Source organism: Dokdonella fugitiva, from assembly GCF_014138265.1.
GTDB lineage: Bacteria > Pseudomonadota > Gammaproteobacteria > Xanthomonadales > Rhodanobacteraceae > Dokdonella_A > Dokdonella_A fugitiva_A.
The window spans coordinates 742373-797922 of the sequence record NZ_JACGXL010000002.1; the positions used below are offsets into that span (position 1 = coordinate 742373).

The window sequence follows — 55550 nt, forward strand, 5'->3', positions numbered from 1 at the left end:
TTCGTGCGCCAGTTGCTCGCCCGCGGCGAGCGCGTGATCGCGACCTGCCGCCATCCCGGCCGCGCACTCGAGCTGACCCGCCTCGCCGGCGCGCATCCCGGTCACCTGCTCGTGCTGCCGCTGACCCTGCCGGAGGTGCGCTCGATCGCCGAGCTCGTGCGCGAGATCGCCACGCTCGATCTTCACGTAAGCCTGCTCGTGAACAACGCGGGCATGCTCGTCGAAGGCGAGCGCTTCGGTTCGATCGAGGCGAAGGCGCTCGCCGACAGCTTCGCGACGAACGCGCAAGGCCCGTTCCTGCTCGCGCAGGCGCTCGCGCCGCGTTTCGCCGACGGCGTGCGCGTGGTCGGCCTGACCAGCACGCTCGGTTCGATCAGCGGCACCGACTCGCTGTACAGCCCGAGTTACTCGATCAGCAAGGCCGCGCTCAACATGGCGAGCCGCCTCCTCGCGCTCGCGCTCAAGCCGCAGCGCGCGATCGTGATCGCGCTGTGCCCGGGCTGGGTGCGCACCGACATGGGCGGCGCGAACGCGCCGTTGAGCGCGCCCGAGTCGGTCGCGGCGATGTTGCGCACGATCGATGCGCTCAAGGTCGGCGACAGCGGCCGCTTCCTCTCCGAGCGCGGGGACGAGATCCCCTGGTAGCTGTCCGCGGCGTGTCCGCGGGCGTGTCCGCACGCGGCGGACGCGCGCGCCGCGTCGCGCACGTGCGCATCCGTCGCGTTCGCGACGAATCGGGCGACGACATGCCGACCCATCCGCGATCGCGTGAAAACCACGTGAAATCGCCTTCTGCGCGTGCGCGACATGACTTCCGGCCTAGCAACTCTTTTCGCCTTCGCTGCATCCATTAGTCCGTGAGCAGGGCAGCTCCCCTGGTTGGCACATCGCTTGCTCTGCATGAACTGGAAGCTCGTAAAAAGGAGACATGTCATGAACGTCCGCACTCCGCTCATCCGCGCCGCCCTGGCCGCGACGATGGTCGCGGGTTCCTTCGCCATCGAGCGCGTGCCGCTCGCCGCCGCCGCCGATGCAGGCATGTCGGTCGAGGCGCGCGCGCCGCTGCACGCGACGCTGCTGCCGGCACTGCGCGTGACCGCACGCGCGGCGAACCCGGACGCCGGCGGCGCCACCGAACTCGCCGCGGGCGAGGCGTTGCCGGTCACCTTGCTGCCGACCGTGCGCGTGACCGCGTCCGCCGCCGACTTCGCGATGCTCGTCGCACCGTTCGAGCGCGTGTTCGCCGGCGACGCCGACGGCGTGCTGCTCGCCGCCGAGTGACGCGACGGCGCGAGCGCGGCGTCGACGCCGCGCTCGCGCCACGGGTGCGCGCACCGCTCGCACCGATCCGGCGTCGACGTGGGCGATAATGCGCGCGTGCTGCACGTCGTCCTCTACCAGCCCGAGATCCCGCCGAACACCGGCAACGTGATTCGCCTGTGCGCGAACAGCGGCGCCGCGCTGCATCTCGTGCGGCCGCTCGGTTTCGACCTCGACCACGCCAAGCTGCGCCGCGCCGGACTCGACTACCACGAGTTCGCCGAGGTCGCGGTGCACGACGATCTCGGCTCGTTCCTCGCGGCGGTCGCGCCGCGCCGACTGTTCGCGTCGTCGACGCGCGGGCGCGTGCGCTACGACGAGATCGCGTACGCCGACGGCGACGCATTCCTGTTCGGACCGGAAACGCGCGGCCTGCCGCAGGACGTGCTCGACGCGATCGAGCCGGACCGGTGCCTGCGCCTGCCGATGCGGCCGGGCAACCGCAGCCTCAACCTGTCGAATGCAGTAGCGGTCGTCGTCTACGAGGCATGGCGGCAGCTCGGCTTCGCCGGCAGCGCATGATCGTGCAGGAGCAATCCCGCATCGCCGGCACGCCAATGTAGGTGGGCCTGGCCCACCGATCGCACCGAAAAACGGCGGGCCGTGCCCGCCCTACGGATACTCGGGCTTCTGCTCGCGCGCGAGCAGCGCGCGCATGCCTTCCGCCGGCGTGAGTTCCTCGTGCAGCACTTTCTGCACGAGCGCGGTGATCGGCAGTTCGACGCCGTGTGCGTCGGCGAGCTTCATCACGGTGTCGACCGTCTGCACGCTCTCGACGACCTGGCCGATCTCGGCGATCGCCTGCGCGAGCGGCGTGCCGCGGCCGAGCGCGAGGCCGAGGCGGCGGTTGCGCGAGAGGTCGCCGGTGCAGGTGAGCACGAGGTCGCCGAGGCCGGCGAGGCCCATGAGCGTTTCCGCGCGCGTGCCGAGCGCGCCGCCGAGGCGCAGCATCTCGGCGAGGCCGCGCGTGATCAGGCCCGCGCGCGCGTTGAGCCCCATCTGCATGCCGTCGGCGACGCCGGTCGCGACCGCCAGCACGTTCTTCATCGCGCCGCCGAGCTCGGCGCCGAGCACGTCGTTGCCGGTGTAGGCGCGAAAGCGCGGCGAGTGCAACGCGCGCGCGACGTCCTGCGCGAACGCGGCATCGGCGGAATGCACGGTGAGCGCGGTCGGCAGGCCGAGCGCGACTTCGCGCGCGAACGACGGGCCGGTGACGACCGCGGCCGCGTGGCCGGGCAGGCGCTCGGCGACGAGTTCGTGCAGGAAGCGGCCCGAGGCGGGATCGAAGCCCTTCGTCGCCCAGGCGACGCCGACGCCGGGTGCGACCCACGGCGCGATCGCGAGCAGCAGGTCGTCGAACGCGTGGCTCGGCACCGCGAGCAGCAAGGTGCGGGCGTCGCGCACGCACGGTTCGAGCGCGGCGGACAGCTGCAGCGCGTCGGGCAATTCGAGATCGGGGAGGTAGCGTGCGTTGCGGCGCGTCGTCGCCATGTCGACGACGGCCTGGGGCGTGCGTCCCCACAACGTGGTCGGCACGCCGTTGCGCGCGAGCTGCACCGCGAGCGCGGTGCCCCACGAGCCCGCGCCGAGCACGGCGAACGTGTTCATCGCGGCGTGACCGCGGCCCGGCGTCGGCCGGGCGCGGCATGCGGCATGGAACGGACGGCCATCATCCGCGGCCGTGCGGGATCAGGCGTTCGCGCCCTGCGGGGCGCCGGATTCGGCGCGGCGGCGCATCTGCTCGGCGTACAGCGCGTCGAAGTTGATCGGCTGCAGGAAGAACGGCGGGAAGCCGCCGTTCTGCACGAGCTCGGAGATCACCTGGCGCGCATACGGGAACAGCACGTTCGGGCAGTACGTCGCGAGCACGGCGTCGCGGCCCTGCGCGTCGAAGCCGCTGAGGCCGAAGATGCCGGCCTGCTGCACTTCGGCGAGGTAGGCGGTCTTGTCCTCGACGCGGCAGGTCGCAGTGACGCTGAGCACGACTTCGTAGACGTCGGTGCCGATCGGCGCGACGCGCTGCGCGAGGTTCAGCTCGACGTTCGGCTGGCCCTGCTGCTGGAAGATCTGCGGGGCGCCCGGTGCCTCGAACGAGACGTCCTTGACGTAGATGCGCTGCAGGTTCAGCTGCGCCTGGTTCTGCTCGGGGGCGGCCGCGCCATTGGTGTTGTCTGCCATGGGAGTGCTCGATTCGGAGGTAAAGGCTTTCGATTATCCCACGGACGCGCCGGCCGCGCACCCGGCGCCACGGCCGGGCGCGCGGTGCGGATCACGGCAGCAGCTGCAGGGTCGCGCCGGTCACCGACGATGCGTAGTTGTAGTAGATGTCGAACCACGACAGCGGCAGGGTCGACGCGCTGCAGTCGGCGCCGTCGTCGACCGCGGTGAGCGCGCCCGGCAGGGTCAGGCCGCGTCGGCTCGCGGTGAGCGTGCGCGACCAGCAGGCGCCGAACGGGTCGCGGTAGGTGTAGCTCTGCGTCGCGTCCGCCTGCAGGTCGGTGTTGTTGCCGGCGTCGTCGTAGAGGCGGCGTGCGCTCGTGACGACGTGGTTCGTGCGCTGCGCACCGCGCGCCACGTAGCCGTCGTAGCCGACGTCGACCTGCTGCTGCAGGGCCTGGTCGACGTGGCTCGCGAGCACTTCGTTGCCGTCGGCGCCCGGCCCGTCCTCGTAGGTGAACGTGAGCGGGTAGCTGCGTTGTTCGTGCACGACGCTCGTCGCGGCGCCGTCGGTGCGCGTGGTGGTCGAGTCGATCGTCGTCGTCTGCACCGTGTCCTGCTTGTACGGGTAGAAGTCGGCGTTGGTGGCGAGTTGCTGCACGCTCGAGAACGCGATCGCCTGGCGGACCTCGGTCGTCACCGGGCCGTGCGACGTGGCGAGCGTGCCGGCGATCGTGAACGTTCGGTTCGAGGTCACCGTGACCGTGCCGTGGCTGCCGGCGTCGTCGTCGACGACGTCTTCGCCCACCGACGGCGACGGATCGGCGGTGAGCGTGTTGGTGGTCACCGCGCCGGTCACGTGCGTCGCGCCGTGGTCGAGGTAGAGCATGAGGTTGGCCGCGGTCGAGAAGTGGTCGATCGCGTTGAACACGCGCAGCGACACCGTGTGCGGCGCGCCGTCGCTGAGCGTCGCCGCGAACGGCGTGAGGTCGACGCGGTACGGTTCGAACGCGAGCGTCTGCACGCCGGGAATCGGCCGCCACAGCAGCGGATCGGCGCCGCCGGTGAAGATCCACGGGAAGATCGGCACGACGCCCGCCGGGATGTCGTCGATCGCGACCTCGCCTTCGCGGAACGCGGTGTTGCCGTAGTCGGCGAACGTGCCGGCCACGTCGTCGGGCAGGTTGAAGTACCAGAACTCGTCCGTCCCCTGGCTCTGTGCGTAGACGTCGAGGAAGGCGCGCTCGATGTTCGTCGGCAACGCGTCGAAGGTGATCGCGAGCGCGTCGGACGAGCTCGCGAGGTCGGCGGTGCTTCCGTCGGCGCTGCCGGCGAGCGGCAGCAGCAGGTCGGGCCGCGGCGGGTGGTCGGGCACGCTCGCGACAGTGGGATAGAACACCAGCGACGCGTTGCCGTGGATGATGCCGGTGTAATCGACGCCGCCGGAATTGCCGACGAAGTTGCCGAGGATCGCGCGCCCCGCGTGCGCCGCGGAGAACAGCGGCGCGTAGTCGGTAAGGTCGCGCTCGACGTGCCACGACGGCGCGACCGTCGCCGACGGCTCCTGCGTCGTGCCGAAATAGAGGATCGCGCCGCCGAGCCAGATCGTCGCGGTGCGGTCGAACTGGCGCCCCGCGGTGACCGAATAGTCGAGGTCGAGCACGACCTTCTGCCACGGACCCGGGCAGTCCGCCGGCGGCGCGTAGGTGAACGGCTTCGCGTCGAAATCGGCGAACGCCTGGTCCTGGTAGAGGCTCACCGTGCACGGCGTGCCGGGCGGGCGCGGCACGACCGGATCGGCGACGGCGACGTTGGGCGAACCGACGGTCGGCGGATCGGCCGCGGCGGCGAGGGCGAACAGGGACAGCGACGACGCGAGCAGTGCCTTCAGGCCGCGCAACCCGCGCGGCGTACCGTTGCAGTACGACATGACCGACCTCCGTGCCTGGTGGGGCACGCAGGGTAGCATCCTGCGCCGGATGCGGACGTCCGGATGGCCAAAACCATCCGGACGCGGCGTGTCCCGCCTAGGCGCGACCCTTGGCCAGCGGCATCTGCGCCTCGCTCCACGCGGTGAGGCCGCCTTCGAGCCAGAACACCTTCGAGAAGCCGGCCTTCTTCAGGCGCTGGGCGGCCTGCGCCGAGGTCTGGCCGTTGCGGCAGACGACCGCGACCGGCAGGTCGCGCGCCTTGGCGAGGTCCTTGTGTTCGGGATCGAGCGCGCTCATCGCGACGTGCTTCGCGCCGGGGATGTGCCCCTTCTCGAACTCGGCCTGCGCCGACACGTCGATCAGCAGCGCGTTCTCGCGGTTGATGAGCTGGGTCAGCCCGGCCGGGGTCAGCGCCGCGTAGCCGCGCGTGAAGCGCTGTGCCTCGGTGACGAGCAGCGCGACGAACACGCCGACGAAGCCGAGGGTGAGGTAGAAGTGGTTGCCGAGGAACTCGGGCAGGCGGTGCAGGACGTCGGACATCGGTTTCGCTGGCGGGAGCACGGATGTGTGCAGCCGCCGATTATCCGGCACGCGGTGCGGCGAGGAAAGCGCCGACCGCCCCGCCGCGGCCTCAGTCGTGCCGCGAGATGTCCGGCAGGCCGGTCGTCAGCCACCAGCGCTTGCCTGCCTCGTCGTACTTCCATACCTGGCGGTCGACGACCGAGCGCGCGCTCTGCGTGTTCACGTTGACGAGTTCGATCTGCACGGTCTGGTGCATCTCGTTCTCGCTGACCGGCACGACCGGCTGTTCGTTGTAGCCGGTGACGCGCACCTGGCGGAAGCGGTCGAGTTCGAGCTGGGTCGGCGGATGTTCGGCCAGTGTCTTCGGCTCGACGAAGTTCAGCGCCTGCGCGACCTCGCCCCAGCGGATCGTCGCCGCGTAGCTGCGCAGCGTCTCGTCGAGCAGCGTGGTCTTCGAGCGCATCTTGTCCGTCGCGCAGCCGCCGAGCACGGCGACGGTGGCGAGGGTTGCGGTGAACAGCATGGACGGCAGGCGATGCATGGGGGTCCTCCGCGGCGGATGCGCCGATTGTATAGCGCCGATCGCGCAGCGAGTGCGGCGCCGCGTCAGCGTGCGGCGAGCGCGACGAAGCGCGCGTCGAGCGTCGCCGCGTCGCCGCCGTCCGGCAGCGGCACGCGGCAATGCACGCGCAGTCGCGCCTTGCCGCGCTCGGCGAGCGCCGCGGCGAACGCGTCGAGCGATTCGCCCGGCGCGGCCGCGGCGATCGCGCGGAAGTCGTGCCACACGGGCGCGATGTAACGGATGCTGCTGTCCTGGACGTAGATGTCCGCGTGCAGGGCGCGCGCCTCGAGCGCGAGTTCGAGCAGGCCCCAGCCGGCGAGCGTCATCAGGCTCGCGAGGCTGCCGCCGAACGCGCAGCCCTTGTCGTTCACGTTCGGCGCGAGCGGCGCGGCGAGCGTGAGCGCGTCGCCGTCGAAGCCTTCGACGGCGAGACCCATCGCGCGGGTGAGCGGGATGCGGTCGATCTCGGCGCGCAGGGTGGCGAGGGCGGCGGGCGGTGCGTGCATCGGCGTGTCCGGCAAAGTCGCACAGTGTGCGTATCCGGTGCGCGGGCCTCAAGCGGCGCCGTATGATCAGGGTCATGCCGAGCCCCGCCCGCCCGTCGCGCACCGACGCACGCCACGCCGCGCTCGCGGGCGCGAGCGTCATCGTGACGCGCCCCGGCGGCGCCTCGCTGCTGCGCAGCGCTCGGCGGCTCGGTGCACGCGCGTTCCCCCTGCCCGGCCTGTCGCTGCTCGCGATCGCGCAGCCGCGTCCGCGCGCCGCGTTCGATGCCTGGCTCTTCACGAGCCCGGCGGCGGTGCGCTTCGCGCTGCGCCACGCTCCGCGCGTGCGCGTGCCGAAACGCGCGCCCGTCTTCGCGATCGGCGGCGGTACGCGCGCGGCGCTCGCGCGGCACGGCATCGCCGCGACCGCGCCCGAGCGAAGCGACAGCGAAGGCCTGCTCGCCGTGCCGGGGCTCGCCGAGGTGCGCGGCCGTCGCATCGCCCTCGTCGGCGCGCCCGGCGGCCGCGACCTCATCGCGCCGGCGCTGCGCGCGCGCGGTGCGGTGGTCGAAGCGATCCACGTCTACCGGCGTGAACCGCCGCGCCTGACCCGCCGCCATTTCGACGCGCTCGCCGCCGCGGACGATCCGCTGATCACCCTGCTGTCGAGCGGCGAAGCGCTCGCGAACCTCGTCGCCGCATTGCCGCCGCCGCTGCTCGCCCGCCTGCGCGCGCAGACGATCGTCGTGAGCAGCGCGCGGCTGGCCGGCGCCGCGCGCGCGGCTGGGTTCGGCTCGATCGTGACGGCGACCTCCGCGGCGCCGCGCGACCTGCTCGCGGCAGCTGCGCACGCGCTCGCCCGGCATCGTTTGTGACACGGCGCCGCACTGCCGGCGCTGGCGCTTTCGGCTAGCATGGCGGCATGAGCGAAGACATCGGAAGTACCTCGCCCGCGGGCAGCAGCGAACTCGCGCCGCGCACGCCGCCGCGCACCGAGCGTCGCGGCGGCGGCATCGCCTGGCTCGTCGCCGCGGCTGCGCTCGTGATCGCGCTCGTCGCGCTGTGGCGCGTGTACGTGCTCGAGCACGGTCGCGCGGCGACGCAGGCCGCCGCGATCGACGACCTCGGCGCGCGGCTCGAGGCGCTCTCTCGCAGCGTCGAGCAGCGCAAGCGCGATCTCGACGGCGTGCGCGCGCGCGTCGCCGACGCCGACGAGGTGAACAAGAGCGTGCGCGAGGAACTGCTCGCGCTCGGCGAGCGCTCGCGCCATCTCGAGGATGCGGTCGCGAACCTGTCCGAGCAGCGCCTCAGCGGGCGCGACGCGCTTGCGCTCAACGAAGCCGAATTCCTGCTGCAGCAGGCGCAGGAACGACTCGCGCTGTTCCAGGACGCGCCCGCGGCGATCTCCGCCTACCGGCTCGCCGACTCGGCGCTCGCCGCGGCGGAGGATCCGGTGTTCGCATCGGTGCGGCAGACGATCGGCGCGGAACGCCAGGCGCTCGAGGCGAGCCGGCCGGCCGACGCGCCGGTGACGCTCGCCGCACTCGCGCACCTGCGCGAGGCGGTCGCCGCGTTGCCCGCGCGCCGCGCCGCGACCGCGGAGGCGGCCGCAGCGCCGTCGCGCTGGTCCGGCTTCATCGAGCAATTCGTGAAGATCAGCCACGACGACGGCCGCGGCGTGCCGACGCATGATCCCGGCCTCGCGCGCTCGCTCGTCGTGCTCGACCTGCGCGGCGCCGAGGCGGCGCTGCTCGTGCGCGATGCCGACGGCTACAAGGCCGCGCTCGCGAATGCGCGCGCGGGCATCGCGGCGACGTTCGACGACGGTGCCGCAGCGACGCACGCCGCGCTCGCCGAGATCGACCGCCTCGCGGTCGAACCGCTCGCGCCGAAGCTGCCCGAACTCGGCAGTGCGCTCAAGGAATTGCGCAACCTGCGTGCGACGCGCGCGCTCGCGCATCCGCCGGGAACCGCCGTGCCGATCACGCCCGCGGCGAAGCCGGACGGGGCAGGCACATGAGGCTCTGGCGCACCGTACTGATGTTCCTCGTCGTCGCGTTCGTCGCGGCGCTCGCCTGGCACTGGCTCGCGGCCGATCCCGGCTACGTGCAGGTGCGCCTGCGCGGCACGACGATCGAATCGAGCCTCGTCGTCGCGATCGCGCTGCTGCTGCTGGCATGGGCCGCGCTCACGCTCGCCTGGGGCCTCGCGCGCTGGCCGTTCCGCGCCTGGGGCCGCTCGGTCAAGCGGCGCGGGCGCGAGCGCCTCGCCGCCGGCCTCACCGCGTTCGCCGAAGGCGAATACGCGCAGGCCGAGCGCGATCTCGCGCGCGCGGCGCAGAACGCGGCCTTCCGTACGCCGGCGCTGCTCGTGTCGGCGCGCGCCGCCTACGAGCGCGGTGCGCCGGAGCGCGCGTCGCAGGCACTCGACGAGGTCGGTGCGAGCGGCGCGCGCGCCGCCGACGCGACGCGTGCACGCTTCCTCGTCGAAAGCGGCCGCCACGCCGATGCGCTCGCGCTGCTCAAGCCGAAGGCCGCGACGGGGGAACTGTCGTTGCGCGGATGGCGCCTGCTCGCCGAGGCCGCGCTCGCGCAGGGCGACGTGCAGGCCGCGCTCGATGCGCTGCCCGCGCTCGCGCGCAGCCAGTCGCTGACCGCCGACGCCCAGGCCGCGCTCGAGACGCGCGTACTCGCCGCCGCGCTCGCCGCCGCACCCGATGCGGCGCACCTCAACGCGGCGTGGAGCGGCGCGACGCGCGCGCAGCGGCGCCGTGCCGAACTCGTCGCCGCGTTCGCGCGCCGTTCCGCCGCGCTCGGCCAGGTTCTCGCGGCGATGGACGAAATCGAATCGGCGCAGCGGCGCGAATGGAGCGACCTGCTCGCGACCGTCTACGGTGAGCTCGGTGGCGCCGAGGCCGGCGCGCGCCTGCGCAAGGCCGAAACCTGGCTCGCGCTCGCGCCGAACAGCGCGCCGCTGCTGACCGCGCTCGGTCGCCTGTACGTGTTGCAGGGCCAGTACGGCAAGGCCGAGGAGTCGCTCGAGCGCGCGCTCGCGCTGACGCCGTCGGTGTCCGCGTGGGAAGCGCTCGGCGATTGCCGCAAGGGCGAGAACGACCTCGCGGGCGCGAACACCGCTTACGCGAACGCGTTGCGCTGCGCGCGCGGCGAGGCGACCGTCGCGCTCGCGCCGCTGCTTGCGCGCGGCCCGCTCGACACGCGGCCGATCGCGTTCGAGGAACGCAGCGAACACGGCGTGCCGCGTCTGCCGCTCACGTAGGGTGAGCCCAGGCCCACCGCTTCCGGACGCTGCGCGTCAGCGCGCGAGCGAATCGACCGCGTCGACGCGACCGTCGACGAGGCGCACGACGCGGACGTAGCGGCGGTCGCCGAAATCGTAGACCCAGTCCTCGCGGCGTTCGTCGCGCCAGCGCTCGATGCCCGGCGCGGCCCGACGCACGATCGTGTCGTTGCGGCTGCGTCGCGACGCGGGTTCGCCGCAGCGCGCGACGAGTTCGCCCGCGCTGAGCCCGCCGAGCAGGCGGTTCGGGTCGCAATCCTCGCCGATGCGGTCGACGCCGTAGCCGAGCGTGTCCTCCTGCGCGAGCAGGCCGTCGCGGAACACGAGCCGGCGCATGAGCTGGCGCGGACCGAAGTTGTAGTACCAGACGTCGTACTGCACTTCGCGCTGGCGCTCCACCGGCCCGTCGCGCCCGATCACCACGACGTCCGTGTAGCGGTCGGTCCAGAACGGATCGCCGCAGCGCTCGCGCACCTGGAAGTCCTGCGCGCCGTCGGTGACGAGGCGGTTGCCGCAGCGCATCGCCGCGGCGGGGGCGCTCGCGAACAGGGCGAGCAGGGCGAGCGGGAGCAGGATCAGGCGATGCATGGAGGTTCTCGCGGGTCGGGTCGCGGCATCGACCGCGAAGTGTCGGACAAGTTTCTCAGAGGCCGTCGATGCCCGCGCGGCCGCGCAGGATCTGTGCGATGACGTCGGGCGCGTAGTCGAACGAATCGTAGTACAGCCGTTCCTCGGGCAGGCCCGCGTCGGCGAACGCGCGGCGGCCGGCGTCGATCATCGCCGGCGGCCCGCTCATGTAGACGTCGAACATGGACAGGTCCGGCTCGTCCTCGAGCAGCACCTCGTGCACGAGGCCGCCGCGCGTCGCGTCGCCGCGCTTGGCGTCGCCCACCACCGGGACGAAGCGGAATGCCGCGACGTCGCGCGCCCAGCGTTCGGGCAGTTCGCGCAGGTACAGGTCGGCCATGTCGCGCGCGCCCCAGTACAACGCGATCGGTCGCCGCGTGCCGAGCGCGAGGAAGTGCTCGATCAGCGCCTTGATCGGCGCGAAGCCGGTGCCACCGGCCATGAACAGCATCGGCCGCTCGCTGTCCTCGCGCGGCACGAAGGTGCCGAGCGGCCCCTCGACGTCGAGCGTGGCGCCGGGCTGCAACACGTCGAACACCGTGTTGGTGAAGCCGCCGCCGGCGACGCGGCGCACATGCAGCTCGATCGCGTCGTCGTCGCGCGTGGGCGCGTTGGCGATCGAGAACGCACGCCTGCGGCCGCCGTCGAGCAGCACGTCGAGGTACTGTCCGGCCAGCCGGCGCAGCGGCTCGCCCGGCGCGGTCGCCAGGTGCAGGCGCGCGACGTCGTGGCCGAGCAGGGTCTTTTCGGCGACGCGCACGCGGAAGCGGCGACGCGGGATGTCGGCGACCGAGGCGACCTCGCGCGCGGCGATCGTGATGTCGCTGGTCGGCACGGCCTGGCACAGCAGCACCTGGTGGCGCATCTGCTCGGCCGCGTTCAGTGCGCTGGGCGGATTGCGCGGATAGGTGCAGGCGCCGTCGATGAGGGTCGCCTTGCAGCTGCCGCAGACGCCGGCGAGGCACGAATACGGCAGCGCCAGGCCGGCGCGGCGCGCGGCCTCGAGCACGGTCTCGCCGGGCAGGACCTCGAAGCGCTTGCCGCTGGCTTGCAGGGTGACGGTGTGGGACACGCGATCGGCGATCGTGGAATGGGGCGATTGTCGCCGAATTCGACTCGCGCAGGCGAAAAGCCAGCCGCGTGCCCGCATTCGGCCATCCGTCGGCGGCGATGCTCGCAGCGGGCGAAACGGCGGAGGCGCGATGGGCGACGAGCAGATCGACACGGCGGCCGACGCCGGTGCGGACGGGTTCGACGCGTCGCGCCGCCGCTTCCTGCAGGGCGCCGCCGCGGGCGCCGTGCTGCTCGCCGCGCTCGCGGGCTCGCGCGCATGGGGGCGGGGTCGGCCCGAGCCGCTCGTGCGCTGGACGCGCGAACTCGTCGACCTCAACGAACGCGTCGCCCGCGGCGAACTCGCGGTCACCGACTGGCAGGCGCGCATCGAGCGGCTCAACACGTCGGTCGCCGTCGACGACCTCGTCGCCTGGCTCGACATCGACCGCCTCGTGCGCGCGTTCCGCTATCCGACGCGCCTCGCCGACGTCGCCGATCCGCTGCTGCCGGCCGACCTCGTCTCGCCCGGCGCGCACCGTGCCTGGTTCGTGCGCGTGTTCGGCATGCGCCGCGACGGCGTGATCATCCCGCACGTGCACAACCACATGGTGTCGGCGCACCTCGTCGTGTCGGGCGCGTTCCGTGCGCGCACGCACGATCGCCTGCGCGACCTCGACGACGCGGTCGTTCTCAGGCCGTCGATCGACCGCCGCCTCGCGCGCGGCGACATCATCAGCATGTCCGACCGGCGCGACAACCAGCACTGGCTGGTCGCGCTCGAGGATCGATCGCTCACGTTCGACGTCGGCGTGGTCGACCTCGCGGCGTCATGGCGATACCGGCTCGCGGCGAACCGCTACAACATGATCTTCGTCGACGCCGACGCGAAGCCGCAGGCGGACGGCCTCGTCGTCGCGCCGGTGATGAGCTTCGAGGCGTGCGCGGCGAAGTACGCCGGTGTCGGAGGCGCGCAGGTATAGTCGTCGTCCCCGGCAGGAGACGGCGATGGCGATCTGGAAGCAGACGACCGACCTCGAACGCATCAATGCGTGGAATCGCGGCTGCCTGGTCGAGCACCTCGGCATGCGCGTGACCGCGATCGGCGACGACTGGGTGCAAGGCACGATGCCGGTCGACGCGCGCACGAAGCAGCCGTTCGGCCTGCTCCACGGCGGTGCGTCGGTCGCGCTCGCCGAATCGCTCGGCAGCCTCGCCGGCAACCTGTGCATCGAGTCGAGCGAGATGGCGGTCGGGCTCGACATCAACGCCAACCACGTGCGCGCGGCGACCGAAGGCGAGGTCACCGGCACGGCCCGCGCGGTGCACGTCGGCCGCACGACGCAGGTGTGGGAGATCCGCATCGTCGACGCGCACGCGCGCCTCGTCTGCATCTCGCGCCTCACGCTCGCGGTGGTGCCGCGGCCGACGCCGAAGGCGCTCTGAAGATGATGACGGCGGCCGCGCCGTACGACGCGCTCACGCCCGACACCGTGCTCGACGCGATCGAGGCGGCCGGTTACGCGACCGACGGCCGCCTGCTCGCGCTGCCGAGCTACGAGAACCGCGTCTACCAGGTCGGCATCGAGGACGGCACGCCGCTCGTCGCAAAGTTCTACCGGCCTGCGCGCTGGAGCGACGCGGCGATCGCCGAGGAGCACGCGTTCGCGCTCGAACTCGCCGCAGCGGAGCTGCCGGTGGTCGCGCCGCTGGTGATCGACGGCGCGACCCTGCTCGTGCACGGCGGCTTCCGCTACGCGCTGTATCCGCGCCGCGGTGGCCGCGCGCCCGAACTCGAATCGGCCGACCATCTCGCCTGGATGGGGCGCCTGCTCGCGCGCCTGCACGCGGTCGGCGCGCGCGCGCGCTTTCGTGCACGCGGCGCGATCGATGCCGACACGTTCGTGCGCGAAGGCGCACGCGCGGTGCTCGCCTCGGGCCTGCTGCCGGACAACCTCGAGGAACGTTACCGCGCGCGCACGGCGGCGATCGCCGACCTCGTCGAGCAGCGTTTCGCGAGCGTCGCGCCGGCGGTCCTGCGCCTGCACGGCGACTGCCACGGCGGCAACGTGCTGTGGACCGACGGTGGCCCGCACTTCGTCGACCTCGACGATGCGCGCACGGGGCCGGCAGTGCAGGACCTGTGGATGCTCGCGCCGTCACCGCGCGCGCTCGACGCGCTGCTCGAAGGCTATGCCGAGTTCCGTGATTTCGACCCGCGCGAACTCGACCTCGTCGAGCCGCTGCGCCTCATGCGGCAGATCCACTGGGGCGGCTGGGTCGCTGCGCGCTGGCACGATCCGGCGTTCCCGCGCGGATTCCCGCAGGTCGGCGAGCCGCGCTGGTGGGAGCAGCACCTGAACGACCTCGCCGAAGCGATCCTGCAGCTGCAGGACGCCTGAACGTCGCCCGCCCGCCGGCGTGCGGCGGCGCACCAAACTCCGCTACTATCGCGCCCATACCGTCACGCCACGATGAACCGACTCGTCGAATCTCCCGTCGCCGCCGCACCGCCGAGCGATCGCCTGCGTTCCTGGCGCTACGCCTGGCGCGTGCCGCAGCTGCTGCTGCACGCGATCATCGCGGTGCCGCTCGCGCTGCTCGCGCTCAATCCGCTCGCGGCGCGCATCCGCGTCGGCCGCGCGACGTTCGAGAAGGCGATGATCCGCTGGTGGTCGGGCCGCCTCGTGCGCATCTTCGGCCTGCGCATCCGCCGCTTCGGCGAGCCGCTGCCGGGCGCGGTGCTGTACGTCGCCAACCACATCTCGTGGCTCGACATCGAACTCATGCACAGCCAGCGACCGGTCAGTTTCGTCGCCAAGAGCGAGATCGCCGGCTGGCCGTTCGTCGGCTGGCTCGCCTCGCGCGCGGGCACGATCTTCCATCGCCGCGGCAATACCGATTCGCTCAACGTCGTCATGGGCCGGGTGGTCGAACGCCTGCGCGCAGGCGAACCGGTCGGCGTGTTCCCGGAAGGCGGCAGCGGCCACGGTGATCGCGTCGGCACGTTCCACGCGCGCATCTTCCAGACCGCGCTCGACGCCGACGTCGCGGTGCAGCCGGTCGCGCTGCGCTACGGTCGCGACGGCCGCCAGGACGCGCGCGTGCCGTTCGGCCGCAAGGAAAGTTTCTTCACCAATTTCCTGCGCGTGCTCGGCAACCCGGCGATGGACGCGGAGATCCACTTCCTCGAGCCGGTGCCGGCGACGCCCGAGGCACGCCGGCGCATGGCGGAAACCAGCCGCGCGCGCATCGTGCAGACGCTCGGCTATGGCGACGAGTGAAGGCGTACTGATCGGCGTCGCGGCGGACGCGCCCGATCGGCGCGACGAACTGTTGCGCGGCGCCGATTTCACGCCGTCGCGCTGGCTCGCCAATCCGCACCTGCAATCGATCCTCGCCTCGAGCGCGCTGCGCCGCTTCGCGCTGCGGCGCGCACGGCAGGCGATCGACCGGCGCAGCGCCGAACACGTGCTCGAGTGCGGTCCCGGCGTGCGCCTGCAGGGCTTCCTCGCGCGCCAGGACCGGCGCGAGCACGCGCTCGGCCTCGTCGTGCTGCTGCACGGCTGGGAAGGCAGCGCGCAGTCGTCCTACGTCGTTGGCACCGGCGCACGCCTGCTCGACGACGGCTTCGACGTGTTCCGCCTCAACTTCCGCGACCACGGCGACACCCATCACCTCAATCGCGAGCTGTTCCATTCGTGCCGCATCGACGAGGTCGTCGGCGCGGTGCGGGCGGTGCGCGGCGCGTTCGCCGCGGCGCCGGTCGCCGTCGCGGGCTTCTCGCTCGGCGGCAACTTCGCGCTGCGCGTGGCGCTGCGCGCGCCCGATGCCGTGCGCTACGCGCTCGCGGTGTGCCCGGTCGTGAGCCCCGCCGCGGGCCTGTTCGGCCTCGAAGAGGGGCCGTGGATCTACCAGCGCTACTTCCTGCACAAGTGGCGCGAATCGCTGCGGCGCAAGCGCGCGCTGTTTCCCGAGGTCGACTGGTTCAGCGCTGACGATCTCTCCTCGGACCTGCGCGGACTCACGCGCGCGCTCGTGCTGCGCCACACGGATTTCGGTTCGCTCGAGGCCTACCTCGACGGCTACTCGATCGCCGGCGACCGCCTGCGCGCGCTCGCGATGCCGGCGACGATCCTCACCGCGGCCGACGACCCGGTCATCCCGGTCGCCGACTTCCGCGCGCTGCAGTTGCCGCCGCAGGTCGAACTCGACATCGCCGCGCACGGCGGCCATTGCGGCTTCATCCTCGACGCGAGCTTGCGCAGTTTCACCGCCGACTACATCGCGCAGCGCATGCAGCGGCATCTCGCGCACGACGCGTCGGGCACATAGCCACTTCTCCTGTGGGAGCGGCGGAAGCCGCGATGCCTTCGTTCGGGACTGCGGGAGCATCGCGGCTTCGGTCGCTCGCACAGCGAGGTGTCGCTCAGTCGCGCAGCCAGCGCAGCATGTGCGGATACGGCTCGACGCCGCGGCGGCGAGCGTCGTCGCCGGCTGCGCAGAGGCCGAGCGCGACGAGGCCGGCGACGCCGACGTAGACGCCGAGCGAGAACGACAGCGCGAGGCCGGGCGACTGGCCGCGATAGCCGCCGTCGTGGAACAGGTCGGTGGCCGGCAGCGCGAGTCGCACGCTCGCCGCGTACGACCAGGCGATCGACTCGACTTCGCCGCCGTGCTCGAAGTGCTGCTCGGACGTCAGCGCGTCGTCGAGCGCGGCGCGATGCGCGGCCGGCACGAGCGCGATGTGGCCGGCCTCGTGCAGCAGGTCGGCGGGCCAGGCGATGCGTGCCGGGTCGTAGAGGAGCTCGCCGCGCGTGATGCGGATGCCGGGCAGGAACGTGTCGCCGCCCAGCGTCGCCGCGCGCGGTGGCAGGCCGATGCCGGCGAGGAACGCGACGATGCGATCGAGCGTGTCGTGCATCGTCGTGTCGGCGCGCTCAGTCCGCCGGCACCGTGCGGCCGCGCGCCCACGCGCGCAACGCGGCGACCTTCTCCGCCATGAGCACCGACAGCGGTCGCGTCGCCGCGCATTCGGCGAGCAGCTGCGCCTGCGTCGGCGCGTCCTGCTTCGCCGCGGCCGCCGCGTACAGCGCGGCGACGACGATCTGCTCGATCTCGGCGCCCGAGTAGCCGTCGCTCGCGCCGGCGAGCGCGGCGAGGTCGAAAGTGGCCGGGTCGAGGCCGCGCTGCACCAGGTGCAGGCGGAAGACCTCCGCGCGCGTGGGCCCATCGGGCAGGTCGACGAAGAACGTCTCGTCGAAGCGGCCCTTGCGCAACAACTCGGCCGGCAGCTGTTGCACCTCGTTCGCGGTCGCGACGAGGAACACCGGCGACTTGCGTTCGGCCATCCAGGTGAGCAGGTAGCCGAGCACGCGGCGCGACACGCCGTCGTCGTCGCCCGAGGTCGACAGCGCCTTCTCGATCTCGTCGATCCACAGCACGCACGGCGCGAGCAGCTCGGCGCTCTTCAGCGCCTCGCGCAGGTTGCGCTCCGTCTCGCCGTGATACTTGTTGTAGAGCGAACCGAAATCGAGGCGCACGAGCGGCACGCCGAAACCGCCCGCCGTCGCCTTCGCCGCGAGGCTCTTGCCGCAGCCCTGCACGCCGAGCAGCAGCACGCCCTTCGGCGGGTCGAGCTTGACCGTCTGCTTCTCGCCGAGGAACGCCGCTCGCCGCTGGGTGATCCACTGCTTGAGGCGCGCGAGCCCGCCGATGCGCGCGAACTGCGCGGTGTCGTATTCGAAGTGCAGCAGGCCGTCGCGGTCGAGCAGCGCATGCTTCGCGCGCGCGAGTTCCGGCAGGTCGGCAGCGGTGATCGCGCCGTCGTCGTAGATGAGCTTGCGCGCGATGCGCCGCGCGTCGTCGAGCGCGAGGCCGACGAGGTTGCGCACGATCGCGCGCGCGGCGTCGGCGTCGACCGTGACGCGGCGACCGTCGTGGTCGCGCGAATAGCGGAACGCTTCCTCGCGCAGCATCGCGGCGAGCGCCTCCTTGTCCGGCAAGGCGAACTCGAAGCGCGTCGCCACCGCGGCGAGTTCCTCGGGCAGTTCGATGCCGGCGCCGACGAGCACGAGCGTGTGCTCGGCCGAGTCCTGCCGTTGCAGGATCTCGCGCAGCAGGCGCAGGGTCATCGGGTAGCGCAGATACGGCTGGAAATCGAGCAGCAGGTAGACGCCGGCGACGGGCGTGCGCTTGATCGCCTGCAGGCTCAGGCTCGCGTCCGGCGCCTCGCGCGTCGCATCGTCGTCGTCCTCGTCGAGGTCGAGATCGAGCCGTTCCAGGCCGCCGGTGATGCTCCAGCGCCAGAACGGGCGCAACGACTGCGCGATCGCATGGCGGAAGCCCTCGATCACGCCGTTTTCATCGGCGGAATCGACCAGCAGCAGCGGGGTGCGTGCCCTGAGCAGGGTGGTGAGGTCCTGGTTGCGGCTCACGATCGGCGGCGTGCGAGGCTCGAAACGCGAAAGCCTAGCATGGCCGGATGCGGCATAATCGGCGGTCCGGCGCGCCCGCAGGCGCGCCTTCCGCAACTGCACGACGACGCACGCATGCTCAAAGACGCCATCGACCAGCATCGCCAGGGCCGTTTCGACGAGGCCGAGAAGGGGTATCGCGAGCGGCTCGCCGAGCAACCCGACGACGTCGAGGCGTTGCACCTGCTCGGCATGCTGCGCTACCAGCTCGGCGACACGCCCGAAGGCAGCACGCTGCTGCGTCGTGCCCACGAACTCGCCCCCGAAGACGCCGGCATCGAGCTCACGCTCGCCTCGCTGAACTTCCGCGAGGGCGACCACGAGGCGGCGCGACGCGGCTTCCACGCGGCGCTCGCGCTCGATCCGAACCTCGCCGGCGCGCACGCGGGCCTCGGCCAGCTCGCGCTCATGCGCGGCGAGCAGGCGGTCGCCGAGCAGCACTTCCGCACCGCGCTGCGCAACGGCGAAGAGCCGCACGCGCTGGCCGGCCTCGGTGGACTGCTGCTCGAACGCGGCGACCTCGAGGCGGCGCTGCGCCACCTCGGTCGGGCCGCCGACCTCGCGCCGAACGACGCGATGATCCAGTTCATGCTCGGCCAGGCGTTCGCGCGGCGCGACACGCCCGCGTTCGCCGAACAGGCGTTCCGCAACGCGCTGCGCATCAAGCCGGACCTGCACCAGGCGCGGCCTTGGCTCGGCGCGCTGCTGCTCAAGGCCGGTCGCCGCGCCGATGCCGATGCGCAATACCGCGAACTGCTCGGCGTCCCCGGCTTCGAGATCGCCGCGCAGGTCGGCATGGCCGACGTCGCTCGTGCGGACGGCCGCTACGACGACGCCGTCGCCTCGTACCGCGCCGCGCTCGCTGCGGATCCGGCGCAGCCGATGCCCGCGCGCGCGCTCGCCTGGTCGCTCGCGCGGCTCGGCCGCGTCGACGAGGCGATCGCCGCCTACGACGCCTGCCTGGCGATCTCGCCCGACGACGACGTGCGTGCCGCGCGCGCCGACCTGCTCAGCCTCGCCGGGCGCCTGCCGCAGGCGGCGGCGGTGTGGAAGGAACGGCTCGACCGCAACCCGGCCGACCTGCTCGCGCGCAACCGCCTCGCGCTGCTCGCCGAATACCTCGGCGAACTCGAAGCCGCCGAGGCGCACGCGGGCATCGTGCTCGCCGCGCGCGAGGATGCCGAGATGCGCCTCGTGCGCGCCCGCGCACGCCTGCGCGAAGGCGACCCGGACGGCGCGCGCGCGATGCTCGACGCGCTCGACCGGCAGGACCTCACCGAAGGGCAGGCGCGCCTGCGCTGGAACTATCTGGGCCGCCTGCACGATCGCGCCGGCGAAGCCGCCGAAGCGGTGCGCTGCTTCGCCGAGGCGCAGCGCGGCGCACCGCTCGCGGTGCCCGCGCTCGCCGATCCGCACCCGCAGCTCGACGTCGCCCTCGCCGAACCGGCACAGGCGCCGTGGGCGCACGCGCCCGTGCTGCTGCTCGGCGCGCCCGGGAGTGGCGTCGAGCGCGTCGCCGCGCTGCTCGCCGACCAGCCCGGCCTCACCGTGCTGCGCGATCGCATCGGTCCGGCCACCCGCGCCGACGACTTCAGCCAGCCGCGCTTCCAGCACTATTGCGGCGATCTCGACGCCGCCGCGCGCGAAGCCTTGCGGGAACGTTGGCTCGCGCCGTTGCGCGCCGCCGACATCGCCCTCGATCGGCCGATCGTCGACTGGCTGCCGCGCTGGGACGCGCACCTGCTCGCGCTCGTTCATCGCGCGATGCCCGGTGCGCGCATCGTCGTGGTCGAGCGCGATCCGCGCGACGCGCTGCTCAACTGGCTCGCATTCGGCTGGGCGCGCGGCTTCCCGTGCAGCGACGTCGACGGCGCCGCCGAATGGCTCGTGCGCGCGCGCCGCCACCTGCATCACGGCGCGGCGCTCGCCGCGCCGCGTCGCCTCGTCGTCGCCGCGGATGCGTTGCTCGAGGATCCGGCCGGCGCGGGTGACGCGCTCGCGCGCTTCCTCGGCCTCGACGTGCTCGAGCCGGGCGCGCAGTTCGCCGCGATGACGCGCAGCCTCGGTGGCTTGCCGGTGCGTTTCGCCGCAGGGCACTGGCAGGGTTACCGCGACGCGCTCGCCGGACCGTTCGGCAAGCTCGTCGCCAGCTGAACGCCGCGTCCATACGTGCGCGCACGACTGTCGCGTGCGCGCCGGCGTGCGCGATACTGCGGGCAGGAGGTGCCGCCCGTGCGTATCCACAGCGACGATTTCCGCGACATGCAGCCGATTCCCGACGATTGCGCGTTCGGGCGCCCCGGTTCCGCCGACACGCCGTGCGTACCGTCGGCGAACCGCAATCCGCACCTCGCGTGGGACCAGGTCCCCGAAGGCACGCGATCGTTCGCGATCACCTGCATCGACAGCGACGTGCCCACGCGTGGCGACGACGTCAACCAGCCCGGACGCCGCGTGCCGGCGTCGCTGCCGCGCACGGACTTCGTGCACTGGCTCATCGCCGACATCCCGGCCGATTGCCGCGAACTCGCGCGGGCGAGCTGCGGCGACGGTGTCGTCGCGCACGGCAAGCGCACGCCGCCGGGTCCGGCCGGCGCGTGCCAGGGGCTCAACGACTACACCGGCTGGTTCGCCGGCGATGCCACGATGGCCGGCGACTATCTCGGCTACGACGGGCCGTGCCCGCCGTGGAACGACGAGCGCGTGCACCACTACCATTTCCGCATCCACGCGCTCGACGTCGCCGGGCTCGGCCTGCGCAGCGGCTACTCGCTCGCGCAACTGCGCGAGGCGATGGCTGGCCACGTGCTCGCCGAAGCGGAGCTGACCGGCACGTACACGCTGAGCGTCGCCCTGCGGCGCTGATCGGCGGCGTGCGGCGACGTGCGGCGACGTGCGCTGCTAGCATGTGCGGTTTCCGCGCAGGGCACCACGACATGACCACGACTTCGGGAACCACGGCCGCCGACGAGCGGCGCGCCACCGCGCTCGCGTTCGTCGCGCAGGGGCGCGTCGCCGAGGCCGAGCGCGCGTTCGGCGAGTTGCTGCGCGAACACGCCGACGACGTGGATGCGCTGAACTTCCTCGCGATCTGCGCGCACGGCCGCGGCCAGGCCGACGCCGCGCTCGAACTGCTCGGCCGCGCGCACGCGGCGCATCCCGGCGACACGACCACGCTGACCAACCTCGGCGTGCTGCAGCGCGAACTCGGCCACCTCGACGAAGCGCACGCTGCGCTCGCCGAAGCCGTGCGCCTCGCGCCGGCGTTGTACGTCGCGCGCCTGCGCCTGGGTGAAGTGCTCGAGGCACGCGGCCGGTTGGGCCAGGCGCTGCCGGCGTACTTCGGCGCGATCCTGCACGCGCAGGAACACGGCCTGTGGCTCAGCGACGCGACCACCGACGCGCCGCTGCGTCCGCTCGTCAAGCACGCGATGCGCGCGGTCGCGTCCGGACGGCGCATGCTGTTCGCCTCGCTGCTGACGCCGCTGCGCGAGAAGCACGGCGATGCCGCGCTCGCGCGCGTCGGGCGCGGCCTCGCGATCTACCTGGGTGAACTCGAGCCCGACTATCCTGATCCGCGCCAGCGCCCGAAATTCTTCTACGTGCCCGGGCTGCCGGCGACGCCGGTGTTCGCGCGCGAGTTGTTCCCGTGGTTCGAGACGCTCGAGACGCACACCGCGACGATCCGCGAGGAAATGCGCGCGGTGCTCGCCGCGGACAGCGGCTTCGAGCCGTTCCTCGGCCATTTCGACGACACCGCGCCGCTCGCCTCGCACCTGCGCAACGAACGCGACACGCCGGTGTGGGACGCGTTCTTCTTCTTCCGCCACGGCGTGCGCAACGACGCCAACGCGGCACGCTGCCCGCGCACGTCGGCCGTGCTCGACACGCTGCCGTTGTGCCGCATCCGCGAGCATTCGCCGGAGGTGTGCTTCTCGGTGCTCACGCCGGGCTCGCACATCCTGCCGCACCACGGCGTGACCAACACGCGCGTCGTCACGCACCTGCCGCTGGTCGTGCCGGACGGCGACCTCGCGCTCGCCGTCGGCGGCCAGTCGCTGCGCTGGCAGGAAGGCCGCTGCTTCAGCTTCGACGACACGTTCGAGCACGAAGCCTGGAACCGCAGCGACGCGACGCGCGTCGTGATGCTGCTCGACGCGTGGAACCCGCACCTGACCGAGATCGAGCGCGAGGCGGTCACTTCGCTGATCAGCGGCATCGGCGACTTCAATCGGGCCGCCGGCCTGTAAGCGTCGCGATCGAGCGCGATCGAGCGCTCAGGCGAACGCGAGCAGCGCGAGCCCGAGCGCGATGCGGTAGACCGCGAACGGCGTGAAGCGGTGCGTGCGGATGTAGCCGAGCAGCCAGCGCACGGCGACGAACGCGGTGACCGCGGAGACGACGAACGCGAGTGCGAGCGCGCTCCAGTCCTCGTGCACTTCGCCGCCGCCCTTGAGCGTCTTCAGCAGCTCATAGCCGCTCGCCGCGAACATCGTCGGGATGCCGACGAGGAACGCGAACTCGGTCGCCGCGGCGCGGTTGCCGGTGCCGGCGAGCATCGCGACGAAGATCGTCGCGGCCGAACGCGACGTGCCCGGGAACACGCCGGCGACGACCTGGGCGAGGCCGACGAGGATCGCGACGGTCCAGGTGATCGTGCTGCGCTCCGGGCGGCGCGCGGCGACCGCTTCCGCGCCGAGCATCCAGACGCCGCCGAGCACGAGCGCCCATGCGACCGGCGTGATCGATTCGGGCAGCTTGAAGCCGAGCCGCGTCGCGGCGAAGCCGAGCACCGCGGTGACGAGGAATGCGGCGGCGAGCTTGAACGCGTAGTCGCGCTGCAGCGGATCGCCGAGACCGCAGGCGAGGCGCCAGAGGCGTTCGCGGTAGATGAGCACGACCGCGAGGATCGCGCCGGCCTGGATCACGACGTTGAACAGGTCCGATCGCGCGCCGAGCCAGTGCTCGGCGACGAGCAGGTGGCCGGTGCTGGAGACGGGCAGGAATTCGGTGATGCCTTCGATGAGGCCGAGCAGGACGGGGCTGGCGAGGTCGCTCACGGGACGGGGCGGGCGGGGAAGGGAGCGTGGATTGTACGGGCTGGACGCTGCGCCATCGTGGGGCAATGGCCGTCGGGTTTTGCACCATCGTGGTGCATTCGGCGATGCCGTGCCCTCGGGATTGGCGCCGTGGCGGCCCCTCGGGAGCTGGCACGACCGTTGCTATGACTCGTCGTCCATTCCTTGCCGAGGCTTCGCCATGCCCGCCCAGAACGTGTTCAAGATGATCAAGGACCACGAGGTCGAGTTCGTCGACCTGCGCTTCGCCGACATGCTCGGCAAGCAGCACCACGCGACCTTCCCCGCGCACGCGGTCGACGAATCGCTGTTCGAGGACGGCAAGATGTTCGACGGCTCGTCGATCGCCGGCTGGAAGGGCATCAACGAGTCGGACATGGTGCTGCTGCCCGACGCCGACGCCGCGTTCATCGATCCGTTCATGGCCGACAAGACGCTCGTCCTGCAGTGCGACGTGCTCGAGCCGAGCACGATGCAGGCGTACTCGCGCGACCCGCGCTCGGTCGCCAAGCGCGCCGAGGCGTTCCTCAAGTCGACCGGCATCGCCGACACGGCGTTCTTCGGCCCCGAGCCCGAGTTCTTCATCTTCGACGGCGTGCGCTGGCAGAACGACATGCAGAAGACCTTCTTCGAGATCGAATCGGAGGAAGGCCACTGGTCGTCGTCGGCGAAGTTCGAGGGCGGCAATTCCGGCTACCGCCCGGGCGTCAAGGGCGGCTACTTCCCGGTGCCGCCGGGCGACTCGTTCCAGGACCTGCGCAGCGAGATGTGCAAGGTGCTCGAGCAGGTCGGCATGACCGTCGAGGTGCACCACCACGAAGTCGCCACCGCGGGCCAGTGCGAGATCGGCACGCGCTTCAACACGCTCGTGCGCAAGGCCGACGAGCTGATGGCGATGAAGTACGTGATCAAGAACGTCGCGCACCAGAACGGCAAGACGGTGACGTTCATGCCCAAGCCCCTGGTCGGTGACAACGGTTCGGGCATGCACGTGCACCAGTCGCTGTCGAAGGGCGGCCAGAACCTGTTCGCCGGCGACCTCTACGGCGGCCTGTCGCAGACCGCGCTGTACTACATCGGCGGCATCTTCAAGCACGCGCGCGCGATCAACGCGTTCGCCAACGCGACCACCAACAGCTACAAGCGCCTCGTGCCGCACTTCGAGGCGCCGGTCATGCTCGCGTACTCCGCGCGCAACCGCTCGGCGAGCTGCCGTATCCCGTTCGTGCACAGCCCGAAGGCGCGCCGCATCGAGGTGCGCTTCCCGGATCCGATGCAGTCGGGCTACCTCACGTTCACCGCGCTGATGATGGCCGGCCTCGACGGCATCATCAACAAGATCGATCCGGGCGCGCCGGCCGACAAGGACCTGTACGACCTGCCGCCGGAAGAAGAGAAGAACATCCCGACCGTGTGCCATTCGCTCGACATGGCGCTCGAGGCGCTCGACAAGGATCGCGGCTTCCTCAAGGCCGGCGGCGTGTTCAGCGACGACCTCATCGACGCCTACATCGACCTCAAGATGCAGGAAGTCACGCGCTTCCGCGCGGCGACGCATCCGCTCGAGTACCAGATGTACTACGCGATCTGAGGCTCCGCGCCGGCGGTGCGATGCCGCCGGCGCATCGCTCGAACGCCGTGGGCGCCGGCCCGCGGCGCGGCAGGAGGGCGGGCATGAAACTGGTCACCGCGATCATCCAGCCGTTCAAGCTCGACGACGTGCGCGAGGCGCTCGCGCGCGCCGGCGCCGGTGGCGTCACCGTGACCGAACTGCGCGGCTATGGCCGCGCGCGCGGCCACACCGAGATCTACCGCGGCGCCGAGTACGTGGTCGACTTCGCGGCGGAGCTGCGCGTCGAGACGGTCGTCGTCGACGAGCGCGTCGACGCGGTCGTCGACGCGCTGCTCGAAGCGGCGCGCACCGGGCGCGAACATGACGGCCAGCTGTTCGTCGTGCCGCTCGAACAGGCGACGCGCGTGCGCACGGGCGAGGCAGGCGACGATGCGCTCTAGCGCGGCGCGCGCCGGTGTCGTCGCGCTCGCGCTCGTGCCGGCGCTCGCATCCGCCGCCTCCGTGCCCGACAAGGGCGACACCGCGTGGATGCTCGTCTCGACCGCGCTCGTGCTGCTGATGGCAGTTCCCGCGCTCGCGCTGTTCTACGGCGGGCTCGTGCGCAGCAAGAACATGCTGTCGGTGCTGATGCAAGTATTCGTCGTGTTCTCGCTGGTCAGCGTGCTCTGGTTCGCGTACGGCTACAGCCTCGCGTTCAGCGCGGGCAACGCCGTGATCGGTGGCACCGATCGCGTGTTCCTCGCCGGCATCGCCGATCCCGCGAACGGCACGTGGGCGCTCGCCTCGACGTTCTCCAAGGGCGTGCCGATGTACGAGATCGTGTTCGCGGTGTTCCAGGCGACGTTCGCCGCGATCACCTGCTGCCTCGTCGTCGGCTCGCTGGTCGAGCGCATCCGTTTCTCCGCGCTGCTCGTGTTCGTCGTGATCTGGTTCAGCGCGAGCTACCTGCCGATCGCGCACATGGTCTGGTACTGGCCCGGGCCGGATGCCTACGTCGTCGGCGCCGACGCCGCCGCGCTCGATGCCCGGGCGGGTTTCATTTGGCGCCTCGGCGCGCTCGATTTCGCCGGCGGCACCGTCGTGCACGTCAACGCGGGCATCGCCGGCCTCGTCGGCGCGTGGCTCGTCGGCAAGCGCATCGGCTACGGCCGCGAGGCATTGAGGCCGCACAGCCTGACGATGACGATGATCGGCGCGTCACTGCTCTGGTTCGGCTGGTTCGGGTTCAACGCGGGCTCCGCGCTCGAGGCGAACGGCACCGCGGCGCTCGCGTTCCTCAACACCTACCTCGCGACCGCGTGCGCGGTGCTGTCTTGGACCGCGGCCGAGTGGCTGCTCAAAGGCAAGCCGTCGATGCTCGGCGCCGCCTCCGGCGCGGTCGCGGGCCTCGTCGCGATCACGCCCGCGGCGGGCAACGTCGGCGTCGCCGGCGCGTTCGCGATCGGCGCGATCGCGGGCCTCGTCTGCCTGTGGGGCGTGACCGGGCTCAAGCGCCTGCTCGCGGCCGACGATGCACTCGACGTGTTCGGCGTGCACGCGCTCGGCGGCATCACGGGTGCGCTGCTCACCGGCGTGTTCAACGCGCCCGTGCTCGGTGGCCCCGGACTCGTGACCGACTGGGTCAGTGGTGCGACCGGCTACCCCGGCATCGCGGTGCAACTGTTCGCGCAGGCGAAGGCGGTCGCGATCACCCTGCTCTGGAGCGGCACGGTCGCGTTCGTCGCCTACAAGGCCGCCGATCGGCTGGTCGGCTTGCGCGTCGACGAAGAGCACGAGCGCGAAGGGCTCGACATCCGCTCGCACGGCGAATCGGCATACGACCACTGACGCGCATGCGCCGAACGGAATCCGATGACCACGCAGACCTGGCTCGCCTTCTTCGTCACCGAAACCGCGCTGTCGCTCGTGCCCGGCCCGGCGGTTCTGTACGTAGTGGGCCAGGCGATGCGCCACGGCGCGCCGCGGGCATTCGCGGCGAACCTCGGCATCCTGTCCGGCAACACGCTCTACTTCCTGTTGTCGGCGTTCGGCCTCGCCGCAGTCGTCGCGGCGGCGGCGCCGCTTTTCGTCGCGATCAAATGGCTCGGCGTCGCCTATCTCGCCTGGCTCGGCATCGCCGAATGGCGCGAAGCTCTGCGAGGGGCGGGCTTGCGCACGAGCGCCGTGCGCGGCACTCCCGCGCCGTTCGCGATGTGGCGGCAAGGCGTGCTGCTGCAGCTCGCGAACCCGAAGGCGATCCTGTTCTTCACCGCGCTGCTGCCGCAATTCGTCGATCCCGCGCAGGCGGTCGCGCCACAGATCGCCGTGCTCGCGCTGACGAGCGTCGCTTCCGAATTCGCCGTGCTCGCCGGTTACGCCTGGGTCGCCGCGCGCGGAAGCCGCGCGCTGCACGCGAATCCGCGCTACGCGCGCTGCACGGGCGCGGCGGCGGGAACGTGCCTGATCGGCGCCGGCATCGGCCTCGCGCTCGCGCAGCGGCATTGACGACGGACGACGCGGAGTTGCTTCGAAGGCGCGGCGAAACGTGCGGGCGGCCCCGCGTTTCGACCTGCTAGCCTAGGCCGCTCGCAACAGGCTTCGTTGCGCCTTGCCGGCCATGCCGATGACCTCATCCGATCCCGCCTCCGACGACGCACTCGCGCAGCTGCGCGCGGCCTGCGTCCGGAACCCGCGCGACGTCGACGCGTGGCTGCGGCTCGGCACGCAGGCGGACCAGCTCGGCCTGCACGCGGACGCGATCGCGGCGGGCGAGCGCCTGCTCGCGCTGCAACCCGGCCACGACGTCGCGCGCCTGCTGCTCGGACGCAACCTGCAGGCGCTCGGTCGCATCGACGATGCCGCCGCACACTACCGCGCGCTCGCCCGCGCCGGTGGCGCGCGCGCGTACCAAGGCTGGTTCAGCCTGGTCGACCTCAAGACCGTGCGGCTCGCCGACGACGAGGTCGTCGCACTCGAGCGGCTCGCGGGCGACGCGCGCATCGGTGCGGAAGCACGCATGGTGTTGCAGTTCGCGCTCGGCAAGGTGCTCGAGGACGCGGGTCGCCTCGACGACGCGTTTGCCGCGTTCGCCGCGGCGAACGCGCAGCGGCGCAGCCAGGCGAACTGGAGCGCATCGAACTACGCACTGCAGGTCGCCAATCTGCGCGCGGCGTTCGCGACCCCGCCCGTGGCCGCGCCGGCGAACCTCGGCGCGGAAATCGTCTTCGTGGTCGGCTTGCCGCGTTCGAGCACGACGCTCGTCGAGCAGATCCTCGCCGCGCATCCCGCGGTCGAGGGCGCGAGCGAGCTGCACGACCTGCCGGCGGTCATCGCCGCGGAAGGGCAGCGGCGCGGCCTCGGCTTTCCGCGCTGGAGCGCGGACGCGACGCCCGTCGACTGGGAACGCCTCGGTCGCGACTACCTCGCGCGCACGCGCCGCTGGCGCACGCGCAAGCCGCGTTCGACCGACAAGCTGCCCGCCAACTGGATGCTCGTCGGCGCGATTCGCGCGATGCTCCCCGCGGCGACGATCATCGACTGCCGGCGCGATCCGCTCGAAACGTGCTGGTCCTGCTACAAGCAGCTGTTCGCGCCGCGGCTCGCCGACTACAGCTACGACCTCGCCGACCTCGGCGCGTACTGGCGCGGCTACGACGCGCTCATGCGCGAGTGGGCGGCGCTGCACCCGCGCCATATCCGCTTGCAGGACTACGGCCGCCTGCTGCTCGAACCCGAGGCGGAGATTCGCGCATTGCTCGCCTTCTGCGGACTCGACTTCGACCCCGCCTGCCTCGCGTTCCACACCGCCGAACGCGGCGTGCGCACGCCGAGCACGGCGCAGGTGCGCCAGCCGTTGCGGCGCGACACCGCGCGCGCCGCCGCCTACGGTGATCGCCTCGCCGCGTTGCGCGACGCCTTGCGCGGCTGAGGTCGCGTTCCGCGAAGGGCATGGAGCGGCTGGAACCGCGCTGCGTGAGAGGACTTCCGCGGAAAAAAAAGAGGGCGGCCCGAGCGCCGCCCTCCACGTTGCATCCGGCGTCGACGTTACAGCGTGCGATCGAACTCGCGGATCTGCTTCTGCGCCTCGTCCTTGGCGATGCCGTAACGCTCCTGGATGCGGCCGGCGAGGTATTCGCTGTTGCCTTCGGCGACCTTGAGGTCGTCGTCGGTCAGCTTGCCCCACTTCGCCTTGAGCTTACCGGCGAGCTGCTTCCACTGTCCCTTGATCTTGTCTTCGTTCATTGCGTATCTCCCGTGCTGCTTGCGGTAGTCCGGAGCTGCTCGCGCGTCAGTTGCGCGACTTCAGGCCGCTCGAATCGACGTTCTTCACGCCCTTGACGCTCTTCGCGGCCGCGACCGCCTTCTGCACCGCGATGTCGTTCGCGAGCACGCCGGTCAGCGTGACGGAGCCGTCGACCGTCTTGACGTCGATGTCCATGCTCTTCACGCCGTCGGTGGTCGCCAGTTCCGACTTGACCTTGGTCGTGATCCAGGTGTCGGTGATCGGCTGGTCGGACTTCGTCGCGGTTTCACTGTTCGGCGCCGCCGCCGCTTCGGCCGCGGCAGCCAGGCTGGCGCCGCCGAAGCTGAGCAGCGTCGCGAGCGCGAGGGTCGACAAACGGAAAGTCTGCGTGTTCATGGGTACCTCCTCTCGATAGCGCGCCATGCTGCGGCGCGACGATCCCGGCGGGTCGTGCGGAAGACCCTAGGTCGTGCCGACTAACCCTCGAGTGAATAACGAAAATTTCAGTGTGGCTACGATTCAGGCTGGCACCACCGAAGCGATGCACTACAATGGTGCAATGAGCCTCGCCGACCCTGCCGCATCAGCGATTCCGCCTTCCGGCTGGACGCTGTCCGAGCAGTCGGCGACGCCGATGGCGCTCGTCGATCGCGGCCATGCGTTGCTTGCCGCGAACCCCGCGTTGCACGACTGGTTCGGTGGCGCCGCGCGCGGTTGGCGCGGCGAGCCGTTGGCCCTGCTCGATGCACGCCCGCCGCTGCTCAGTGAAGCGACCGAGCGCGCATTCGTCGAACAGCGGCGCGTCTGGCTGCGCGAGGCGCGCGTGCGCACCGCGATCGGCGACCGCGGTGCCGACCTCGCGCTGACACCCCTGGATGCGGACGCCTTGCTGCTCGAAGTGCTGCCGATCGCGGCCGAGCCGTCGACGACCACGCGCCTGTCCGAGTCCCTGCGCGGCTTCGCCCACGAGGTACGCGGTCCGCTCGCCGGCATGCGCGGTGCGGCGCAGCTGCTGCAGCGGCGCCTCGACGCCGACGACCGCGAGCTGGCCGGCCTCATCGTCGCCGAGGTCGACCGCCTCGCGAGCCTGTCCGAGCGCCTGCTGCACGCGGGCGCGAAGCCGCGCCTCGCGCGCGTGAACGTGCACGAGATCGTCGAGCGCGTGGCGGCGCTCGCGACGACCGGTGCCGACGCGCCGCTGCGCCTGCGGCGCGACTACGACCCGAGCCTGCCCGCCGTGCGCGTCGACGCCGACCGGCTGTTGCAGGCACTGCTCAACCTCGTGCGCAACGCGCTCGAGGCCGGCGCGCAGGAGCTCGTGCTGCGCACGCGCGCCGAGCACGCCGCGCGCATCGGCGAGCGCGCGGTGCGCCTCGCCGCGCGCATCGACGTCGTCGACGACGGCCGCGGCGTACCGGCCGAACTCGCCGACACGCTGTACGAACCGCTCGTCTCCGGACGTCCCGACGGCAGCGGGCTCGGCCTCGCGCTCGCGCGCGAGATCGCGCGCGAGCACGGCGGCGAACTCGGCCATGCGAGCCGGCCCGGCGCGACCGTGTTCAGCCTGCTGCTGCCGGTGAGCGAATGAAGGCGCGCGCGGGATGAGCGCGGCACCGCTCGCCTGGATCGTCGACGACGATCGCGCCGTGCGCCTCGTGCTCGCCGCCGCGCTGCGCGAGGCCGGCTTCGACGCGCGCGAGTTCGGCGATGCCGAGTCGGCGCTCGCGGCGTTCGCCGAGGCGAGCCCGGACCTGCTGTTCACCGACGTGCGCATGGCCGGCGCGAGCGGCCTCAAGCTGCTCGAACGCGTCGTCGCGCAATGGCCGCGGCTGCCGGTGATCGTGATGAGCGCGTTCACCGACGTCGCGACGACCGCGTCGGCGTATCGCCTCGGCGCGTTCGACTACCTGCCCAAGCCGTTCGACCTCGACCAGGCCGTCGCGTCCGCGCGGCGCGCGCTCGCGCAGCACCCGGCGGGTGCGCCGGCGCCGGTCGCCGCCGATTACGCCGAGCACGAACTGATCGGCCGCAGCGCGGCGATGCGCGAGCTGTTCCGCGCGATCGGCCGCGTCGCCGCGAGCGGGCTCGGCGCGCTCGTGACCGGCGAGACCGGCACCGGCAAGGAACTCGTCGCACGCGCGTTGCACCGCGAGAGCGCGCGCGCCGGGCAGCCGTTCGTCGCGCTCAACACGGCGGCGATCCCGAGCGAGCTGCTCGAATCGGAGCTGTTCGGCCACGAAGCGGGCGCGTTCACCGGGGCGGCACGTCGCCACGCCGGCCGCTTCGAGCAGGCCGAGCGCGGCACGTTGTTCCTCGACGAGGTCGGCGACATGCCGCTCGCGCTGCAGACGCGCCTGCTGCGCGTGCTCGCCGCCGGTGAGTTCTATCGCGTCGGCGGGCGCGAGCTGATCCGCGCCGACGTGCGCGTGATCGCCGCGACCCACCAGGACCTCGACGCGAAGGTCGCGCGCGGCGAGTTCCGCGCCGACCTGCTGCACCGGCTCGACGTCGTGCGCCTAGAAGTGCCCGCGCTGCGCGCGCGCGCCGACGACGTGCCGCTGCTGGCCGAGCATTTCCTCGCGCGCGCGGTCGCGCTCGCCGGCGGTGAAGCGAAGCACTTCACGCCGGCCGCGCTCGGCGCGCTGCGCGGCTACGCCTGGCCCGGCAACGTGCGCCAGCTCGAGAACCTGTGCCGTCGCCTCGCCGTGCTCGCGCCCGGGCGCGAGGTCGGCGTCGGCGACCTGCCGCCGGCGATCGTCCATGAAACCGTCGCGGCCGAGCCGGACGGCTGGGAGGCGGCATTGCGCCGCTGGGCCGAGGCGCGCCTCGGCGCGGGCGCGAGCGACCTGCACCGCGAGGCGAGCGCCGTGCTCGAGCGCGTGCTGCTCGACGCCGCGCTCGCCGCGCACGACGGCCACCGGCAGAACGCCGCGCGCTCGCTCGGGCTCGGCCGCAACACGATGACGCGCAAGCTCGGCAGCTCGCGCCGGCGGCCGCGCTGAGCGGCTGCTACCATGCACCGGTTTCGTACCCCCGGTTGCGCATGCCCGAGCTTGCCCTGATCCATGCGGCGCTGAACGCGCCGACACCCGATGCGCCCGTCGCGTTCGTGATCCGCTTCGAGGTCGACGCGGACGTGTCGTTCGACGTCGACGTGTCGCTCGACATCGAAGACGCGTCGACGTCGGCGTTGCGCCTGCACGCCCAGCTCGCGGCCGCGGGCTGGGACGTGAGCTGGCTGCCGCGCGGGCGCTACGAAGTGCATGCGCTCGCGCCACGCATGCCGTTGCCCGCGGGCCGCTACGTCGCGCACGTCGCGCTGTGGCACCGCGAGGCCGGCACGCCGGTGAAAGCCGCGGCGGCACGCATCGAGTTCGAGGTCGCGACCTCGGCCTCGACCACGAGCGGCGCACCTTCGACGACGTTCTCGTGGCAGCTCGACAGCCTGCCGGGCACGCCCGCGCTCGACAGCCTGTCGTGGCGGCGCGGCGGCGGCGACTGGTTCTACAAGCATTTCGACCACGCCGCGCGCACGACCGCAAGCTACCTGCTCGGCGATTCGCCGCTGCTGCGCGGGCGCATCCTCGACGTCGGTTGCGGCGACGGCATCACCGATCTCGGCATCGCGCTGCGCTGGCGCCCGCAGGAACTGGTCGGCATCGATCCGTTCCGCGGCTACGAGCGGCTCGGCGAGGTCCTCGCGGGCACCGCGCTGCCCGCGCACGTGGTTCCCGACAACCTGCGTTTCCTGCCGGCGAGCGCGAACGAGATCCCGTTCGACGACGACAGCTTCGACGTCGTGCTCTCGTGGGGATCGCTGGAGCACATCGTCGGCGGCTATGCGCAGGCGCTGGGCGAGATCCGCCGCGTGCTGCGCCCGGGTGGCCTGCTGATGGCGCACCCGGGTCTGTTCTATTCCGACGTCGGCAACCATCTCGGCGAGTTCCGCTTCGCGCGCGAGGAGCCGTACGTCCACCTCAAGCGCCCGCGAGAATGGCTGCGCGAGCGCATCCTCGCCACCGAACCGGATCGCATGGACCGCAGCGGCGACGTCGCCACGCCGGCACAGTATTGGCAATGGTTCACGGAGCTCAATCCGATCACCGTCGATCGCTTCGAGCGCGAGTTGCGCGAACTCGATTTCGAGCCGTGGCGCGTCGCGCTGCGCACGCACGACCGCGTCGACTACACCGCGGAATTGCAGGCGTATTCGTTCGTCGACCTCGCGGTCGGCGAGCTCTACGTGTCGGCGTGGAACCGCAAGCGATGAACGGCGACGGCGTGCGCATCCGCGACGCGGCCCGCGCCGACCTCGCGTTCATCGTCGAGGCGAACCTCGCGATGGCGCGCGAGACCGAGGGCAAGCCGCTCGCGCGCGACGTGCTCGAACGCGGCGTCGCCGCGGTGCTCGACCTGCCTGCGCGCGGCTTCTACCTCGTCGCCGAGCGCGCTGGCGAGGCGGTCGGCTGCCTGCTCGTCACGCGCGAGTGGAGCGACTGGCGCGACGGCGACTGGTGGTGGCTGCAGAGCGTGTACGTGGCGTCGCACGCGCGGCGCGGCGGCGTGTTCCGCGCGCTCTACGCCGAGGTCGAGCGGCGCGCCCGCAGCGCCGAGCGCGTGGTCGGCCTGCGCCTGTACGTCGAGCGCGAGAACCGCCCGGCGCAGGCGACCTATGCCACGCTCGGGATGGCGCAGACACACTACCTGCTGCTCGAAAAGGAAGGGTTGGGCGGCGAACCGTGAACTCCGCACGCGCATTGCGCAGGCATCTGCACGACTTCTGGATCCTCTACCTGGCGCCATGGCTGCCGTCGTGGCTGCCGTGGCCGATCGCCTACCGCTGCTACCGTTTCCTCGCGCGTTTCGCCCACGTCTATCCGGAGCCGACGAGCGCCGCCGTCGCCGTCGCGCCCGACTACCTGGCGATTCCCGATCGCGCCGCGTTCGCGCGCGACGTGCGCACCGTCTGGCTCGTCGACGCGGCCGACCTGCAGTTGTCGCTGCGCCATCGCGCCGACTGGCTGCCGTCGCACGTCGAGGTGCGCGGCGAGTGGCCGCAGGGTGCGTTCGTGGCGGTGAGCTTCCACTACAGCACCGGCCTGTGGGTGTTCCGCGACCTGCGCCGGCGCGGCCGCGACGCAGTGCTCGTCGCGGCGCGTTTCGAACGCGACGACTTCGGCCCGCATCCGGTGCGCTACCGCTACGGTTCGGCGCGCTTCGCCGAGATCGAGCGCCTGAGCGGCCAGCCGAACGCCTACCGCCCGGGCATCCGTGAACGCCTCATGGGCGCGCTCGCGAAGGGCGTGCCGGTGGTCAGCGTGATGGACATGCCACCGCGGCTCGCGCCACGCGGGCAGCGACCGGTGCACCTGCTCGGCCGGCCCGCGTGCCTGCCGGACGGCTCGATCGAGCTCGCGCGCGAGGCGGGCGTGCCGATCGTGCCGTACTGGGTCGAGTTCGACCTCGCCCGCGGGCAGCGCACGCTCGTGATCGGCGAGGCGATGTCGCCGCAGCCGGCGGATGCCGTGCTCGCGCGCCTCGCCGGCATGCTCGACGGCCTGATCCGCTCCGTCCCCGCGGCGTGGCTGTTCTGGAACGAATGGCCGGGCTGGCAGCGCGATGCGGAGGGATTGCATGCGGCGGCGTTCTCAAACGAAGCCGCAGAAGGTAGGCTCTCCGACAGCGCGCCCGTCGCACGGAACCAGCCATGAATCGAAGTCCAATCCGCGCAGGCATCATCGGCGGCGTACGCATCCCGTTCTGCCGCAACAACACCGCCTATGCCGAGGTCGGCAACTTCGGCATGGCGGTCAAGACGCTCGGTGCGCTGGTCGAGAAGTTCGGCCTGCACGGCCTCGAGCTCGGCGAGGTCGCGTACGGCTCGGTCATCAAGCATGCGTCCGACTGGAACATCGCGCGCGAGGCGACGCTGTCGTCCGGCCTCGCGCCGACGACCCCCGGCCTCACCACCGCGCGCGCGTGCGGCACCTCGCTAGACAACGCGATCCTGGTCGCGCAGAAGATCGCGAGCGGCCAGATCGAGGCCGGCATCGCCGGCGGCGCGGACACCACCAGCGACGTGCCGATCGTCTACTCGCGCGCGCTGCAGCAGCGCCTGCTCGCGGTGAACCGCGCGAAGACGCCCGCGGACAAGGCGAAGGCGGCGCTCAAGGGGTTTTCGTTCGGCGACCTCAAGCCGTCGTTCCCGGGCGTGGCCGAGCCGCGCACGGGCAAGTCGATGGGTGACCACTGCGAGCTCATGGCGCGTGAGTGGAACATCGGCCGCGAGGAACAGGACCGACTCACGCTCGCGAGCCACCAGAAGCTCGCCGCGGCCTACGAGCGCGGCTTCTTCAAGGACCTGGTCGTGCCATTCCGCGGCGTCGAGCGCGACAACATCCTGCGGCCGGACACGTCGCTCGAGAAGCTCGCCGCACTCAAGCCCGCGTTCGACCGGACGTCCGGCCACGGCACCCTGACCGCCGGCAACTCGACCGCGCTGTCGGACGGCAGCGCCGCGGTGCTCATCGCGAGCGACGAATGGGCCGCCGCGCGCGGCCTCGCGGTGCAGGCCTACCTCACCCATGCGCAGGTCGCCGCGGTCGATTTCGTGCGCGGTGAAGGCCTGCTCATGGCGCCGACCGTGGCCGTGCCGCGCATGCTCGCGGCAGCCGGCCTCGGCCTGCAGGACTTCGACTTCTACGAGATCCACGAGGCGTTCGCTGCCCAGGTGCTGTGCACGCTGCGCGCGTGGGAGTCGCCCGAGTACTGCCGCAACCGCCTCGGCCTGGAGCGCCCGCTCGGCACGATCGATCCGGCGAAGCTGAACGTGAACGGCTCGAGCCTCGCCGCGGGCCACCCGTTCGCGGCGACCGGCGCGCGCATCGTCGCGACGCTCGCCAAGCTGCTCGAGCAGAAGGGACGCGGCCGCGGGCTCATCTCGATCTGTACGGCCGGGGGCATGGGCGTCACGGCGATCCTCGAACGGCCTTAGACTGGAGGCCGGCGTGATCGTCGGCGGACGACTCGCGCCGAGCCGCAAGCGAGGAACTCGATGGAAAACAGCACCTACGCGCTGGTCCTGACCGGCGACGTCCTACCCGGCCACGCGGAAGAAGCCGTCTGGCCCGCGCTCGCCGCGTATTTCCGCATGGATCTGGACAAGCTGCGCTCGCAGCTCGTCGCGCGCGCACCGCTCGCGATCAAGCAGGGCGACGACCTCGGCAAGCTGCAGACGCTGCAGGCCGGCATCGCCGCGCTCGGCGCGGAAGCCGAAGTCTGCGCGCCCGACGAACGCGCGAGCCTGTTCGTCGTGCTCGCCAACACGCCGCGCGGGCCGATGCCGCGCGTGTTCGTCGACGACCGCATCGAACGCGGCCTGTGGGCGACGCGCCTGTCGGTGGCGGAAGTCGGCTCCTCGGCATGGCGCCCGTACGCCGATCTCGCCGCGCCCGCACCGGCGCCCGCTGCGCCGGTCGACCCGCCGGCAGCCGCGTTCGACGCGAATGCATTCACCTCGCGCGACACCACGCGCGCGCACAAGCCGACCTCGAAGGCGGACTACGGCCACAGCCTCGCCGCGGTCGCGACACCGACCGCCGCAGCGCCGCAGCGTCTGCCCCCAGGCGACGCGATCCATGCAGGATTCTGGCGGCGCGTCACGGCGACGCTCATCGACGGCCTGCTGATCGGCCTCGTGATGGGCGTGCTGCAGGTCGTCCTCGGCGTCGGCGCGATCGGCGGCTTCGCGGCCGCCGGGGACCCGGGTGCGGCGCTGTCGGCCGTGATCGGGTCGATGCTGCTGTTCTTCGCGCTCGCGTTCGTCGGCCAGTGGTTGTATTTCGCGCTGTTCGAAAGCAGCGCGATGCAGGCGACGCCGGGCAAGCGCGCGCTCGGCCTCAAGGTCGTCGACGAGCTCGGTGCACGCATCGGCTTCGGCCGCGCGACGGGCCGCTACTTCGGCAAGATCATCTCCGGCGCGATCTTCTACGTCGGCTTCCTGATGGCGGGCTTCACCGAGCGCAAGCAGGCGTTGCACGACCTCATGGCCTCGACGCTCGTCGTGTTCGGCGAGGTGCAGCCGGGCCAGACGGTTCCGTCGGCGCGACCGCCGATGCCGTGGTGGGCATGGCTCATCAACATCGTCCTGCTCGGCCTGCCGGTCGCGGCCATCGTGCTCGCGTTCGCGATGTTCCCGGGCGTGCTCGCCTCGCTGCAGCAGGGTTGAAGGAGTCGCGAGGGCGGTTCGCCCGGAGCGCGCCGGGGAAGTGCCTTCAGCCTCCCCATGAACGCGAAGGGCCGCGCGAGGCGGCCCTTCGGGAGGCAGGACGCGGCGCGCTTCAGCCGCGGAACGAGAACAGCACCGGCCTCCAGCCGCCCGAGCTCTGGTAGCTCTGGCCGCGGCGCTTGCGCATGCGGTCGATCAGTTCGAGGCGGCGCGCCTCGGCCCATTCGACGCGCTGCGTCTTCAGCGAGGCCGGGTCCACGCCGTGCGCGGCGGCTTCCTGCTTGCGGTAGGCGACGAAGTCCTCGTACGCATCGACTTCGTGCTGCAGTTCCTTCACGCACAACTCGATCATGATCGCGTCGTCGAGGAAGCCGAGTACCGGCACGTTGTCCGGGATGATGTCCTGCGGGTTCGCGAAGTAGGTCAGGCAGGCGAGCACGCGCTGGCGGTCTTCGTCGGGAAGCGCGAAGCCTTCGTCGTTGACCATCGCGATCATGCTGTCGAGCTTCTGCAGGCGATCGGCGATGAACTGCGGCAGCTTGTTCGCGTGACCGTCGACGAGCAGGCGCGAAGCGGCCTCGGTGACCTGCTTGGCGGACAGGTTCTTCGACTCCTGCTGCGAACGCTGCATGGCGTCGATGAAGTGCTGGAGGTCGGCATCGCCGAGCTCGATGGTGATGGCCAGCGACATGGATCAGCTCCAACCGAAAAGCGGACGGGAAGACTAGCCACCCCGGCGGGGGGCGTCAATCGCCGGGCTTGCGGGATCGACGTGCCGGCGCGGGGCGTCGCGGATGCCTACAGGATGCCGACGAGGCCGGCGCCGAAGGCGGTCACGATGCGCGTGTAGATGGTCTTCAGCGGCAGGTCGACCTCGGGGAAATCGCCGACGTCGACGTGGCAGGCGTAGAACTCGGGCGTGCCCGGCCGCGATGGCGCGCAGCCGGGCGCGAGCTCGAAGCTGCTCGCGTAGCGGAACGGCCACAGGTCGAACAGCGGCAGCGAGGTCGACAGGTCGGCGATCGCGTTGTTGATGCGCCCGAGCAGGCCGGCGCGGCGGCGCTTAGCGATCGTCCATGCGTTGCCCGGCGCGGTGTTGCGCTCGATCGCCGCGCCGACGCGCGCGGCGACCGCGGCGTCGTAGATGATGAAACCCGATTCGGTGTTGTAGTCGTCCGAGCGCGGGTCGAAGTTGTGCGAGCCGATCACGCTGATGCGGTCGTCGATGACGATCGATTTCGCGTGCAGGCCGAGGCGCACGCCGCCGCGCACCAGCGGCGCGCGTTCGTAGCGGTGGTAGCGGCCGGTATTGCCTCCGCCGGAGAGGCGCTCGTAGTCGGCGACGAACACGGGCGCGTCGTCCGGGAACGGCTTGAATTCGTGGATCTCGAAGCCGTAACGCTTGAGGTAGCGCTTCTTGTACTTGTACGACAACGCGTAGACGTAGAACGCGTCGGTCGCGGCGAGCGAGTTGGTCGAAACGAGCACCTCGACCGGCGGCTTGCGCCGGTGCAACTCCTGGAACACCTCGCGCGCGCGGCGGCTGAGCACGAGGTACGGCGTCTCGAACACGATGCGCTGCTGCGCGCCGCGCAGCAGGCCGCTGATGCGCGTGGTGAGCTCGAGCAGGGCGGCGTCGTTCGGCCGCGCCGCCTTGTCCGGCGCGTCGGAGAAGTAGTCGACGCGACCGACGCGCAGCGCGCGCGCGGCGAACTGCGCCTGCACGTAGGCGGGATCGCCGGCGCGTGAGCGCAGAGAGTCGATGCGCTCGCGGTCGACGCTGCTGCGCGGTTGCAGCGGCGCGTCCATGCCCGCATCGGCGACGAGGCGGCGGTTGACGTCGTTGAGCCGGGTCAGCGGCACCGCGCGCGGGTGCGCCCAGAAGCGATCGAACGACGCCTGCATCTCGGCACCCGCGGCGGGGCCGAGCACGAGCACGTCGCGGTCGCGGTAGTCGAATTCCTGGTCCCAGTCGAAGTAGCGGTTCTCGTAGTTGCGCCCGCCGGCGATGCCGATCTCGCCATCGACGAGCAGCAGCTTGTTGTGCATGCGCTGGTTGAAGCGCGAGAAGCAGCAGAGCAGGCCGGCGGCGAACTCGAGCGGTTGCGTGACGGCCTCGTCGAAGGTCGGGTTGTACAGGCGGAACTCGAGGTTCGCGTGGGCGCGCGCGATGTGCGCGAGCCATTCGACGTCGTCGAGCGAGAACAACTGGTCGGCGAGCACGCGCACGCGCACGCCGCGGCGCGCCGCGGCGGCAAGCTCGTCGAGCACGAGCCAGCCGGCGTCGTCGTCGGCCCAGATGAAAGTCTGGATGTCGATGCTGCGCCGCGCGGCGCGGATCAGGTGCACGCGCAGCAGCAGCGAATCCTCGCCGCGCTCGAGCACGTCGACGTAGTGGACCGGCACCGCGCCCGTGCTGTCGGCGCGCGCCCGCGCGGCGAGCTCGTGGTACGGCGATGCGATCGCGCAGTGGTCCTCGCGCGTGCAGTCGGTCGCCTGCGGCCGCGTCGCCGCGACGATCGCGTCCGCGCGGCGCGCGAGCGGCCGGTTCACGCCGCAGCCGGCGAGCAGCACGGTGGCGACCAACGCCACCCAGGCGACGAGGCGCGCGCGGCGGCGCGGCGGAGGACTCATCCCGGCGTCGGTGCGGGCGCGGTGTCGTGCTGCGGCGGTATCGCGTACACCGTGAAGTCGAGTTCGACCTTGTCCGAGAGCGTGCCGCGGTGCGAACCCATGCCGAACATCGAGCGGCGGATCGTGCCGGCGACGCGGATCGGGCAGTCGTAGGCGGGTCGTTCGCATTCGGCCGGCTGCAGGTCGAACTGCACGGGCTGGCGCACGCCGCGCACGGTCAGTTCACCGGGCAGTTCGCCGCCCGCGCGCAACCGCGCGCGCGGGAACGCGTCGGAGGTGAATTCGATCCGCGGGTGCGCCGCGACGTCGAAGAACTCGGGCGACTTCACCCATTCCTCGTAGGACGAACTGCTCATGTGCACGCTGGCGACGGCGATGCGTGCATCGACGCGCAACTCGTTGCGGAACGGGTCGAGCCGCACGGTGCCGTCGACCTTGCCGAAATGGCCGCGCACGCCGAGCAGCCACATCACCTTCACGCGGAAACCGACGTCCGAACGGCTCGCGTCGAGGCGGATGATCCCGTCGGGGGCGGGATCGCTCGCGCATGCGGAGCCGGCGCCGCCGAGCAGGCCGCAGGCCAACAGCAAGGCGCGTGCGCCGCCCATCGCGCGGACGTCAAGGCCACCAGAAATGGCGCACGCGCGCCGTGCCCGGTTCGATCGAACCGGCGGGCAGGGCCAGCCAGGCGACCGCGCCCGGCGGCATGCCGCGGCCCGAATCGGACGCGCCTTCGGTGAGCAGCGCGACGAGCGTCTCGAGGCCGGGATTGTGGCCGACGAGGAGGACGGTGTCGGCGTCGGCGTGGTCGTCGAGCACGCGGATCAGCGTGGCCGGCGTCGCGTCGTAGACGCGCGGTTCGAAGCGCAGGTCGGCGTAGCCGAGCGCAGCGAGCACGCGCTCGCAGGTCACGCGCGTGCGCGCGGCCGGCGAACAGAGCACGCGAACCGGCGCAGCCGCATGCTGTTTGAGCCACACGCCGGCGGCATCGGCCTCGGCCTCTCCCTGCGCGCTCAGCGGGCGGCTGGCGTCATCCTGGCCCGGCGTCGCGGCCTCCGCGTGCGCGTGGCGCAGCAGAATGATCTCGCGCATCGTCATCGGCGACTCCCTCCGTAAGTGCGATGAGCGATCATGCCGCATTCGTGCCCGCGGCGGTCAAGCGAAAGCGACGGCCGGCCGGCCATTGCTCGACCGGCCAGCCGTCGGGGGTGCCCGCTCAGCCTTTGTCGTCCGGCGTGGCGGTGGCGTCGTGGTGGCGGCCGAACGCGCCGCGGCGAGGCAGCAGCTGGTCGGCATCGAGCGTGCCCGAACCGCCGCTGAGGCGGTCGAAACGCGCCATCTCCTTCGCTTCGAAGTCGGCCTTGCTGACGTTGCCCGAGCCGCTCGTGTCGTAGCGGTTCACGAAGCGCTCGGCGCGCTTCTGCACGCGTTGTGCAACCTGCGGCGAGGCGGCGATCTCGTTGGCGTCGACGCGTCCGTCGCCGTTGGTGTCGAGCTTGGCGAAGCGGGCGTCGACCCAGGCCTGGTACTCGGCGCGGCTGACCACGCCGTCGTGGTTGGTGTCGATCTGGTCGAGGAAGCGTTGCTGGAACTCGGCGCGCCGCGCGGCGCGCGAGGTGGTGTCGCTCGAGGTGTCGGCGGCGCCGGCGCTGCCGGCGACGAAGGCGAGGGCGAGCAGGAGGGGAATGGTCGTGCGCATGGGAGGTACTCTTCGCTGCGGCCAGGGCGGCCGCACTCCCCCACAACGCACGGCGCCGCGGCGCGCCGACCGGCGCCTTGCAAAGAAGGCGCAAAGGCGCGTTAACGCGGGCGCGCGCGCGCACCGCCCCGCCGGAAGCGGCGGTCAGGCGTGCTTCTTCAGCCAGCGCAGCAGCTTCGCCCAGTCCTCCTGGTGCGAACGCACGTTCTCGGAGTGGTAGTCGAAGATGCTCTTGCCGAGCGCGTTGGCGAGCACGTAACCCTGCGTGTCGCGCAGCTCGGCGACGAGCGGAAAGGGGAAGCCCTTGATCTCCTCGACCGCGAGCTGCGACGCGTTCGTCCATGGCTTGAGCCGGTTCGCGACGAGGCCGACCGCGACCTTGCCCTTCTTCACGCGCGGCAATGCGGCGACTTCGGCGAGGAACGGTTGGGTCGCCTCGAGGTCGATCGCCGACGGCAGCACCGGCACGATCAGCACGTCGGCGTTCTCGAGCCAGTCGCCGACCTCGCCCGGGCGGATGCCGGCGGCGCTGTCGATGACGACGCGTTGCGCGTCCTCGGGAACCTGCTTTTCCCAGTCGCGGCGCAGGCCGGAGATGCCGAGCACCGCGTTCGGGTGCACCGAGCGCTTCTCGCTCCAGCGCAGCGACGAGCCCTGTCGGTCGGCGTCGACCAGCACGGTGTTCTTGCCGTCGACCGCGTAGTACGCGGCCAGGTTGGTCGCCAGCGTGCTCTTGCCCGCGCCGCCCTTCGAACTCGCCACCAGGACCTTCAGCATGAACGCCTCCGCCGGTACGCAAAGTGGCGGGAAGGTTACACCGCGGTCCGGCAACGGCCAAACACCAGCCTGCCCGGCTCCCTAGTAGCCAGCAGCCTGGCCGTCCTTGCGACCTTCCGAGGCGCCGACGTAGACGCGGTTCTTCGCGTCCCAGCCGATCGCCTGGTAGCCGCCGTACGGCCCGTTCGCGTAGCGCACACTGTGGCCCTTCTGCATGAGGCCGCGCACGGTCTCGTACGGGAAGCCGGACTCGAGGTCGACGAAGCCGCCGTCCTGCATCGGTTCGGCCTGGCCTTCGGGCGAGGTCGAGCCCTCGTGCTGGATGCGCGGCGCGTCGCCCGCCTCCTGCAGGTTCATGTGGAAGTCGATCAGGTTCTGCACGATCTCGACGTGGCCCTGCGGCTGCATGTCGCCGCCCATCACGCCGAAGCTCAACCACGGCGTGCCGTCCTTCGTGATGAACGCGGGGATGATCGTGTGGAACGGGCGCTTGCCGGGCGCGTAGGTGTTCGCGTGGCCGTCCTTGAGCACGAACAGCTCGCCGCGATCCTGCAGGATGAAGCCGAGGCCCGGCGGCGACATGCCCGAGCCCATGCCGCGGTAGTTCGACTGGATCAGCGAGACCATGTTGCCCCAGCGGTCCGCGGTGGTCATGTAGATCGTGTCGCCGTCGAGCTTGTGCGTGCCGGGTTCGACCGCCTTCATCGCACGGTCCGGCGAGATCAGCTTGCGCCGCTCGGCCGCGTACTCCTTCGACACGAGCCAGTCGATCGGCGCCTTGGCGAAGTCGGGATCGGCATAGAACTTCGCGCGGTCCTCGAACGCGAGCTTCTTCGCCTCGACGAACAGGTGCACGTGCTCGGTGCTGCCGAACGGGATTTTCGAGAAGTCGTAGCCTTCGAGGACGTTGAGCATCTGCAGCGCGGCGAGGCCCTGGCCGTTCGGCGGCAGTTCCCAAACGTCGTAGCCGCGATAGTTGGTCGACACCGGCTCGACCCATTCGCCCTTGTGCGCAGCGAGGTCGTCGTAGGCGAGGAATCCGCCCTGTGCCTTCATGTAGTCGGCGATCACGTGCGCGATGGCGCCCTTGTAGAACGCGTCGCGACCGCCTTTCGCGATCGCTTCGAGCGTGTGCGCGAGGTTCGGGTTCTTCCAGATCTCGCCCTTCGCGGGCGCGTTGCCTTGATGCGTGAACTGCTCGGTGAAGCCCGGGAACTTCGCCAGGCGCGGCACCGACGCCTTCCAGTAGTAGGCGATGAGTTCGGTCACCGGGAAACCGTCGCGCGCGTACGCGGTCGCCGGCGCGAGCACGTCCTTCATCGGCAGCTTGCCGAAGCGGTCGTGCAGCGCGAACCACGCGTCGACGCAGCCGGGCACGTTGACCGGCAGCGGGCCGAGCGAGGGGATCGCCGTGTAGTCGTGTTCCTGGAACCACTTCAGCGTGAGCGCCTTGGGCGAACGGCCCGAACCGTTGTAGCCGTAGAGCTTCTTCGTCTTCGCGTCCCAGACGATCGCGAACAGGTCGCCGCCGACGCCGTTCGACACCGGCTCCATGAGGCCGAGCGCGGCGTTCGCCGCGATCGCCGCATCGATCGCGGTGCCGCCCTGCTTGAGCACGTCGAGGCCGACCTGCGTCGCGAGCGGATGCGAAGTCGCGACCATGCCGTGCGTGGCGATCACCTCCGAACGCGTCGCGAACGAGGCGCCGGTGATGCGGTCGCCGGCATGGGCGGCGGAAGCGGCGGTGCAGGCGGCGACGGCGAGCGCGAGGGCGATGCGACGCATGGGGGTTCCCCTGGCCGGAAAGCGCCGAGCATACGCCGCGCCCCGCCGCGTGGATGTAAAGAAGCGTAGGTGTGCGCGCGCCGTCGCAGCGCGGCGGATCGGGTCGCGTTGCTACGCGACGTGCGCGAGCGCGAAGTGCCAGAGCGGCAACGTCGCCATCGACAGCACGATGCCGAAGCCGACCAGCGCCGCGGCGAGTTCGGGTGCGAGGCCGGCGAGCGACAGCAGCGCGCCGGCGGTGATCATCGGCGGCATCGCCGTTTCGTAGACGGCAGCCGCGCGCATCGCGCCGTCGAGGCCGAGCAGTACGCACAGCCCGAGCGCGAGCAGCGGCATCAGCAGCAGTTTCGCGACGAGGCCGTACGCGAACGCGCCGAGGTGGTGGCGCGGCATGCGCAGGCGCAGCTGCATGCCGCTCGCGAGCGCGACGAGCGGCAGCAGGCTGTCGGCGAGCAGGCGCAGCGGCTTCGTGACGACGTCCGGGCTCTCTTTCGGCATCAGCACGAGCGCGACGACGAGCGCGATGAACGGCGGGAACGTGGCGATGCGCCGCGCGATCGAGCGCAAGGTAGGTCGCTCGCCGCCGTACAGTCCGAGCACGATCAGGCCGAACGTGGAGAGGATCAGGAAGCTGCCGAACTGGTCGTAGACGACCGCGTAGCGCAGCGCGTCGACGCCGGCGAGCGCGGGGATCAGCGCGAAGCCGAGGAACGAGGTGTTGCCGAGCGCGACGAGCAACAGCAGCGCCGCGGTCGCGGCGCGGTCGAAGCGCAGCACGCGTGCGAGCAGCAGCGTCACGCCCGCGCTCGCGCCGAGGATCAGCCACGGCAGCGCGATCAGGCCGAGCAACTCGCGCTCGAACGCCAGGCGCGGCGCGTACAGCAGCACCGCGGCCGGCAGGCACACGTACAGCACGACGAGATTGAGCGCGGCGGGCGCGTCGGCCGGCACGATGCGCCGCCAGGCGAGCAGGCGGCCGGCCGCGAGCATCGCGAGGATGAAGGCGAACGCGGGCAGGATCGACACGTCGCCCCGCCCGCAGCAGTTACTCGCCGAACGCCTCGCGCATGAACTCCGGCAGCGCGAGCGCGGCCTTGTGCATGTCGACGTTGTAATACCGCGTGGCGAACTGCTTGGTCGCCGCGCCTCGCTCGCGGAAGCCGCTGAGATCGGCGCCCTTGCGCGCCATCGTGCAGCTCCACCAGCCGGTCGGGTAGAGCGGCTGCGGGAAGAGGAGCGTCTTCACCGCCTGGAAGTCGGCGACGCGCATCGCCGTGCGCATCGACTTGATCAGGTCGAGGTGCACCAGCGGCGACTCGCTCTGCTGCACGAGGATGCCGCTCGGTCGCAGCGCGCGATGGCAGCTCGCGTAGAAATCCGCGTTGAACAGGCCTTCGGCGGGGCCGACCGGATCGGTCGAGTCGACGATGACGACGTCGATCGATTCGGGTTCCTGCTCGGCCATGTACTTGATGCCGTCGATGAACAGCAGTTCCGCGCGCGGATCTGCGTTCGATTCGCACAGCTCGGGGAAGTACTGCTCGGCGAGGCGCGTTACGCGCTCGTCGATCTCGACCTGCACGGCATGCTCGACTTCTTCGTGGCGCAGCACCTCGCGCAGCGTGCCGCAGTCGCCGCCACCGATGATGACGACGCGCTTGGCGCGTGCGTGGGTGAACAGCACCGGGTGCGACATCATCTCGTGGTAGAGGAAGTTGTCGCGCGTGGACACCATCGTGCAGCCGTCGATGACCATGAGCTTACCCCAGTCGGTCGTGTCGTAGATCTCGATCGACTGGTAAGGCGTCTGCTCCGCGTGCAGGCGTTCCTTGATGCGCAGGCCGAACGAGGAACCGGAGCGCGCGTGCTGCTCGGTGAACCAGTTCTGGGCGGTGGCGTTCTGCTGGGGCGCGGACATGGTGCTTCCTGCGGAAAGGAAAGGACGGGGATCCGGCGCGGCGCCGGGGGCGCGATCGTCCGGGGGCGCGATTGTAGCGGTTCCGGCGCGCCCCGACATACGAACTTCGCGACAGCTCGTTACACTACGCCGCTACCCCGAGCGGATGGAGCACCGAGGTGAGCAAGCAGCGCTGGACCGCCGACGAGGCACGCCATACCTGGGCGGTGCCGCACTGGAGCGAGGGCTACTTCGACGTCGGCGACGACGGCGACCTGCTCGTGCGACCGCGTCGCGGCGACGGCCCGGCGCTGTCGCTGCCGGCGATCGTCGACGCCGCCTGCGCGCAGGGATCGCGGCTGCCGCTGCTCGTGCGCTTCGCCGACATCCTGCAGGACCGCCGCGCGCGCCTGCAGCGCGCGTTCGCGAAGGCGATGACCGACTGGGACTACGGCGGCGGTTACACGCTGATCTATCCGATCAAGGTGAACCAGCAGAACAACGTCGCCGGCGAACTCGCCGGCAACGCGGCGCCGGGTTTCGGCCTCGAAGCGGGTTCCAAGCCGGAACTCATGGCCGTGCTCGCGCTCGCCAAGCGCGGCAGCACGGTCATCTGCAACGGCTACAAGGATCGCGAATACATCCGCCTCGCGCTGATCGGGCGCAAGCTCGGCCTCGACATCTTCATCGTGATCGAGAAACCGTCCGAGCTGCGCTACGTCGTCGAGGAAGCGCGCGTGCTCGGCGTCGAGCCGCTGCTCGGCGTGCGCATGCGCCTGAAGAGCCTCGGCGCGGGCAAGTGGCAGAACTCCGGCGGCGACAAGGCGAAGTTCGGCCTCACGCCGCGCCAGCTGCTGACCCTGCTCGACGAACTCGCCGCGGCGAAGCTCTCGCACACGCTCAAGCTGCTGCATTTCCACATGGGTTCGCAGATGTCGAACGTGCGCGACATCGCCAACGGCATGCGCGAGGCGGTGCGCTACTTCGTCGAGCTCTCGCGCATGGGTTTGCCGATCACCCACATGGACGTCGGCGGCGGACTCGGCGTCGACTACGAAGGCACGCGCTCGCGGTCGGAATGCTCGATCAACTACGGCCTCGACGAGTACGCCTCGGCGATCGTCGGCGCGCTCGCCGAGGCGTGCAGGGAGAACGCGCTCGCGCCGCCGCACGTGCTGACCGAATCCGGTCGCGCGCTGACCGCGCACCACGCGGTGCTCGTCGTCAACGTCAGCGAGATCGAGGAGGCGCCACGCGGCGCGATCCCGCCGCCGCGCGCGGACGAGCCGAGCGTGCTGCGCCGCCTGCGCGAGGTGGCGAGCGAGATCGACCAGACGCCGCCCACCGAGCTCTACCACGAGGCGCAGTACCAGCTCGCCGAAGGCTATTCGCTGTACGGCCTAGGCCAGCTCTCGCTCGCGGATCGTGCCCGCCTCGACGACCTCTACTACGCGATCGTCAACGCGGTGCGCGCGCGCCTCAAACCCGACGAGCGCGCGCACCGGCAGGTGCTCGACGAGCTCAACGCGATGCTCGTCGACAAGTACTTCGTCAATTTCTCGGTGTTCGAGTCGGCGCCCGACATCTGGGCGATCGACCAGGTGTTCCCGATCGTGCCGATCGCGCGCCTCGGCGAAGCGCCGGACCGCCGCGGCGTGATCGCCGACCTCACCTGCGACTCCGACGGCCGCATCGACCACTACGTCGAAGCGGACGGCGTCGACGTGAGCCTGCCGTTGCACGCGCCACGCGAGGGCGAACCGTACCGGCTCGGCCTGTTCATGGTCGGCGCCTACCAGGAGACGCTCGGCGACATCCACAACCTGTTCGGCGACACCGACGCGGTCAATGTGAAGCTCGACGGCGACGGGTACGCGTTCAGCCATCGCCGCCGCGGCGACACGACCGACCTCATGCTCGACTACGTCGGCTACGACCTCGCCGCGCTGCGCGCCGCCTACCGCGACAAGATCGCCGCGTCCGGCGTCGGCGCCGACGAAGCGGCGCGCCTCGAGGCGGTGCTGGAGCATGGCCTCACGGGCTACACCTATCTTGCCGAGTGAGCGGATCGAGCGAAGGCAAGACTGAAACACGAAGGACACGAAGGAAAAGCGGAAGAAGAGATTGAAGCACGGAGCACATTGAGGAAAGGCTCTTCGATCAAAGCTCTCGGTCCTGCTCGCCATTGCTCTCTCCGTGTGCTGCGTGTGCTCCGTGTTTCAATTGCCTTCTTCGTCCTTGCCTTTGCTTCGTGTCCTTCGTGTCCAATCGTTGAGCTTTTCACCCTGGAGAAGCATTCCATGAACGAAATCAGGGCCGGTTTCGTCGGTCTCGGCGCGATGGGCTTGCCGATGGCCGGTCATCTCGCGCGCGCAGGGCTGCTCGCGGCGGTATGGAACCGCTCGCACGACAAGGCGCTCGCGGCCGCGCAGGAATACGGTGTCGCCGCGCCGCGGGATCTCGTCGAGCTCGTGCGCGCCTGCAACGTGATCGCGTTGTGCGTGCCGGCCGACGCCGACGTGATCGAACTCGCACGCACGATCGCCGCGCACGCGCGACCGGGCACGTTCGTCGTCGACCATTCGACGGTGTCGTCGGTGACCGCGAAGCAGGCGCACGCGATCCTCGCCGCGCACGACTGCGCGTTCCTCGATGCGCCGGTATCGGGTGGCGTCGAGGGCGCGAAGAACGGCAAGCTGTCGGTGATGGTCGGCGGCGACGCCGTCGCGCTCGAGCGCGTGCGACCGGTGCTGACGTGCTACGCGGCGAAGATCAGCCACATGGGCGACGTCGGCGCGGGGCAGAACACCAAGGCGGTGAACCAGGTGCTCGTCGCCGGCATCGCGCAGGCGGTTTGCGAAGGACTCGCGCTGTCGGAACGGCTCGGCCTCGATCCCGAACGGTTGTTGCCGACGCTCGGTGCGGGCGCCGCCGGCAACTGGTTCCTCGACAAGCGTGGCGCGACGATGCTCGAGGACGAGTTCAAGGTCGGCTTCAAGCTCGCGCTGCTGCACAAGGACCTGAAGATCGTGCGCGAGCTCGCGCTCGACGCCGGCACCGACCGTTCGGTCATCGAGAAGTCGCTCGCCGACTACGCGGTGCTGCTCGCGCAGGGCCATGGCGACGAGGACATCTCGGCGCTGATTCGCCTCAAGCGTCCGCGCTGAGCGCACGGGCGGCGCACACCGCGCCGCCCGGTGGCGCGACGGCTGTCAGCCATCGAAGCCGTTCGCGAAGATGATGTCGACCGGAGCCGGCAGGGCGAACTTGTACAGCTTGGCGCTGCTCGCGTAGTTGATCATGTAGAGCGCGCCATCGACGAGGATCGGGCTGCCCCACTTGAGCGAGCCGATCGCGGGCGATGTCCACAGCACCGCGCCGGTCTTCGGGTTGCGCGCGAGCATGCAGGTACCCGACGCGCACGAGCCCGCGTGATAGAGCACGTCGTTGGCAACGATCGCCGACGTCGAATCTGAGTTCTGCTGCCAGGTCGGCTGCAGGTGCGGTACGTTCGATGCGGTGAGCGTGAGCTTGAGGCCGGAGATGCCGTTGCCGTTGCCGACGTAGACCCACGCCGCGCCGTCGCCGTGCGTGTCGACCCAGACGATCGACTGCGTTTTCATCCAGAACTCGCTGATCGGTACGTCGATGACTTCGATCTCGCCGCCGACACCGCCCGGCGCGCCGGTGCCGCTCATGTCGTCGAGGTCGATCAGGTGCAGCATCGAGTCCTTGCCGGTCTGCACGCCGATGTGCGCGACGGTGCTGCCCGCGGGCGCGGGCAGGATCGACAGCGACGCCGAACCGAGATCGATGTCGCTGCCGTCGAGCTGGTCGTAATTCGTCGGCGTGTGGCTGTCGAGCGGCAGGCCCGCGCCTGCGCCGGTGCCGTCCGGATGCAGCGCGAGCACGCTGTCGCCCCAGTTGTGGCCGCCCGTGTTCGCATTGAACTCGCCGTTCGCGGTGGTGATGTAGACGCGATCGGTGCCGGCGTCGTAGACCGCGCCCGGACGACCCCAGATGCCGCTCTGCGGGCTGTTGCAGCCGTTCGAAGGGATCAGGGTCGTGGTCGTGCTGCACATCGAATTGAACACGCGCGACGTGCCGGTCGCGAGGTCGATCGTGACGAGGTGGCCCTGGTAGTCGCCACCGTCGCCGACGTAGCCGTTGGTGACCGCGTACAGGCGCGCGACGCCGCCCGACACCGCGGTCGCGAGCGCGGAAGCGCCTTTCTCGACGCCGGGCTTCAGCGTGATCGTCTGCGGCCACCCGCCGCTCGTGACTTCGGTGCCGCTGCCGATCGCGTACTTGTGCACCTTGCCGTCGGCGCCATAGCTGTAGACGTACTGGCGATCCGGGTCGATCGCCGGCGAACTCTCGATCGGGGTGTGGCCGCCGGTCGTCGTCATCGACCAGACCACGCTGCCGTCGGCGGCGTCGAGCGCACTGATGCGGCCGGTCTGCGCCGTGACGAACAGCAGGTCTTTCGCGCCGCCCGCCGTCGAGATGCCTTGTGCGAAGACCGGCGCGGCATTGACGCGGCCGGTCAGGGTGACGGCGTACTTCTGTTCGAGCTGCGCGACGTTCGCCGCGGACACCGCGGTCTCCGCCGTATTGTTCGCGCTGTGCGCAGGTTCGAAGCCCCATTGCGGCCAGTCGGTGGCGAACACGTCGGCGGCGAGGAGCCCGCCGGAAGCGAGCAGGGCGGTGCGGAGCAGGGCGTGCGAGCGCGTCATGGCGGTACTCCGTGGCGCCGCGGGGCGCCTTCAGGGAACCCGCATCCTACGCCGGAAGCGTCGACGAGACGACGCGCGGCGTGTCGAAGCTGTGGAGCGGATCACGCCTGCGACGGCGTGCCTCAGCGCACCGCGCCGTCGAAGCCGTTGCGGAAGATCACGTCGCCCGCGGGTAGTGCGAACTTCCACAGCTTGCCGTTGTTGTCGGTGACGTAGAGCGCGCCGTCGACGAGGATCGGGCTCTGCCAGTGCACGTTGCCGATGTGCGGCGAACTCCACAGCACGTCGCCGCTGAGCGGATCGTGCGCGGTGACGCAGATGCCGCCGTCCGCGCACGGACCGGCGTGGTAGAGCACACCGTTCGCGACGATCGGCGAGGTCGACGCGTTCGACGAGCCCGTGCGGCTCCAGCGCATCGTCAACGCGGGATGGTTGCTGCCGTCGAGCCCGAGCTGCAGGCCGGACAGGCCGCTGCCGTTGCCCGCGAACACCCAGGTCGAGTGGTCCGACGGATTCACCCAGACCGCCGGCTGCTCGCGCATGCGATCGCCCGGAAAACCGTTGCCGCCCTGCGGCACGTCGATGAGCTGGATCTCGCCGCCGACGTGCGCGGGGCCGCCCTGGCCGCTCATGTCGTCGAGGTCGATCAGGCGCAGCTTGCCGTCCTTGCCCGCCTGCATGCCGAGGTGCGCGACCGTGCTGCCCACGGGCACGGGCAGGATCGCCATCGACACCGAGCCGAGGTCGGTGTCGCCGTTCTGCAGGCTCTGGAAGTTCGACGGCGTGTAGCTGTCGAGCGGCAGGCCGTTGCCGGCACCGGTGCCGTCCGCGGCGAGCGCGAGCACGCTGTCGCCCCAGTCGAAGCCGCCCGTGTTCGCGTTGAACGTGCCGTTGCCGGTCGCGATGTAGACGCGGTTCGTCGCCGCCGACCAGGTCGCGCCGCCGCGGCCCCAGATGCCACTCTGGCGGCCGGCGCAGTCGTCGGTGCCGGGCGTGCCGTTCAACACGAAGTGGATCGTCTTGTCGCTGCACATCACGTTGAACACGTGCTGCGTGCCGCTGGCGAGGTCGATCGAGACGAGATGTCCCTGGTAATCGCCGCCGTCGCCGATGTAGCCGTCGGTGACGACGACGAGATGGTGCGTGTTGCCCGAGCTGGCGATCGTGAGCCCGGAGGCGCCCTTCTCGACGCTCGTCTTCAAGCTGATCGTCTGCGGCCAGCCGCCGCTCGTGACTTCGCTGCCGTCGCCGATCGCGTACTTGTGCACCTTGCCGTCGACGCCGTAGCTGTAGACGTACTGCAGGTTGGGATCGATCGCTGGCGATGCAGTCGTCGGTTGCGGCCCGCTCGTCGACTGGTGCCACACCTCGCTGCCGTTGGCCGCGTCGATCGCCATCAGGCGTCCGTTCTTGCTGAGCAGGAACAACAGGTTCTTGACGCCGTTCGCGGTCGCGACGCCGCCCTGGTAGACGGGCGCGCTGTCGACTGACGATGCGAGCGCGGCGCCATTCGCGTACACGGAGGCGAGCTGTGCGAGATTGGCGGCGCCGAGCGTCGCCTCGGCGGGATTGAAGCCGCTGTGCGCGGCGTCGTAGCCGAACTGCGGCCAGCTCGCGGCGTGCGCGTCGGCGATGCCGAGCGCGATCGCGGCGACAAGCGTGGAACGAAGCAGGGAGGTGCGGGTCATCGGCAGGCTCCAGGCGCGCGGCGGCGCGCCCCATCGCGGCATCGTACGCCGCCGTGCTGCGCCGGAAGATGACGCACGCCACGGATGCGGCCTTCACGTTCGCGGACGCGGCGGCATGGTACAAGGCGCACTCCAGTCCCCTGCGGAGGTCGTCCATGCTGCGTCGGATCGGAACCTGTCTCACGGCGCTGGTCGCGAGCGCATCGCTGCACGCGGCGATCGACCCCGCCGACCTCGAGCTCGTGCGCTGGCCGGATGCATCCACGACGTTCTCCGAACCGGTCGCCGTGCGCGCCCCCAACGACGGCAGCGGCCGCACCTTCGTGGTCGAGCGCTGCGACAATCCCGGCAGTTCGAACACGACCGGCCACCTGCGCATCGTCAGGAACGGCGCCGTGCTGCCGACCGCGTTCCTTTCCGTGAGCGTGAGCTGCACGAGCGAACAGGGTCTGCTCGGCCTCGCATTCGATCCGCAGTTCGCGAGCAACCGCACGTTCTACGTGACCTACACCGCGACCGGCGGCGGCCTGGGCGACAGCGAAGACCAGGTGCTCGCGCGCTACACGGTGTCCGCCGCGAACCCGGATGTCGCCAATCCCACCGGCACGGTGATCCTGCGCGTACCCGACATCGCCGACAACCACAACGGCGGCGACCTCCATTTCGACCACCAGGGCTATCTCAACTGGACGATGGGCGACGGCGGCGTGCAGGACGATCCGAACGGATTCGCGCAGTGCACCGGGCGCAAGAAGGCCGACGACAATCCGGCGAGCTGCCATTCGACGTCGGGCTCGGGACCGACCTACTACCTGCTCGGCAAGATCATCCGCCTCGACGTGCACGCGGCGACCGCGGCGGCCCCCGCGAACTTCTGCGGCGCGACCGCGGGGCAGCCGGCGCCGTACGCGATCCCGCCCGGCAATCCGTTCCGCGATGTCGGCTTGCATCCGCAGGACTGCGCCGAGATCTTCAACTGGGGCTTCCGCAATCCGTACCGTTTCAGCTTCGATCGCCAGACCGGCGACCTGCTGATCGGCGACGTCGGTCAGGACGCGTGGGAGGAAGTCGACTTCCAGGCCGCAGGCAGTGCCGGCCAGAACTTCCAGTGGAACACCTGTGAAGGCCGCCACACGTTCCCGGGCGGAACGCTCGGCTGCTCCGGGCCGGCCGGCAGCGTCGTGCCGAAGCTCGACTACGCACACAACGCGGCGCCGAACGGCTGCGCGGTCAGCGGCGGCTACGTCTACCGCGGGCCGATCGCGCCACTGCGCGGAAGGTACGTGTTCAGCGACTACTGCACCGGCGACATCTACGTCGTCGCGAACACCGCGGCGACCGTATGGACGTACGAGACGCTCGCGGGTACGCCGGGCCTCAACACCTACGGCTTCGGCGAGGACGCGCAGGGCAACCTCTACGTCGGCAGCTCGGGCGGCGAGATCTACCGGTTCCATTCGCCGAGCTACGACGACGTCATCTTCGCGAACGGGTTCGACTGATGCGCGCGCGCGCGGGAGCCGTGCCGCGTTGCAGGCGCGTCGCTGAATTAGTCGCTCTCGGCGCGGCCACATGCGCGTCCGCGCAGACCGTGCCGCCGGATCTCGCGCTCGAGATCGTCACCGATCAGGTGACCGCGCCGATCGGCGTGCGCGCGCCGCACGACGGCAGCGGGCGCCTGTTCGTGATGAGCCAGGCCGGCACGATCCGCATCGTCAAGGACGGCGTGTTGCTGCCGACGCCGTTCCTCACCGTGCCGGTCACGTATCCTGGGTCGGGAGGCACGAGCGGCCTGCTCGGCCTCGCGTTCCATCCCAATTACGGCCACGAGGGCGCGCCGCACGGCGACGAGTTCTACGTCGTGTCGATGCGGCCGCCGGGCTGCACGCCCGCGGGCACCTGCCTCGGCAGTGGCCCCGACGAGGTGCTCGAACGGTACACGGTGTCGGCCGCGGACCCGGATGTCGCCAACCCGACCGGCACGGTCGTCATGCGCCTCGCCGACAACGCGCCGCCGTCGTACCACAACGGCGGCGACATTCATTTCGGCCCGGACGGCTATCTCTACATGTCCTCGGGCGACGGCGGCCAGGAGAGCGGCACGCACTGGCTCGCCGAATGCCTGTGGAAGAAGCCGAACGACACGACCTCGGCGAGCTGCGGCACGAGCTCGACCACGCCGCAATACTTCCTGCGCGGCAAGATGCTGCGCATCGACGTCGACACGCGCGGCGGCATCGCCGGCGCCGAGATGTGCGGCACCGCGACCGGCGTCGCGGCCGAGTACGCGATCCCGCCGGACAATCCGTACGTCGGCAGCAGTCAGACCTGCGACGAGACCTGGCTGTACGGCTTCCGCAATCCGTGGCGCTGGAGCTTCGATCGCGCGACCGGCGACGTGTGGATCGGTGACGTCGGCCAGAGCCAGTACGAGGAAGTGGACTTCCGCGCGGCCGATTCGACCGAGCCGCCGTTCTACGGCTGGCACTGCATGGAAGGCACGGTCGTGTTCAATTCGAGCCAGGCGTGCACGGCGCCGATCGCGCCGAACGTGTTGCCGCTGCTCGAATACACGCATGCGGGCGGTCGCTGCGCGATCACCGGCGGCTACCGCTACCGCGGCCCGATCGTGCCGTTGCGCGGCATGTACGCCTACGCCGACTCGTGCTCGAGCGAGTTGTTCTTCGCCAAGCCTGACGAACTCGGCCAATGGAGTTCGACGGTCTGGCGCAACGACGCGAACGGCTACGGCACCTATTCGGGGTTCGGCGAGGACGAGGCCGGCAACCTCTACGTCGCCAACACCG

At 71.1% G+C, this 55550-nt stretch carries 54 protein-coding genes (2 of these 54 running past the window's edge); 30 read left to right on the top strand and 24 right to left on the bottom strand.

The features are described 5' to 3' along the window. The 3 genes from FHW12_RS09330 to trmL form a co-directional block, all read left to right on the top strand. Positions 1–645, top strand: partial view of an SDR family oxidoreductase gene (locus tag FHW12_RS09330; RefSeq protein ID WP_182530728.1) — the 3' portion only. Its footprint begins 48 nt before the window's first position; 645 of the gene's 693 nt are visible here — the last part of the coding sequence; its start codon lies off the left edge, out of view; it ends in the stop codon at positions 643–645. 288 nt (positions 646–933) lie between these two features. Further along, positions 934–1281, top strand: coding sequence for a hypothetical protein (locus FHW12_RS09335; RefSeq protein ID WP_182530729.1), 348 nt, complete (start codon positions 934–936; stop codon positions 1279–1281). Between the two features lie 78 nt (positions 1282–1359). Then, complete coding sequence (gene trmL, locus FHW12_RS09340) at positions 1360–1842, top strand: tRNA (uridine(34)/cytosine(34)/5-carboxymethylaminomethyluridine(34)-2'-O)-methyltransferase TrmL (RefSeq protein WP_310735194.1); 483 nt, start codon at positions 1360–1362, stop codon at positions 1840–1842. 90 nt (positions 1843–1932) lie between these two features. Here the strand turns inward: trmL and FHW12_RS09345 are convergent, their stop codons facing one another. From FHW12_RS09345 to FHW12_RS09370, 6 genes are all read right to left on the bottom strand, one after another. Next, positions 1933–2928, bottom strand: a complete 996-nt coding sequence (locus tag FHW12_RS09345; RefSeq protein ID WP_182530730.1) for an NAD(P)H-dependent glycerol-3-phosphate dehydrogenase — start codon at positions 2926–2928, stop codon at positions 1933–1935. An 81-nt stretch (positions 2929–3009) separates the two neighbouring features. Continuing rightward, complete coding sequence (secB, locus tag FHW12_RS09350; protein ID WP_182530731.1) at positions 3010–3498, bottom strand: protein-export chaperone SecB; 489 nt, start codon at positions 3496–3498, stop codon at positions 3010–3012. Between the two features lie 91 nt (positions 3499–3589). Then, positions 3590–5407: a peptide-N4-asparagine amidase gene (locus FHW12_RS09355; protein ID WP_182530732.1), complete on the bottom strand. Its 1818-nt coding sequence runs from the start codon at positions 5405–5407 to the stop codon at positions 3590–3592. Between the two features lie 97 nt (positions 5408–5504). Beyond that, on the bottom strand, positions 5505–5948 hold the full coding sequence (locus FHW12_RS09360; protein WP_182530733.1) for a rhodanese-like domain-containing protein: 444 nt from the start codon (positions 5946–5948) through the stop codon (positions 5505–5507). 91 nt (positions 5949–6039) lie between these two features. Further along, a complete protein-coding gene (locus tag FHW12_RS09365; protein WP_182530734.1) occupies positions 6040–6471 on the bottom strand; it encodes a hypothetical protein in 432 nt (143 codons plus the stop codon). Positions 6472–6536: 65 nt separating this feature from the next. Beyond that, on the bottom strand, positions 6537–6998 hold the full coding sequence (locus FHW12_RS09370; RefSeq protein ID WP_182530735.1) for a YiiD C-terminal domain-containing protein: 462 nt from the start codon (positions 6996–6998) through the stop codon (positions 6537–6539). A 74-nt stretch (positions 6999–7072) separates the two neighbouring features. On the opposite strand from FHW12_RS09370, the gene FHW12_RS09375 reads away from it, so the two are divergent. Genes FHW12_RS09375 through FHW12_RS09385 form a run of 3 tightly spaced genes read left to right on the top strand, consistent with a single transcriptional unit; the run spans position 7073 to position 10253 of the window. Continuing rightward, positions 7073–7852 (top strand): uroporphyrinogen-III synthase, encoded by a 780-nt coding sequence (locus FHW12_RS09375; RefSeq protein ID WP_182530736.1) that lies wholly within the window; start codon positions 7073–7075, stop codon positions 7850–7852. Between the two features lie 47 nt (positions 7853–7899). Then, positions 7900–8997 carry a uroporphyrinogen-III C-methyltransferase gene (locus tag FHW12_RS09380; RefSeq protein WP_182530737.1) on the top strand — a complete coding sequence of 366 codons (1098 nt, stop codon included), beginning with the start codon at positions 7900–7902 and terminating at the stop codon, positions 8995–8997. After that, on the top strand, positions 8994–10253 hold the full coding sequence (locus FHW12_RS09385) for a heme biosynthesis protein HemY (RefSeq protein WP_182530738.1): 1260 nt from the start codon (positions 8994–8996) through the stop codon (positions 10251–10253). The genes FHW12_RS09380 and FHW12_RS09385 overlap by 4 nt, the downstream gene beginning before the upstream one ends. A gap of 36 nt (positions 10254–10289) precedes the next feature. On the opposite strand, the gene FHW12_RS09390 is transcribed toward FHW12_RS09385, so the two are convergent. Then, positions 10290–10862, bottom strand: a complete 573-nt coding sequence (locus tag FHW12_RS09390; protein WP_182530739.1) for a DUF2845 domain-containing protein — start codon at positions 10860–10862, stop codon at positions 10290–10292. Between the two features lie 55 nt (positions 10863–10917). Beyond that, positions 10918–11973: a 2Fe-2S iron-sulfur cluster-binding protein gene (locus FHW12_RS09395; RefSeq protein ID WP_310735195.1), complete on the bottom strand. Its 1056-nt coding sequence runs from the start codon at positions 11971–11973 to the stop codon at positions 10918–10920. 130 nt (positions 11974–12103) lie between these two features. Between FHW12_RS09395 and FHW12_RS09400 the strand changes: the two genes are divergently transcribed. The 5 genes from FHW12_RS09400 to FHW12_RS09420 all read left to right on the top strand — a co-directional run bounded on the left by FHW12_RS09400 (position 12104) and on the right by FHW12_RS09420 (position 16286). Beyond that, positions 12104–12934, top strand: coding sequence for a hypothetical protein (locus FHW12_RS09400; protein ID WP_182530741.1), 831 nt, complete (start codon positions 12104–12106; stop codon positions 12932–12934). Between the two features lie 25 nt (positions 12935–12959). Further along, positions 12960–13397 (top strand): hotdog fold thioesterase, encoded by a 438-nt coding sequence (locus tag FHW12_RS09405; RefSeq protein ID WP_182530742.1) that lies wholly within the window; start codon positions 12960–12962, stop codon positions 13395–13397. Between the two features lie 5 nt (positions 13398–13402). Continuing rightward, entirely contained in the window at positions 13403–14353 is a 951-nt protein-coding gene (locus FHW12_RS09410) for a serine/threonine protein kinase (protein ID WP_182530952.1), read from the top strand. Between the two features lie 72 nt (positions 14354–14425). Then, positions 14426–15235, top strand: a complete 810-nt coding sequence (locus FHW12_RS09415) for a lysophospholipid acyltransferase family protein (RefSeq protein WP_182530743.1) — start codon at positions 14426–14428, stop codon at positions 15233–15235. 52 nt (positions 15236–15287) lie between these two features. Continuing rightward, a complete protein-coding gene (locus FHW12_RS09420; protein ID WP_259392985.1) occupies positions 15288–16286 on the top strand; it encodes a YheT family hydrolase in 999 nt (332 codons plus the stop codon). A 94-nt stretch (positions 16287–16380) separates the two neighbouring features. On the opposite strand, the gene FHW12_RS09425 is transcribed toward FHW12_RS09420, so the two are convergent. Next, a complete protein-coding gene (locus FHW12_RS09425) occupies positions 16381–16875 on the bottom strand; it encodes a hypothetical protein (protein ID WP_182530745.1) in 495 nt (164 codons plus the stop codon). 16 nt (positions 16876–16891) lie between these two features. Further along, positions 16892–18388 carry an AAA family ATPase gene (locus FHW12_RS09430; RefSeq protein WP_182530746.1) on the bottom strand — a complete coding sequence of 499 codons (1497 nt, stop codon included), beginning with the start codon at positions 18386–18388 and terminating at the stop codon, positions 16892–16894. Between the two features lie 114 nt (positions 18389–18502). On the opposite strand from FHW12_RS09430, the gene FHW12_RS09435 reads away from it, so the two are divergent. The 3 genes from FHW12_RS09435 to FHW12_RS09445 all read left to right on the top strand — a co-directional run bounded on the left by FHW12_RS09435 (position 18503) and on the right by FHW12_RS09445 (position 22677). Next, entirely contained in the window at positions 18503–20581 is a 2079-nt protein-coding gene (locus FHW12_RS09435; protein ID WP_182530747.1) for a tetratricopeptide repeat protein, read from the top strand. Positions 20582–20659: 78 nt separating this feature from the next. Further along, complete coding sequence (locus tag FHW12_RS09440; RefSeq protein WP_182530748.1) at positions 20660–21292, top strand: YbhB/YbcL family Raf kinase inhibitor-like protein; 633 nt, start codon at positions 20660–20662, stop codon at positions 21290–21292. A gap of 71 nt (positions 21293–21363) precedes the next feature. Beyond that, the gene (locus FHW12_RS09445; RefSeq protein ID WP_182530749.1) at positions 21364–22677 is read left to right on the top strand and encodes an aspartyl/asparaginyl beta-hydroxylase domain-containing protein; all 1314 of its coding nucleotides are present in this window, start codon (positions 21364–21366) and stop codon (positions 22675–22677) included. 27 nt (positions 22678–22704) lie between these two features. Here FHW12_RS09445 and FHW12_RS09450 read toward each other — a convergent pair whose 3' ends face one another. Then, the gene (locus FHW12_RS09450) at positions 22705–23487 is read right to left on the bottom strand and encodes an undecaprenyl-diphosphate phosphatase (RefSeq protein ID WP_182530750.1); all 783 of its coding nucleotides are present in this window, start codon (positions 23485–23487) and stop codon (positions 22705–22707) included. A 199-nt stretch (positions 23488–23686) separates the two neighbouring features. On the opposite strand from FHW12_RS09450, the gene glnA reads away from it, so the two are divergent. The 5 genes from glnA to FHW12_RS09475 all read left to right on the top strand — a co-directional run bounded on the left by glnA (position 23687) and on the right by FHW12_RS09475 (position 28985). Then, positions 23687–25096, top strand: a complete 1410-nt coding sequence (gene glnA, locus FHW12_RS09455) for a type I glutamate--ammonia ligase (RefSeq protein ID WP_182530751.1) — start codon at positions 23687–23689, stop codon at positions 25094–25096. An 83-nt stretch (positions 25097–25179) separates the two neighbouring features. Beyond that, positions 25180–25518: a P-II family nitrogen regulator gene (locus FHW12_RS09460; protein ID WP_182530752.1), complete on the top strand. Its 339-nt coding sequence runs from the start codon at positions 25180–25182 to the stop codon at positions 25516–25518. Further along, positions 25508–26905: an ammonium transporter gene (gene amt / locus FHW12_RS09465; RefSeq protein ID WP_220484383.1), complete on the top strand. Its 1398-nt coding sequence runs from the start codon at positions 25508–25510 to the stop codon at positions 26903–26905. The genes FHW12_RS09460 and amt overlap by 11 nt, the downstream gene beginning before the upstream one ends. Before the next feature lie 24 nt (positions 26906–26929). Further along, entirely contained in the window at positions 26930–27562 is a 633-nt protein-coding gene (locus FHW12_RS09470; protein WP_182530754.1) for a LysE family translocator, read from the top strand. A 118-nt stretch (positions 27563–27680) separates the two neighbouring features. Then, on the top strand, positions 27681–28985 hold the full coding sequence (locus FHW12_RS09475) for a tetratricopeptide repeat-containing sulfotransferase family protein (RefSeq protein WP_182530755.1): 1305 nt from the start codon (positions 27681–27683) through the stop codon (positions 28983–28985). A 116-nt stretch (positions 28986–29101) separates the two neighbouring features. Here the strand turns inward: FHW12_RS09475 and FHW12_RS09480 are convergent, their stop codons facing one another. Together FHW12_RS09480 and FHW12_RS09485 are read right to left on the bottom strand one after the other, a co-directional pair. After that, on the bottom strand, positions 29102–29299 hold the full coding sequence (locus FHW12_RS09480) for a CsbD family protein (RefSeq protein ID WP_182530756.1): 198 nt from the start codon (positions 29297–29299) through the stop codon (positions 29102–29104). Positions 29300–29345: 46 nt separating this feature from the next. Further along, positions 29346–29696, bottom strand: coding sequence for a BON domain-containing protein (locus FHW12_RS09485; RefSeq protein WP_182530757.1), 351 nt, complete (start codon positions 29694–29696; stop codon positions 29346–29348). 163 nt (positions 29697–29859) lie between these two features. On the opposite strand from FHW12_RS09485, the gene FHW12_RS09490 reads away from it, so the two are divergent. From FHW12_RS09490 to FHW12_RS09520, 7 genes are read left to right on the top strand one after another with little or no spacing between them, the layout of a single operon-like run. Continuing rightward, positions 29860–30888, top strand: a complete 1029-nt coding sequence (locus FHW12_RS09490; protein ID WP_259392945.1) for a two-component system sensor histidine kinase NtrB — start codon at positions 29860–29862, stop codon at positions 30886–30888. 13 nt (positions 30889–30901) lie between these two features. Further along, positions 30902–32302: a nitrogen regulation protein NR(I) gene (gene ntrC, locus FHW12_RS09495; protein ID WP_182530758.1), complete on the top strand. Its 1401-nt coding sequence runs from the start codon at positions 30902–30904 to the stop codon at positions 32300–32302. A gap of 41 nt (positions 32303–32343) precedes the next feature. Continuing rightward, positions 32344–33570, top strand: coding sequence for a class I SAM-dependent methyltransferase (locus tag FHW12_RS09500; protein WP_182530759.1), 1227 nt, complete (start codon positions 32344–32346; stop codon positions 33568–33570). Next, entirely contained in the window at positions 33567–34043 is a 477-nt protein-coding gene (locus FHW12_RS09505; RefSeq protein ID WP_182530760.1) for a GNAT family N-acetyltransferase, read from the top strand. Before FHW12_RS09500 ends, FHW12_RS09505 begins: the two co-directional genes overlap by 4 nt. Beyond that, positions 34040–35011 carry a hypothetical protein gene (locus FHW12_RS09510; RefSeq protein WP_182530761.1) on the top strand — a complete coding sequence of 324 codons (972 nt, stop codon included), beginning with the start codon at positions 34040–34042 and terminating at the stop codon, positions 35009–35011. The genes FHW12_RS09505 and FHW12_RS09510 overlap by 4 nt, the downstream gene beginning before the upstream one ends. Beyond that, positions 35008–36294 carry an acetyl-CoA C-acetyltransferase gene (locus FHW12_RS09515; RefSeq protein WP_182530762.1) on the top strand — a complete coding sequence of 429 codons (1287 nt, stop codon included), beginning with the start codon at positions 35008–35010 and terminating at the stop codon, positions 36292–36294. The genes FHW12_RS09510 and FHW12_RS09515 overlap by 4 nt, the downstream gene beginning before the upstream one ends. Before the next feature lie 60 nt (positions 36295–36354). Beyond that, positions 36355–37527 carry an RDD family protein gene (locus tag FHW12_RS09520; protein WP_220484384.1) on the top strand — a complete coding sequence of 391 codons (1173 nt, stop codon included), beginning with the start codon at positions 36355–36357 and terminating at the stop codon, positions 37525–37527. Positions 37528–37639: 112 nt separating this feature from the next. Here the strand turns inward: FHW12_RS09520 and FHW12_RS09525 are convergent, their stop codons facing one another. From FHW12_RS09525 to speE, 9 genes are all read right to left on the bottom strand, one after another. Beyond that, positions 37640–38218: a YkvA family protein gene (locus tag FHW12_RS09525; protein WP_182530763.1), complete on the bottom strand. Its 579-nt coding sequence runs from the start codon at positions 38216–38218 to the stop codon at positions 37640–37642. 107 nt (positions 38219–38325) lie between these two features. Next, positions 38326–40161: a phospholipase D family protein gene (locus tag FHW12_RS09530; RefSeq protein ID WP_182530764.1), complete on the bottom strand. Its 1836-nt coding sequence runs from the start codon at positions 40159–40161 to the stop codon at positions 38326–38328. Continuing rightward, positions 40158–40751 (bottom strand): YceI family protein, encoded by a 594-nt coding sequence (locus tag FHW12_RS09535; RefSeq protein ID WP_182530765.1) that lies wholly within the window; start codon positions 40749–40751, stop codon positions 40158–40160. Before FHW12_RS09535 ends, FHW12_RS09530 begins: the two co-directional genes overlap by 4 nt. Positions 40752–40779: 28 nt before the next feature. Then, entirely contained in the window at positions 40780–41253 is a 474-nt protein-coding gene (locus FHW12_RS09540) for a SixA phosphatase family protein (protein ID WP_182530766.1), read from the bottom strand. 124 nt (positions 41254–41377) lie between these two features. Further along, positions 41378–41860 carry an EF-hand domain-containing protein gene (locus FHW12_RS09545; protein WP_182530767.1) on the bottom strand — a complete coding sequence of 161 codons (483 nt, stop codon included), beginning with the start codon at positions 41858–41860 and terminating at the stop codon, positions 41378–41380. Positions 41861–42004: 144 nt separating this feature from the next. Next, positions 42005–42637: a ParA family protein gene (locus tag FHW12_RS09550; protein ID WP_182530768.1), complete on the bottom strand. Its 633-nt coding sequence runs from the start codon at positions 42635–42637 to the stop codon at positions 42005–42007. 81 nt (positions 42638–42718) lie between these two features. Further along, a complete protein-coding gene (ggt, locus tag FHW12_RS09555; RefSeq protein WP_182530769.1) occupies positions 42719–44422 on the bottom strand; it encodes a gamma-glutamyltransferase in 1704 nt (567 codons plus the stop codon). Positions 44423–44533: 111 nt separating this feature from the next. After that, a complete protein-coding gene (locus FHW12_RS09560; protein ID WP_428993627.1) occupies positions 44534–45442 on the bottom strand; it encodes an AEC family transporter in 909 nt (302 codons plus the stop codon). 25 nt (positions 45443–45467) lie between these two features. Next, complete coding sequence (gene speE, locus FHW12_RS09565; protein WP_182530770.1) at positions 45468–46340, bottom strand: polyamine aminopropyltransferase; 873 nt, start codon at positions 46338–46340, stop codon at positions 45468–45470. Between the two features lie 158 nt (positions 46341–46498). Here speE and speA point away from each other — a divergent pair, with 158 nt between their 5' ends. Continuing rightward, a complete protein-coding gene (speA, locus tag FHW12_RS09570) occupies positions 46499–48382 on the top strand; it encodes a biosynthetic arginine decarboxylase (protein ID WP_182530771.1) in 1884 nt (627 codons plus the stop codon). 237 nt (positions 48383–48619) lie between these two features. Beyond that, on the top strand, positions 48620–49486 hold the full coding sequence (locus FHW12_RS09575; protein WP_182530772.1) for an NAD(P)-dependent oxidoreductase: 867 nt from the start codon (positions 48620–48622) through the stop codon (positions 49484–49486). 45 nt (positions 49487–49531) lie between these two features. Here FHW12_RS09575 and FHW12_RS09580 read toward each other — a convergent pair whose 3' ends face one another. Continuing rightward, on the bottom strand, positions 49532–51055 hold the full coding sequence (locus FHW12_RS09580; protein WP_182530773.1) for a PQQ-binding-like beta-propeller repeat protein: 1524 nt from the start codon (positions 51053–51055) through the stop codon (positions 49532–49534). A 122-nt stretch (positions 51056–51177) separates the two neighbouring features. Next, the gene (locus FHW12_RS09585) at positions 51178–52743 is read right to left on the bottom strand and encodes a PQQ-binding-like beta-propeller repeat protein (protein WP_182530774.1); all 1566 of its coding nucleotides are present in this window, start codon (positions 52741–52743) and stop codon (positions 51178–51180) included. A gap of 155 nt (positions 52744–52898) precedes the next feature. On the opposite strand from FHW12_RS09585, the gene FHW12_RS09590 reads away from it, so the two are divergent. Both FHW12_RS09590 and FHW12_RS09595 read left to right on the top strand, forming a co-directional pair. Further along, positions 52899–54245 (top strand): PQQ-dependent sugar dehydrogenase, encoded by a 1347-nt coding sequence (locus tag FHW12_RS09590; protein ID WP_182530775.1) that lies wholly within the window; start codon positions 52899–52901, stop codon positions 54243–54245. 89 nt (positions 54246–54334) lie between these two features. Continuing rightward, positions 54335–55550, top strand: the 5' portion of a protein-coding gene (locus FHW12_RS09595; protein ID WP_182530776.1) for a PQQ-dependent sugar dehydrogenase. 365 nt of this gene lie beyond the right edge of the window; only the first 1216 of its 1581 coding nucleotides appear in the window; the start codon lies at positions 54335–54337; the stop codon falls past the right edge of the window.

What these genes read in the sequence shown, in the direction of transcription:
- FHW12_RS09335 (WP_182530729.1), top strand. Translation starts at nt 934, where the DNA reads ATGAACGTCCGCACTCCGCTCATCCGCGCCGCCCTGGCCGCGACGATG.
- FHW12_RS09345 (WP_182530730.1), bottom strand. Translation starts at nt 2,928, where the DNA reads ATGAACACGTTCGCCGTGCTCGGCGCGGGCTCGTGGGGCACCGCGCTC.
- secB (WP_182530731.1), bottom strand. Translation starts at nt 3,498, where the DNA reads ATGGCAGACAACACCAATGGCGCGGCCGCCCCCGAGCAGAACCAGGCG.
- FHW12_RS09355 (WP_182530732.1), bottom strand. Translation starts at nt 5,407, where the DNA reads ATGTCGTACTGCAACGGTACGCCGCGCGGGTTGCGCGGCCTGAAGGCA.
- FHW12_RS09360 (WP_182530733.1), bottom strand. Translation starts at nt 5,948, where the DNA reads ATGTCCGACGTCCTGCACCGCCTGCCCGAGTTCCTCGGCAACCACTTC.
- FHW12_RS09365 (WP_182530734.1), bottom strand. Translation starts at nt 6,471, where the DNA reads ATGCATCGCCTGCCGTCCATGCTGTTCACCGCAACCCTCGCCACCGTC.
- FHW12_RS09370 (WP_182530735.1), bottom strand. Translation starts at nt 6,998, where the DNA reads ATGCACGCACCGCCCGCCGCCCTCGCCACCCTGCGCGCCGAGATCGAC.
- FHW12_RS09375 (WP_182530736.1), top strand. Translation starts at nt 7,073, where the DNA reads ATGCCGAGCCCCGCCCGCCCGTCGCGCACCGACGCACGCCACGCCGCG.
- FHW12_RS09380 (WP_182530737.1), top strand. Translation starts at nt 7,900, where the DNA reads ATGAGCGAAGACATCGGAAGTACCTCGCCCGCGGGCAGCAGCGAACTC.
- FHW12_RS09385 (WP_182530738.1), top strand. Translation starts at nt 8,994, where the DNA reads ATGAGGCTCTGGCGCACCGTACTGATGTTCCTCGTCGTCGCGTTCGTC.
- FHW12_RS09390 (WP_182530739.1), bottom strand. Translation starts at nt 10,862, where the DNA reads ATGCATCGCCTGATCCTGCTCCCGCTCGCCCTGCTCGCCCTGTTCGCG.
- FHW12_RS09400 (WP_182530741.1), top strand. Translation starts at nt 12,104, where the DNA reads ATGGGCGACGAGCAGATCGACACGGCGGCCGACGCCGGTGCGGACGGG.
- FHW12_RS09405 (WP_182530742.1), top strand. Translation starts at nt 12,960, where the DNA reads ATGGCGATCTGGAAGCAGACGACCGACCTCGAACGCATCAATGCGTGG.
- FHW12_RS09410 (WP_182530952.1), top strand. Translation starts at nt 13,403, where the DNA reads ATGACGGCGGCCGCGCCGTACGACGCGCTCACGCCCGACACCGTGCTC.
- FHW12_RS09415 (WP_182530743.1), top strand. Translation starts at nt 14,426, where the DNA reads ATGAACCGACTCGTCGAATCTCCCGTCGCCGCCGCACCGCCGAGCGAT.
- FHW12_RS09425 (WP_182530745.1), bottom strand. Translation starts at nt 16,875, where the DNA reads ATGCACGACACGCTCGATCGCATCGTCGCGTTCCTCGCCGGCATCGGC.
- FHW12_RS09435 (WP_182530747.1), top strand. Translation starts at nt 18,503, where the DNA reads ATGCTCAAAGACGCCATCGACCAGCATCGCCAGGGCCGTTTCGACGAG.
- FHW12_RS09445 (WP_182530749.1), top strand. Translation starts at nt 21,364, where the DNA reads ATGACCACGACTTCGGGAACCACGGCCGCCGACGAGCGGCGCGCCACC.
- glnA (WP_182530751.1), top strand. Translation starts at nt 23,687, where the DNA reads ATGCCCGCCCAGAACGTGTTCAAGATGATCAAGGACCACGAGGTCGAG.
- FHW12_RS09460 (WP_182530752.1), top strand. Translation starts at nt 25,180, where the DNA reads ATGAAACTGGTCACCGCGATCATCCAGCCGTTCAAGCTCGACGACGTG.
- amt (WP_220484383.1), top strand. Translation starts at nt 25,508, where the DNA reads ATGCGCTCTAGCGCGGCGCGCGCCGGTGTCGTCGCGCTCGCGCTCGTG.
- FHW12_RS09470 (WP_182530754.1), top strand. Translation starts at nt 26,930, where the DNA reads ATGACCACGCAGACCTGGCTCGCCTTCTTCGTCACCGAAACCGCGCTG.
- FHW12_RS09475 (WP_182530755.1), top strand. Translation starts at nt 27,681, where the DNA reads ATGACCTCATCCGATCCCGCCTCCGACGACGCACTCGCGCAGCTGCGC.
- FHW12_RS09480 (WP_182530756.1), bottom strand. Translation starts at nt 29,299, where the DNA reads ATGAACGAAGACAAGATCAAGGGACAGTGGAAGCAGCTCGCCGGTAAG.
- FHW12_RS09485 (WP_182530757.1), bottom strand. Translation starts at nt 29,696, where the DNA reads ATGAACACGCAGACTTTCCGTTTGTCGACCCTCGCGCTCGCGACGCTG.
- FHW12_RS09490 (WP_259392945.1), top strand. Translation starts at nt 29,860, where the DNA reads ATGAGCCTCGCCGACCCTGCCGCATCAGCGATTCCGCCTTCCGGCTGG.
- ntrC (WP_182530758.1), top strand. Translation starts at nt 30,902, where the DNA reads ATGAGCGCGGCACCGCTCGCCTGGATCGTCGACGACGATCGCGCCGTG.
- FHW12_RS09500 (WP_182530759.1), top strand. Translation starts at nt 32,344, where the DNA reads ATGCCCGAGCTTGCCCTGATCCATGCGGCGCTGAACGCGCCGACACCC.
- FHW12_RS09505 (WP_182530760.1), top strand. Translation starts at nt 33,567, where the DNA reads ATGAACGGCGACGGCGTGCGCATCCGCGACGCGGCCCGCGCCGACCTC.
- FHW12_RS09515 (WP_182530762.1), top strand. Translation starts at nt 35,008, where the DNA reads ATGAATCGAAGTCCAATCCGCGCAGGCATCATCGGCGGCGTACGCATC.
- FHW12_RS09520 (WP_220484384.1), top strand. Translation starts at nt 36,355, where the DNA reads ATGGAAAACAGCACCTACGCGCTGGTCCTGACCGGCGACGTCCTACCC.
- FHW12_RS09525 (WP_182530763.1), bottom strand. Translation starts at nt 38,218, where the DNA reads ATGTCGCTGGCCATCACCATCGAGCTCGGCGATGCCGACCTCCAGCAC.
- FHW12_RS09530 (WP_182530764.1), bottom strand. Translation starts at nt 40,161, where the DNA reads ATGAGTCCTCCGCCGCGCCGCCGCGCGCGCCTCGTCGCCTGGGTGGCG.
- FHW12_RS09540 (WP_182530766.1), bottom strand. Translation starts at nt 41,253, where the DNA reads ATGCGCGAGATCATTCTGCTGCGCCACGCGCACGCGGAGGCCGCGACG.
- FHW12_RS09545 (WP_182530767.1), bottom strand. Translation starts at nt 41,860, where the DNA reads ATGCGCACGACCATTCCCCTCCTGCTCGCCCTCGCCTTCGTCGCCGGC.
- FHW12_RS09550 (WP_182530768.1), bottom strand. Translation starts at nt 42,637, where the DNA reads ATGCTGAAGGTCCTGGTGGCGAGTTCGAAGGGCGGCGCGGGCAAGAGC.
- ggt (WP_182530769.1), bottom strand. Translation starts at nt 44,422, where the DNA reads ATGCGTCGCATCGCCCTCGCGCTCGCCGTCGCCGCCTGCACCGCCGCT.
- speE (WP_182530770.1), bottom strand. Translation starts at nt 46,340, where the DNA reads ATGTCCGCGCCCCAGCAGAACGCCACCGCCCAGAACTGGTTCACCGAG.
- FHW12_RS09575 (WP_182530772.1), top strand. Translation starts at nt 48,620, where the DNA reads ATGAACGAAATCAGGGCCGGTTTCGTCGGTCTCGGCGCGATGGGCTTG.
- FHW12_RS09580 (WP_182530773.1), bottom strand. Translation starts at nt 51,055, where the DNA reads ATGACGCGCTCGCACGCCCTGCTCCGCACCGCCCTGCTCGCTTCCGGC.
- FHW12_RS09585 (WP_182530774.1), bottom strand. Translation starts at nt 52,743, where the DNA reads ATGACCCGCACCTCCCTGCTTCGTTCCACGCTTGTCGCCGCGATCGCG.
- FHW12_RS09590 (WP_182530775.1), top strand. Translation starts at nt 52,899, where the DNA reads ATGCTGCGTCGGATCGGAACCTGTCTCACGGCGCTGGTCGCGAGCGCA.